The 54741-nt window shown below is 64.3% G+C and carries 59 protein-coding genes; 21 read left to right on the top strand and 38 right to left on the bottom strand.

Annotated elements, in window-relative coordinates; all coding sequences use genetic code 11:
- Positions 1 to 112 precede the first annotated feature (112 nt).
- From GTP77_RS16060 to rpsB, 17 genes are all read right to left on the bottom strand, one after another.
- Complete coding sequence (locus tag GTP77_RS16060; RefSeq protein ID WP_161073153.1) at positions 113 to 1309, bottom strand: EAL domain-containing response regulator; 1197 nt, start codon at positions 1307 to 1309, stop codon at positions 113 to 115.
- 24 nt (positions 1310 to 1333) lie between these two features.
- Positions 1334 to 2119: a TrmH family RNA methyltransferase gene (locus GTP77_RS16055; protein ID WP_161073152.1), complete on the bottom strand. Its 786-nt coding sequence runs from the start codon at positions 2117 to 2119 to the stop codon at positions 1334 to 1336.
- Positions 2116 to 2742 (bottom strand): ribonuclease HII, encoded by a 627-nt coding sequence (gene rnhB / locus GTP77_RS16050; RefSeq protein WP_161073151.1) that lies wholly within the window; start codon positions 2740 to 2742, stop codon positions 2116 to 2118. Before rnhB ends, GTP77_RS16055 begins: the two co-directional genes overlap by 4 nt.
- Positions 2739 to 3893: a lipid-A-disaccharide synthase gene (gene lpxB / locus GTP77_RS16045; RefSeq protein WP_371869363.1), complete on the bottom strand. Its 1155-nt coding sequence runs from the start codon at positions 3891 to 3893 to the stop codon at positions 2739 to 2741. The genes rnhB and lpxB overlap by 4 nt, the downstream gene beginning before the upstream one ends.
- Positions 3877 to 4668 carry an acyl-ACP--UDP-N-acetylglucosamine O-acyltransferase gene (lpxA, locus tag GTP77_RS16040; protein ID WP_161073149.1) on the bottom strand — a complete coding sequence of 264 codons (792 nt, stop codon included), beginning with the start codon at positions 4666 to 4668 and terminating at the stop codon, positions 3877 to 3879. Before lpxA ends, lpxB begins: the two co-directional genes overlap by 17 nt.
- Complete coding sequence (fabZ, locus tag GTP77_RS16035) at positions 4668 to 5153, bottom strand: 3-hydroxyacyl-ACP dehydratase FabZ (RefSeq protein WP_161073148.1); 486 nt, start codon at positions 5151 to 5153, stop codon at positions 4668 to 4670. The genes lpxA and fabZ overlap by 1 nt, the downstream gene beginning before the upstream one ends.
- Positions 5150 to 6196 carry a UDP-3-O-(3-hydroxymyristoyl)glucosamine N-acyltransferase gene (gene lpxD / locus GTP77_RS16030; protein WP_161073147.1) on the bottom strand — a complete coding sequence of 349 codons (1047 nt, stop codon included), beginning with the start codon at positions 6194 to 6196 and terminating at the stop codon, positions 5150 to 5152. The genes fabZ and lpxD overlap by 4 nt, the downstream gene beginning before the upstream one ends.
- A gap of 20 nt (positions 6197 to 6216) precedes the next feature.
- Positions 6217 to 6747, bottom strand: a complete 531-nt coding sequence (locus GTP77_RS16025; protein ID WP_161073146.1) for an OmpH/Skp family outer membrane protein — start codon at positions 6745 to 6747, stop codon at positions 6217 to 6219.
- 14 nt (positions 6748 to 6761) lie between these two features.
- The gene (gene bamA, locus GTP77_RS16020) at positions 6762 to 9092 is read right to left on the bottom strand and encodes an outer membrane protein assembly factor BamA (RefSeq protein WP_161073145.1); all 2331 of its coding nucleotides are present in this window, start codon (positions 9090 to 9092) and stop codon (positions 6762 to 6764) included.
- A 36-nt stretch (positions 9093 to 9128) separates the two neighbouring features.
- On the bottom strand, positions 9129 to 10475 hold the full coding sequence (gene rseP / locus GTP77_RS16015; RefSeq protein ID WP_161073144.1) for an RIP metalloprotease RseP: 1347 nt from the start codon (positions 10473 to 10475) through the stop codon (positions 9129 to 9131).
- Positions 10472 to 11656: a 1-deoxy-D-xylulose-5-phosphate reductoisomerase gene (ispC, locus tag GTP77_RS16010; protein WP_161073143.1), complete on the bottom strand. Its 1185-nt coding sequence runs from the start codon at positions 11654 to 11656 to the stop codon at positions 10472 to 10474. The genes rseP and ispC overlap by 4 nt, the downstream gene beginning before the upstream one ends.
- Before the next feature lie 124 nt (positions 11657 to 11780).
- Positions 11781 to 12614, bottom strand: coding sequence for a phosphatidate cytidylyltransferase (locus GTP77_RS16005; protein WP_161073142.1), 834 nt, complete (start codon positions 12612 to 12614; stop codon positions 11781 to 11783).
- Positions 12614 to 13366, bottom strand: a complete 753-nt coding sequence (gene uppS, locus GTP77_RS16000) for a polyprenyl diphosphate synthase (protein WP_161073141.1) — start codon at positions 13364 to 13366, stop codon at positions 12614 to 12616. Before uppS ends, GTP77_RS16005 begins: the two co-directional genes overlap by 1 nt.
- Positions 13367 to 13466: 100 nt before the next feature.
- Complete coding sequence (gene frr / locus GTP77_RS15995) at positions 13467 to 14027, bottom strand: ribosome recycling factor (protein WP_161073140.1); 561 nt, start codon at positions 14025 to 14027, stop codon at positions 13467 to 13469.
- Between the two features lie 51 nt (positions 14028 to 14078).
- Positions 14079 to 14795: a UMP kinase gene (gene pyrH / locus GTP77_RS15990; protein WP_161073139.1), complete on the bottom strand. Its 717-nt coding sequence runs from the start codon at positions 14793 to 14795 to the stop codon at positions 14079 to 14081.
- Between the two features lie 147 nt (positions 14796 to 14942).
- Positions 14943 to 15857: a translation elongation factor Ts gene (tsf, locus tag GTP77_RS15985; RefSeq protein WP_057157158.1), complete on the bottom strand. Its 915-nt coding sequence runs from the start codon at positions 15855 to 15857 to the stop codon at positions 14943 to 14945.
- A gap of 150 nt (positions 15858 to 16007) precedes the next feature.
- The gene (rpsB, locus tag GTP77_RS15980; RefSeq protein WP_161073138.1) at positions 16008 to 16760 is read right to left on the bottom strand and encodes a 30S ribosomal protein S2; all 753 of its coding nucleotides are present in this window, start codon (positions 16758 to 16760) and stop codon (positions 16008 to 16010) included.
- A gap of 336 nt (positions 16761 to 17096) precedes the next feature.
- Between rpsB and GTP77_RS15975 the strand changes: the two genes are divergently transcribed.
- On the top strand, positions 17097 to 17456 hold the full coding sequence (locus tag GTP77_RS15975) for a hypothetical protein (protein WP_161073137.1): 360 nt from the start codon (positions 17097 to 17099) through the stop codon (positions 17454 to 17456).
- On the opposite strand, the gene GTP77_RS15970 is transcribed toward GTP77_RS15975, so the two are convergent.
- The 14 genes from GTP77_RS15970 to GTP77_RS15905 all read right to left on the bottom strand — a co-directional run bounded on the left by GTP77_RS15970 (position 17453) and on the right by GTP77_RS15905 (position 28659).
- Complete coding sequence (locus GTP77_RS15970) at positions 17453 to 18082, bottom strand: FMN-binding negative transcriptional regulator (protein WP_161073136.1); 630 nt, start codon at positions 18080 to 18082, stop codon at positions 17453 to 17455. The two genes, GTP77_RS15975 and GTP77_RS15970, sit on opposite strands and share 4 nt — an antisense overlap.
- Positions 18083 to 18095: 13 nt before the next feature.
- On the bottom strand, positions 18096 to 18659 hold the full coding sequence (locus GTP77_RS15965; protein WP_161073135.1) for a DUF302 domain-containing protein: 564 nt from the start codon (positions 18657 to 18659) through the stop codon (positions 18096 to 18098).
- Between the two features lie 76 nt (positions 18660 to 18735).
- Complete coding sequence (locus GTP77_RS15960) at positions 18736 to 19278, bottom strand: GlcG/HbpS family heme-binding protein (RefSeq protein WP_229202222.1); 543 nt, start codon at positions 19276 to 19278, stop codon at positions 18736 to 18738.
- Positions 19275 to 20225: a thioredoxin fold domain-containing protein gene (locus GTP77_RS15955; RefSeq protein ID WP_161073134.1), complete on the bottom strand. Its 951-nt coding sequence runs from the start codon at positions 20223 to 20225 to the stop codon at positions 19275 to 19277. The genes GTP77_RS15960 and GTP77_RS15955 overlap by 4 nt, the downstream gene beginning before the upstream one ends.
- Positions 20222 to 21934, bottom strand: coding sequence for a thiosulfohydrolase SoxB (soxB, locus tag GTP77_RS15950; RefSeq protein WP_161073225.1), 1713 nt, complete (start codon positions 21932 to 21934; stop codon positions 20222 to 20224). Before soxB ends, GTP77_RS15955 begins: the two co-directional genes overlap by 4 nt.
- Positions 21935 to 21945: 11 nt before the next feature.
- On the bottom strand, positions 21946 to 22587 hold the full coding sequence (gene soxX / locus GTP77_RS15945; protein ID WP_161073133.1) for a sulfur oxidation c-type cytochrome SoxX: 642 nt from the start codon (positions 22585 to 22587) through the stop codon (positions 21946 to 21948).
- Positions 22588 to 22597: 10 nt separating this feature from the next.
- Positions 22598 to 23404, bottom strand: a complete 807-nt coding sequence (gene soxA, locus GTP77_RS15940) for a sulfur oxidation c-type cytochrome SoxA (RefSeq protein ID WP_161073132.1) — start codon at positions 23402 to 23404, stop codon at positions 22598 to 22600.
- Positions 23405 to 23469: 65 nt separating this feature from the next.
- Positions 23470 to 23781: a thiosulfate oxidation carrier complex protein SoxZ gene (soxZ, locus tag GTP77_RS15935; RefSeq protein WP_161073131.1), complete on the bottom strand. Its 312-nt coding sequence runs from the start codon at positions 23779 to 23781 to the stop codon at positions 23470 to 23472.
- A gap of 24 nt (positions 23782 to 23805) precedes the next feature.
- On the bottom strand, positions 23806 to 24267 hold the full coding sequence (gene soxY / locus GTP77_RS15930) for a thiosulfate oxidation carrier protein SoxY (RefSeq protein ID WP_161073130.1): 462 nt from the start codon (positions 24265 to 24267) through the stop codon (positions 23806 to 23808).
- 43 nt (positions 24268 to 24310) lie between these two features.
- A complete protein-coding gene (locus GTP77_RS15925) occupies positions 24311 to 25402 on the bottom strand; it encodes a c-type cytochrome (protein ID WP_161073129.1) in 1092 nt (363 codons plus the stop codon).
- Entirely contained in the window at positions 25386 to 26735 is a 1350-nt protein-coding gene (soxC, locus tag GTP77_RS15920) for a sulfite dehydrogenase (RefSeq protein ID WP_161073128.1), read from the bottom strand. Before soxC ends, GTP77_RS15925 begins: the two co-directional genes overlap by 17 nt.
- Positions 26736 to 26846: 111 nt before the next feature.
- Positions 26847 to 27215, bottom strand: a complete 369-nt coding sequence (locus GTP77_RS15915) for an ArsR/SmtB family transcription factor (protein WP_228893040.1) — start codon at positions 27213 to 27215, stop codon at positions 26847 to 26849.
- A gap of 34 nt (positions 27216 to 27249) precedes the next feature.
- A complete protein-coding gene (locus GTP77_RS15910; RefSeq protein WP_371869365.1) occupies positions 27250 to 27663 on the bottom strand; it encodes a DsrE family protein in 414 nt (137 codons plus the stop codon).
- A gap of 27 nt (positions 27664 to 27690) precedes the next feature.
- Positions 27691 to 28659, bottom strand: a complete 969-nt coding sequence (locus GTP77_RS15905) for an MBL fold metallo-hydrolase (protein ID WP_161073126.1) — start codon at positions 28657 to 28659, stop codon at positions 27691 to 27693.
- Between the two features lie 93 nt (positions 28660 to 28752).
- Here GTP77_RS15905 and GTP77_RS15900 point away from each other — a divergent pair, with 93 nt between their 5' ends.
- The 5 genes from GTP77_RS15900 to GTP77_RS15880 all read left to right on the top strand — a co-directional run bounded on the left by GTP77_RS15900 (position 28753) and on the right by GTP77_RS15880 (position 34451).
- A complete protein-coding gene (locus GTP77_RS15900; RefSeq protein WP_161073125.1) occupies positions 28753 to 29124 on the top strand; it encodes a VOC family protein in 372 nt (123 codons plus the stop codon).
- A 171-nt stretch (positions 29125 to 29295) separates the two neighbouring features.
- The gene (map, locus tag GTP77_RS15895; protein ID WP_161073124.1) at positions 29296 to 30123 is read left to right on the top strand and encodes a type I methionyl aminopeptidase; all 828 of its coding nucleotides are present in this window, start codon (positions 29296 to 29298) and stop codon (positions 30121 to 30123) included.
- Between the two features lie 7 nt (positions 30124 to 30130).
- Positions 30131 to 32713: a [protein-PII] uridylyltransferase gene (locus GTP77_RS15890; RefSeq protein ID WP_229202221.1), complete on the top strand. Its 2583-nt coding sequence runs from the start codon at positions 30131 to 30133 to the stop codon at positions 32711 to 32713.
- Positions 32714 to 32823: 110 nt separating this feature from the next.
- The gene (locus GTP77_RS15885; protein WP_187358737.1) at positions 32824 to 33573 is read left to right on the top strand and encodes a pseudouridine synthase; all 750 of its coding nucleotides are present in this window, start codon (positions 32824 to 32826) and stop codon (positions 33571 to 33573) included.
- A 113-nt stretch (positions 33574 to 33686) separates the two neighbouring features.
- The gene (locus GTP77_RS15880) at positions 33687 to 34451 is read left to right on the top strand and encodes a flagellar brake protein (RefSeq protein ID WP_371869362.1); all 765 of its coding nucleotides are present in this window, start codon (positions 33687 to 33689) and stop codon (positions 34449 to 34451) included.
- A 13-nt stretch (positions 34452 to 34464) separates the two neighbouring features.
- On the opposite strand, the gene GTP77_RS15875 is transcribed toward GTP77_RS15880, so the two are convergent.
- Entirely contained in the window at positions 34465 to 35892 is a 1428-nt protein-coding gene (locus GTP77_RS15875) for an ATP-binding protein (protein ID WP_161073123.1), read from the bottom strand.
- A complete protein-coding gene (locus tag GTP77_RS15870; RefSeq protein WP_161073122.1) occupies positions 35889 to 36572 on the bottom strand; it encodes a response regulator in 684 nt (227 codons plus the stop codon). The genes GTP77_RS15875 and GTP77_RS15870 overlap by 4 nt, the downstream gene beginning before the upstream one ends.
- A gap of 138 nt (positions 36573 to 36710) precedes the next feature.
- Here GTP77_RS15870 and GTP77_RS15865 point away from each other — a divergent pair, with 138 nt between their 5' ends.
- Positions 36711 to 37502, top strand: a complete 792-nt coding sequence (locus tag GTP77_RS15865; protein WP_161073121.1) for a MipA/OmpV family protein — start codon at positions 36711 to 36713, stop codon at positions 37500 to 37502.
- 6 nt (positions 37503 to 37508) lie between these two features.
- On the opposite strand, the gene GTP77_RS15860 is transcribed toward GTP77_RS15865, so the two are convergent.
- From GTP77_RS15860 to GTP77_RS15850, 3 genes are all read right to left on the bottom strand, one after another.
- A complete protein-coding gene (locus GTP77_RS15860) occupies positions 37509 to 37850 on the bottom strand; it encodes a hypothetical protein (RefSeq protein ID WP_161073120.1) in 342 nt (113 codons plus the stop codon).
- Positions 37851 to 37958: 108 nt separating this feature from the next.
- The gene (locus tag GTP77_RS15855) at positions 37959 to 38420 is read right to left on the bottom strand and encodes a YybH family protein (protein WP_161073119.1); all 462 of its coding nucleotides are present in this window, start codon (positions 38418 to 38420) and stop codon (positions 37959 to 37961) included.
- 44 nt (positions 38421 to 38464) lie between these two features.
- Positions 38465 to 39118: a hydrolase gene (locus GTP77_RS15850; RefSeq protein WP_161073118.1), complete on the bottom strand. Its 654-nt coding sequence runs from the start codon at positions 39116 to 39118 to the stop codon at positions 38465 to 38467.
- Between the two features lie 185 nt (positions 39119 to 39303).
- Between GTP77_RS15850 and GTP77_RS15845 the strand changes: the two genes are divergently transcribed.
- Genes GTP77_RS15845 through GTP77_RS15835 form a run of 3 tightly spaced genes read left to right on the top strand, consistent with a single transcriptional unit; the run spans position 39304 to position 40756 of the window.
- Complete coding sequence (locus GTP77_RS15845; RefSeq protein WP_161073117.1) at positions 39304 to 39741, top strand: MbcA/ParS/Xre antitoxin family protein; 438 nt, start codon at positions 39304 to 39306, stop codon at positions 39739 to 39741.
- Positions 39741 to 40427 carry an RES family NAD+ phosphorylase gene (locus tag GTP77_RS15840; RefSeq protein WP_187358736.1) on the top strand — a complete coding sequence of 229 codons (687 nt, stop codon included), beginning with the start codon at positions 39741 to 39743 and terminating at the stop codon, positions 40425 to 40427. Before GTP77_RS15845 ends, GTP77_RS15840 begins: the two co-directional genes overlap by 1 nt.
- 8 nt (positions 40428 to 40435) lie before the next feature.
- Entirely contained in the window at positions 40436 to 40756 is a 321-nt protein-coding gene (locus GTP77_RS15835; protein ID WP_161073115.1) for a DUF2288 domain-containing protein, read from the top strand.
- Positions 40757 to 40774: 18 nt separating this feature from the next.
- Here GTP77_RS15835 and GTP77_RS15830 read toward each other — a convergent pair whose 3' ends face one another.
- The gene (locus tag GTP77_RS15830) at positions 40775 to 42151 is read right to left on the bottom strand and encodes a YihY family inner membrane protein (protein WP_161073114.1); all 1377 of its coding nucleotides are present in this window, start codon (positions 42149 to 42151) and stop codon (positions 40775 to 40777) included.
- Between the two features lie 195 nt (positions 42152 to 42346).
- Between GTP77_RS15830 and GTP77_RS15825 the strand changes: the two genes are divergently transcribed.
- The 9 genes from GTP77_RS15825 to GTP77_RS15785 are packed head-to-tail and all read left to right on the top strand — an operon-like array spanning position 42347 to position 51432.
- Positions 42347 to 42601 (top strand): type II toxin-antitoxin system HicA family toxin, encoded by a 255-nt coding sequence (locus tag GTP77_RS15825; protein ID WP_161073113.1) that lies wholly within the window; start codon positions 42347 to 42349, stop codon positions 42599 to 42601.
- The gene (locus GTP77_RS15820) at positions 42598 to 42972 is read left to right on the top strand and encodes a type II toxin-antitoxin system HicB family antitoxin (protein WP_161073112.1); all 375 of its coding nucleotides are present in this window, start codon (positions 42598 to 42600) and stop codon (positions 42970 to 42972) included. The genes GTP77_RS15825 and GTP77_RS15820 overlap by 4 nt, the downstream gene beginning before the upstream one ends.
- A gap of 9 nt (positions 42973 to 42981) precedes the next feature.
- Positions 42982 to 43590 carry an NAD(P)H:quinone oxidoreductase gene (gene wrbA / locus GTP77_RS15815; RefSeq protein ID WP_161073111.1) on the top strand — a complete coding sequence of 203 codons (609 nt, stop codon included), beginning with the start codon at positions 42982 to 42984 and terminating at the stop codon, positions 43588 to 43590.
- On the top strand, positions 43590 to 44000 hold the full coding sequence (locus GTP77_RS15810) for a DUF2069 domain-containing protein (protein ID WP_161073220.1): 411 nt from the start codon (positions 43590 to 43592) through the stop codon (positions 43998 to 44000). Before wrbA ends, GTP77_RS15810 begins: the two co-directional genes overlap by 1 nt.
- Entirely contained in the window at positions 43997 to 45442 is a 1446-nt protein-coding gene (locus tag GTP77_RS15805; RefSeq protein ID WP_229202220.1) for an FAD-binding oxidoreductase, read from the top strand. The genes GTP77_RS15810 and GTP77_RS15805 overlap by 4 nt, the downstream gene beginning before the upstream one ends.
- Entirely contained in the window at positions 45439 to 45870 is a 432-nt protein-coding gene (locus tag GTP77_RS15800) for a DUF4124 domain-containing protein (protein ID WP_161073110.1), read from the top strand. Before GTP77_RS15805 ends, GTP77_RS15800 begins: the two co-directional genes overlap by 4 nt.
- Positions 45867 to 48461, top strand: a complete 2595-nt coding sequence (locus GTP77_RS15795) for an ABC transporter permease (protein WP_228896712.1) — start codon at positions 45867 to 45869, stop codon at positions 48459 to 48461. The genes GTP77_RS15800 and GTP77_RS15795 overlap by 4 nt, the downstream gene beginning before the upstream one ends.
- A gap of 2 nt (positions 48462 to 48463) precedes the next feature.
- Positions 48464 to 49552, top strand: a complete 1089-nt coding sequence (locus GTP77_RS15790) for a lipocalin-like domain-containing protein (RefSeq protein ID WP_161073217.1) — start codon at positions 48464 to 48466, stop codon at positions 49550 to 49552.
- A 23-nt stretch (positions 49553 to 49575) separates the two neighbouring features.
- On the top strand, positions 49576 to 51432 hold the full coding sequence (locus tag GTP77_RS15785; protein ID WP_161073109.1) for an ABC transporter transmembrane domain-containing protein: 1857 nt from the start codon (positions 49576 to 49578) through the stop codon (positions 51430 to 51432).
- 44 nt (positions 51433 to 51476) lie between these two features.
- Here GTP77_RS15785 and GTP77_RS15780 read toward each other — a convergent pair whose 3' ends face one another.
- Positions 51477 to 52157, bottom strand: coding sequence for a PEP-CTERM sorting domain-containing protein (locus GTP77_RS15780; RefSeq protein WP_161073108.1), 681 nt, complete (start codon positions 52155 to 52157; stop codon positions 51477 to 51479).
- A 133-nt stretch (positions 52158 to 52290) separates the two neighbouring features.
- On the opposite strand from GTP77_RS15780, the gene GTP77_RS15775 reads away from it, so the two are divergent.
- The gene (locus GTP77_RS15775; RefSeq protein ID WP_161073107.1) at positions 52291 to 53385 is read left to right on the top strand and encodes a threonine aldolase family protein; all 1095 of its coding nucleotides are present in this window, start codon (positions 52291 to 52293) and stop codon (positions 53383 to 53385) included.
- Between the two features lie 14 nt (positions 53386 to 53399).
- The coding region (locus GTP77_RS15770) for a DEAD/DEAH box helicase (protein WP_161073106.1) at positions 53400 to 54741 on the top strand (1342 nt) is incomplete at its 3' end.

Raw genomic sequence — 54741 nt, 5'->3', positions numbered from 1 at the left:
CCGCACGCCCGAATCTGGCTTGTTCGCGCCAGAATCTGGCTTGATCTGCCTATGAAACGACAGCAGCCGCATCTCTGCGGCCGCTCGGGCAATACCTGGAACTACTTGGGGATCAGAAGAACTGGCGCCAGTCGTTCAGCCAATCGGGGAATTCCTCGACCGGCATGGGCTTTGCGATGTAATAACCTTGGGCATATGTGCAGCCCAGGCCCTGGAGGAAATCCCAGTCCTGTTTGGTTTCCACGCCGACGGCAACGGAACGGCGGTCCAGGCTGCGCGCCAGGGTTAAACAGGATTTCAATACCGTACTAATCGCGCGCTTGCGCGACGCGCCGTCAACAAAGCTGCGGTCGATTTTCAATTCGGTAAATGGCACCGCCGCCAGCAATTGAAGATTGGAGCGGCCCGTGCCGTAATCGTCGATGGCCAATCCAAAACCCTGCATGCGAAGACGCAAAAGGCGCTCAAGGAAATGCGGCTCGGCCGACAGCACTGCCGATTCGGTCATTTCGAAAGTAATATAATCCGCGAGAATACGGTGGCGTGCGAGGCAGGCTTCCATTTGCGCGACGAATTGCGGGTGCGCCAATGTCGCCTGGTCCACATTAATGGAAACAGAAATGGGAATGCCTTTATCGTGCAGCGAGCGGCAGGCGGCGACCGATTTCTCTATCATGCTCCAGTCGAGAAAATCGATGCGGCCATTTTCTTCCAGTGCGCGCATAAATGCCGCCGGTCCCAATACGCCGAGTTCCGGATGGCGCCAGCGGGCAAACATTTCCAGCCCTTTTACCTGGCCGGTTTCCAATTCAATTTTCGGCTGGAAGAAGGGATCGAATTCACGCGCCTGCAATCCGCGTCCCACTTCGGCAAAACCGAAACTCGGGCCGCCATGCCCATGCGGGGATACGCCGGGAACGCTGTAATTGGAGATTAAGGTTTGCAGCCGCTGCTCGCCCACCGGTTTCGCTATGGCGCCCAATAAATCGACGCCATATGCCTGGGCCATGGTTTCGACAGAGAACAGCACATCGGATTTTTGCGCGCCTGCAACAATAATACCGGCGCGGCTGCCCGCTTCGGCTAGGCGGCGTATCAATTCAAGCGCGTCCATGCCCGGCAAAGCGAGGTCCAGAATGGCGATATTGACTGCCGGAACGAAGCCGGTGCTGAGGTGGCGCAGGGCTGCGTGGCCGTCCGGGGCGTCGGCAACCTGGGTGGCGCCCAGGCGGCGCAGCATATCCACCAGCGCCTGGCGCTGGCCGGGCTCCCCTTCAGCTACCAGAAACTGCAACTGCGCGATGTCCATGCCTGCTCCAGAGAAACTTTTTAATTACTGCTGATTCTGCCTGACTTGCTCGAAAAAGCATACTGCCGCACATGCGGCCACGTTCAGGGACTCCACCTGGCCGAGATGGGGAATGACCACGGTTTGCGTCGCCAGCGACAGCAAGTCGTCGGCCACGCCCTGCCCTTCGTGGCCGAATATCCAGGCCACAGGCTTGCTCAGGTCGGCGTCATAGAGCCGGGTGCGGGCATAGCCGCTGGTGGCCAGCGTGGGGATCCTGGAGGCGGCCATGAGCGGCGCCAGGTCCACGTTTTCAAAGATGTCGAGCACAAAGTGCGCCCCCATGGCCGCGCGCAGCACTTTCGGCGACCAGCAGAAGGCCGTGCCGCCGCTGCAATAAACCTGCTTGATGCCGGCGGCAGCCGCGCTGCGCAGGATGGAGCCCACGTTGCCGGGATCCTGCACATTGTCCAGCAGCACGGCGGACACCGTCATGGCGTCCGGCACGGCGCGTTCTGGAGTGTCGATCTGGAACATCACGCCCACGCCGTGCTCAACCTGGCTGACGGCGTTGTACAGCGCGTCCGGCAAGGCGATGGTGTGGCCGCGCTGATGCTCGATTTTGCCGACGATGTCCGCCACTTCCGGGTTGTTCAGCGCTGTTTCGCTGACGATGCACTGCACAGGCAGGCCGCGCAGCTCCAGGTAGGCCTGGCACAGGTGCACGCCGTCCAGCAGCGTCTGGCCGGCCTTCTTGCGGGCCTGCGAACTGGTGGCCAGGTGCTTCAGGTCTTTGTATTGCGCGTTGTCGCGCGAGGTGATGGTTTTCATAGCAAATCTTTAACAAACAGCAGTTCGCGCACAGGCGCGAAGGAGCGGCGGTGCACCGGCGACGGGCCGTGCTCGCGCAGGCGCTCCAGGTGCAGCGCGGTGCCGTAGCCCTTGTGCTGGTCGAAGGCGTACTGCGGGTAGGCGGCGTGCAGCTGCACCAGCGCCGCGTCGCGCGCGGTCTTGGCCAGGATGGAGGCGGCCGAAATGGCGTCTTCCTTGTCGTCGCCGCCGATAATGGCGATGGCCTGGATCTTCAGCACCGGGCAGCGGTTGCCGTCGATCAGGGCCAGCGTGGGCGGCACATTGAGCGCCTCCACGGCACGCTTCATGGCCAGCATGCTGGCCTGCAGGATGTTGATCCTGTCGATTTCCGCTTCCGACGCCTCGGCGATGGCCCAGGCCATCGCCTGCGCCTTGATCAGCGGCGCCAGCGCGTCGCGCTTGGCTTCGGTCAGCTTTTTCGAGTCGCGCAGGCCTTCAATCGGGCGGTCCGGGTGCAGGATGACTGCGGCGGCGTAGACCGGGCCGGCGAGCGGCCCGCGCCCTGCCTCGTCCACGCCGCAGATGATTTCTTCCAGCGAACGGGGCAGATCGTCGAACAGGCCGGCTTGTTGGGTCTTCATTTCTTCAATACTTTCATGACTGCCGCCGCGCTTTCCTGCGCGCTGTTGCGCAGCAGGCTGTGGTGCATTTCCGTAAAGCGCTCCGCCAGGTGCAGGCGGTGCGGCGCGTCGCTCAGCTGGCGCCACATGGCTTCGGCCAGGTTTTCCGGACTGGCCGCGTCCTGCAGCAGCTCGGGCACCAGGAAGTCGCGCGCCAGGATATTCGGCAGGCCTATCCACGGCTGGTAGCCAAAATGCCGCAAAATCTGCCATTCCAGCGCCATCATCTTATAAGCGATCACCATCGGCTTTTTAAACAGCGCCACTTCCAGCGACGCCGTGCCGGAGGCGACCATCACCGCGTCCGCCGCCGCAATGGCGGTGTGCGACTGGCCGTCCAGCAGCTTGATCTCCACGTCCTGCAGGCCGGCTTCGGACACCAGTTGCAGGAAATACTGACGCTGCTTCTCGCCCGCCATCGGCGCCACGAACTTCAGCGAACGGTCGCGCTTCTGCAGCAAACGTGCCGCCTTCATAAAGGCAACCGTGTTGTACTTGATCTCGGACATGCGGCTGCCCGGCATAATGGTGACCACGTTGGCGACTTCCGGCAGGCCCAGCAGGCGCCGCGCGCCCGCCTCGTCCGGCACCAGCGGCACCAGCTCGGCCAGCGGGTGGCCCACATAGCTCACCGGCACGCCCGCCTTGCGGTAGATCTCCTCCTCGAAGGGGAATACCACCAGCATATGCGACACCGCCTTGATGATTTTCTTGATGCGTCCGCCGCGCCAGGCCCATATCTGAGGCCCGATGTAGTGCACGGTGGGAATGCCGGCCGCCTTCAGCTGCATTTCCAGCCCCAGGTTGAAGCCCGGGTAGTCGGCGCCGATAAAGACGTCCGGCCGCTGGGCCAGCAGCTGGTCGCGCAGCATGTTCTGTATGCCCTTGATTTCGCGGTAGCGGGGAATCACGGCCAGCAGGCCGCGCACGGTCAGCTTGTCCATGGGCCATTGCGACTCGAAGCCGTGCTCCATCATCGCCGGGCCGCCTATGCCGTGGAAGCGCGCCTGCGGCAGCTGCGGCCGCAGCCCGGACAGCAGGCGCGCGGCCAGCACGTCGCCGGACGGTTCCCCGGCGACGATGGCTACCGATATGTCAGCGGACGATGCCACGATTCGCCGTATCGAGGAACTCGCGCATGGCGCGCGCGTGCACTGCCACGTCCTCGGCCAGGGCATTCTCCTGTTCGATCATGGCGGCCTTGGCCTCCTCCAGCGTCAGGCCGGAGCGATACAGCGTTTTGTACGCGGCGCGGATGGCGTTGATCTGCTCGCGGGTGAAGCCGCGGCGCTTCAGGCCTTCGATGTTGACGCCGTGCGCCGCCGCCGGATTACCGTTCAGCAGCACGAAAGGCGGCACGTCCTGGGTCAAACTGGTGCTCATGCCGACGAAGGCGTGCGCGCCGATCTTGCAGAACTGATGCACATTGGCGAAGCCGCTCATGATGACCCAGTCGCCAATCTCCACGTGGCCCGCGATCTGGGCGTTGTTCGAGAAGATGGTGTTGTTGCCCACCACGCAGTCGTGCGCCAGGTGGACATAGGCCGAGATCCAGTTGTCGTTGCCGAGCCGGGTCACGCCCTTGTCCTGCACCGTGCCGGTGTTGAAGGTGCAGAATTCGCGGATGGTGTTGCGGTCGCCGATCTCCAGGCGGGTCGGCTCGCCGGCCCATTTCTTGTCCTGCGGCGCGGCGCCGATGGACGAGAACTGGAACAGCACGTTGTCGCGGCCTATGGTGGTGTGGCCTTCGATCACCACGTGCGGCCCCACCTTGGTGCCGGCAGCGATGCTCACATTCGGGCCGATCACCGAGTACGGGCCGACCGTCACGCTGCTGTCGAGCTGCGCTTTCGGGTCAACGATGGCGGTTGCGTGAATGTTGCTCATTACTGCCCCGCTGGCTGGCTCGCGTCGGCGGTGCTGCGGATGGTGCACATCAGTTCAGCTTCCACCGCGGTCTGGCCATCGACGGTGCCGACCGCCTTGTATTTCCAGATGCCGCGCGCCACGCGCAGGATTTCCACGTCCATCTTCAGCTGGTCGCCAGGGCCGACCGGGCGCTTGAAACGCGCGCCGTCGATGCCGACGAAGTAGACCACCGAGTTCTCGTCCGGCTTGATGCCCATGGACTTGAACGACAGCAGCGCGGCGGTCTGCGCCATCGCTTCGATCATCAGCACGCCCGGCATGACCGGCTTGTGCGGGAAGTGGCCGTTGAAGAATTCTTCGTTGACGGTGACGTTCTTGATGGCGGTAATGGACTTGTTCTCTTCGTAGTTCAGAACGCGGTCAACCAGCAGCAGCGGATAGCGATGCGGCAGGTAGGCCTTGATCTCGCAGATATCCATCGTTTTGTTTTCGGTAGTGGTCATGATTCGTCTTTGGTTTTAATATTTTTTTCGAGAGCGCGGATTTTATCGCGCATTCCCGGCAAATTGCGGACTATGGCGGCAGATTTTTCCCAATCGGCGTTTTTTGCCAACGGATAGAAGCCGGTGTACTGGCCCGGCTCCAGTATCGAACGCGATACCATGCTGCCGGACGAGACATGCACGCCGTCCACGATTTTCAGGTGGCCCAGCACCATGGCGGCGCCGCCGAAGGTGCAGTACTTGCCGATGATGGCGCTGCCCGCCACGCCGACGCAGCCGGCCATGGCGGTGTGCGCGCCGATCACGCAGTTGTGGCCGATCTGGATCTGGTTGTCCAGCTTCACGCCGTCTTCAATAATGGTGTCTGCCAGCGCGCCGCGGTCCACCGTGGTGTTGGCGCCGATGTCCACGTCGTCCCCAATGACCACGCGGCCGGTCTGCGGGATCTTGATGTAGACGCCGCCCTCGTTGGCAAAGCCGAAGCCGTCGGTGCCGATCACGGCGCCCGAATGGATGATGCCGCGCTTGCCAATGATGCAGCGCGCATGGAAGGTCACGTTGGCGAAGAAGTGCGTGCCCTCGCCCACCTGCGCGTCGCGGCCCACGAAGCAGCCGTGGTCGATGACGGCGCCGGGGCCGATCACCGCGCCCGCCTCCACCGTCACGAAGGGACCGATATGCGCCGTCGGGTCCACCTTGGCCGTGGCATGCACCGCCGCCATGGCGTGCACGCCCGGCTCGGGCACGATGGCCGTCAGCGACTCGAAGTATTGCGCCGCGCGGGCGAAGTACACATAGGGGTTTTTGACGATGATGCGCGCGCCCTGGTAGGTCGCGGCCACGGTCTCGTCGTCCTGTGCGGAGACGATCAGCGCGGCGGCCTTGCTCTGGCCGGCCTGCGCGCGGAATTTGCTATTGCTGAGAAAGCTGATGTGCGAAACGCCGGCGTCCGCCAGTGGCGCGATGCCGGATACTTCCAGCGCCGCATCGCCTACCAGCTGCCCGCCCAAGCGTTCGACCAATTCTCCTAGTCGAGTGCCCATCGGGGTGTTCCAATCTATGTTTATTTGTTTTTGTCGAGCGCCGCCAGCACCTTCTCGGTGATGTCGATGCGCGGGCTGGCCCACACCGCGTCCTGCAGAACGATGTCGAAGCCTTCGGTCTGCGCCAGCTGCTTGATGATCAGGGTCGCCTTGTCGGAAATGACGGCGCGCTCCTCGTTGGTGCGCTGGTTCAAATCCTCGCGGAACTCGCGCTGGCGGCGCTGGAACTCTTTATCCAGCTCGAAGTACTCGCGCTGCCGCTTCACGCGGTCGGCTTCGCCCAGCGCGGGCAGTTCTTTTTCCAGCTTCTCCGAGGCGGCTTTCAGGCGCGAGGCCAGGTCCTGCATGGCTTTCTCGCGTCCTTTGAACTCCTCGGCCAGCTTGTCGCCGGCCAGCTTGGCCAGGCGCGACTCGTTGTAAATCCGCTCGGTGCTAAGCCACGCAATCTTGGACGACTGCGCTTGCGCCGGCGCCAAAGCACTCAAGCCGAGTGCAAGCACGGCAAGGTATTTGGCGGCCTTGGCCGATGCGGTAGCGGAAGCAGTCTTCAAGGTGTTTCTCCGTATTAGAACCCGTTACCCATCTGGAACTGGAAACGTTCCAGGCGGTCGCCGGGTTTGGCATTCAAAGGCTTAGCATAACTCAACTTCAGCGGCCCCACCGGGGAAATCCAGTTCACGCCCAGGCCGGTGGAGAAGCGCAGCTCGGAGATGCGCATCTTCTGGCCTTCCTGGTAGACCTGGCCGCCGTCGAGGAAGCCGAACCAGCGCAGGCTGCGGTCCTGGCCGGAACCCGGGAACGGCATCTGCAGTTCGGCATTGCCGATCAGGCGCGAGGCGCCGCCCAGGGCGTCGCCGTAGCGGGTGTCCACGATACCGAGCGAGGAGCTCAGGTAGCCGCGCACCGAACCGATACCGCCGCCGTAGAAGTTCTTGAACACCGGGTAAGGTTTGTCGCCGATACCGTGGCCGTAGTCGATCTCGCCCTTCAGGGCCAGCGTGACTTTCGGGTGCAGCGGCTTGAACAGCTGGTGCTCGTACACGGCGCGGAAGTACTTCGACTGGCCCACCACGTCCAGTTCCAGGTTGACGCGCTGGTACTGGCCGATGGTCGGGGTCAAGGCGCTGTCGCGGCTGTCGCGCGCCCAGGCGGCGGTCAGCGGCACGGCGATGGTCTTGGCAGTGCCCACCGGACTGCCGGTGATGTCGCGCACATAGTCCTGGTAGCGGATCGGACTGGTCTCGTCGGTGGTGATGGACGAGCGTTCCAGGCCTGCGCCGAAGAACACGGTGTCCACTTCGGAGAACGGCACGCCCCAGCTGATACGGCCGCCGTGCTGTTTAATCGTGTAGGAACCGATGTTCAGCGCGGGCGGGTTCAGCGTGCGGATGTACAGGTCGAACGAGCGGCTCACGCCATCATCCGTGTAGTACGGATTGGTGTTCGAGAACTCGATGGTGCGGCTGTACTTGCTGGTGTTCAGGTTGATGCCGACGGTGTTGCCCGAACCGGCAAAGTTGGCCTGCTGGATAGACGCCGAGAAGGTGAACTTCTCCGCCTGCGAGAACGCGCCGCCGATCTGGAAGTTGCCGGTCGGTTTTTCCACCACGGTCAGCTGCACGTCCACCTGGTCCGAGGTGCCTTGCGCTTCGGGGGTGTCGATCGTCACGTCCTTGAAGTAGCCCAGGCGGTCCACGCGGTCGCGGGTCAGCTTGATCTTGTTGGCGTCGTACCAGGACGACTCGAACTGGCGGAACTCGCGGCGGATAACCTCGTCGCGGGTGCTGGTGTTGCCGGCGATGTTCATGTGGCGCACATAGGCGCGCTTGCCCGGGTCGATCAGGAAGGTGAAGCTCACTTCGCGCTTTTCGCGGTCGATCTGCGGGTCCACGTTCACGTTGGCGAAGGCGTAGCCGAAGGTGCCCAGGCGGTCGGTGATCAGCTTGTTGGTGGCGGTCAGGCGCTCGCCGGAATAGATTTCGCCTTTGCGCAGCAGCACCAGCTGGCGCAGCTCGTCCTCGCGGCCGAACATCTCGCCTTCAAACTTGTAGTCGGCGACCTTGTACTTCTCGCCTTCGCTCACGTTGATGGTGATGTAGATGTCCTTCTTGTCCGGGGTGATCGACACCTGGGTCGATTCGACCTGCATCTCGATGTAGCCGCGGTTCAGGTAGAAGGACTTCAGCGATTCCAGGTCGCCGGTCAGCTTGGTCTTGGAGTACTGGTTGGCCTTGGTGTACCAGCTGAACCAGCCGCCGGTGTTGAGCGCCAGGTTCTCGCGCAGTTCCTTGTCCGAGAAGGCCTTGTTGCCGACGATGTTGATCTGCTTGATCTTGGCGATCTCGCCCTCGTCCACGGCGAACACGATGTTCACGCGGTTGCGCTCGATCGGGGTCACGGTGGTGGTCACTTTCACGCCGTACAGGCCGCGCGACAGGTACTGGCGCTTGAGCTCCTGCTCGGCGCGGTCCACCGACGCTTTGTCGAAAGTCTTCGCTTCGCCCACGCCGATGTCCTTCAGCGCCTTGACCAGCATGTCTTTTTCAAATTCCTTGGTGCCGGTGAAATCCACCTTGGCGATCGCGGGACGTTCCTCGACGATCACCACCAGCACGTCGCCGTCCTGCTCCAGGCGCACGTCCTTGAAAATGCCCGAGCCGTACAGGCCCTTGATGGCGGCCACGCTCTTTTTGTCGTCGAAGGTTTCGCCCACGCGCACAGGCAGGTAGCTGAACACCGTGCCTGCCTCCGTGCGCTGGATGCCTTCGACACGGATGTCCTTCACGACGAATGGATTGATGGCGAACGCGCTGCCGGAGCAGAGTGCCAGGGCGGCGGCGCCGATCAGGCTGCGGCGAAAGGAAGGCAAGGCAAAACGGTCAGAATATAATTTCATTGGCGGTATTCAATGGCTCAAATCACGGAACTACATTTAAAGCAGGCGCACCACGTCGTTAAATACCGCCAGTGCCATTAATGTCACCAGCAGGCCAACGCCCAGTCGCTGCGCTATCTCGCCGAAACGCTCCGGCACAGGACGCCCGGTTAAAACTTCCAGCGAATAATACAGTAAAAGTCCACCATCAAGAACGGGAATCGGTAGCAAATTCATCACCCCGAGACTGATACTAATAAACGCGATGAAGCTCAGGTAGCTGGCAGCGCCTATCCGCGCGGTTTGCCCGGCATAATCGGCGATCGTGATAGGGCCGGTGACATTCTTCCACGAGACCTCGCCCACCACCATTTTCCCTATCATTTTCAGGGTCAATACACTGGTGTCCCACACCTTGGCGGCGCCCTTGCCTACCGCCTCCACCGGCCCGGCGGTCACTTCGATCATATCTGGGCCTTGTCCGGCGTAAGCGCCGATCTTACTGACTGTTACAGATCCTTTACGCTCCACCTCCGGCGTCACGCGCAATTCAAACGGCTGGCCGCCGCGCAGGCCCTGCATAATCAAGGTTTTGCCATTGGAGGCGCGCACCACGGTGATGAAGTCCACCCAGTCCTGCAGCGGCTTGCCGTCGATGGCGGTAATCAGGTCGCCGCTGCGCAGGCCGGCGCGTTCGGCGGCGCTGCCCGGCAGGATCTCGCCCAGCAGCGCGGGCGGACGCGCCAGGCCGAAGCCCAGCTTGCCGGCCACGTCGGACTCCAGGTCCATGCCGGCCATGGCGCTGGCGGGCATGCGCAGCGTGCGGCGCCCGCTGCCGGGACGGTCCACGTCCAGCTCCATGCCGCGCTTGTCGATGGCGGCCTGGATCACGGCCCAGCGCAGGTCGGACCACACGCGCACGCGCTCGCCGTTCACGGCGGTGACGATGTCGCCGCCCTGCAGGCCGGCCGCGTAGGCCGCGCTGTCGCTGGCGGGCGGCGCAATCTTGGAGGAAGGTTCGGCGATGCCGGCCATATACAGGCCGGCGAACAGGAAGATGGCCAGCAGGAAGTTGGCCAGCGGGCCGGCCGCCACGATGGCGATGCGCTTCCACACGTTCTGGCGCGTGAATTCGCGCAGCTTGTCCGCCTCGGACAGCGGGCCGGTGTCGGGCTCGCGGCTGTCCAGCATCTTGACGTAGCCGCCCAGCGGCAACGCGGACACGGCCCACTCGGTCTGGTCAGGGCCGATGCGGCGCGACCACACTACCTTGCCCATGCCCACCGAGAAGCGCAGCACTTTCACGCCGCACCAGCGCGCCACCCAGTAGTGGCCCAGCTCATGGAAGATGATCAGCGATCCCAGCGCGACCGCGAAAGCCAGCAGGGTCGTGAGGAAGGTCATTGTGCGCGCAGACTGGCGATAAAGCGTTCCGCAGCGGCGCGGGCCAGGCCGTCCTGCTCCATCACGGCGGCGATGCTGGCGGCCGCGCCGTGCGGCAGCTCGTCCATGACCTTCGCGATCACGCGGTCGATCTGGCGGAAGCCGATGCGGCCGTCGAGGAAGGCGGCCACCGCCACCTCGTTGGCCGCGTTCAGCAGCGCGGGCGCCGTGCCGCCGGCCTTGAGCGCGTCAAACGCCAGCGCCAGGCAAGGGAACTGCACGAAGTCGGGGCGCTCGAACTGCAGCGTGCCCACTTGCGCCAGGTCCAGCTGCGCCACGCCGGAGGCGATGCGCTCCGGGTAGGCCAGCGCGTGCGCGATCGGGGTGCGCATGTCGGGGTTGCCCAGTTCGGCCAGCACCGAGCCGTCGTTGTAGGACACCATGGAATGCACCACGGACTGCGGATGGATCACCACTTCGATCTGCTCCGCGCTGGCGCCGAACAGCCAGTGCGCCTCGATCACTTCCAGGCCCTTGTTCATCATGGTGGCCGAGTCGACCGAAATCTTGCGGCCCATGGACCATTTCGGGTGCTTGCAGGCCTCGTCCGGCGTGACCGTGTCGAGCGTCTCGACGGCGCGCTTCAGGAATGGGCCGCCGGATGCAGTCAGCAAAATCTTGGTAACGCCGGAGGCGCCCGGCACGCGGCTGTAGTGCTGCGGCAGGCACTGGAAGATGGCGTTGTGTTCGCTGTCTATAGGCAGCAGCACCGCCCCGCTCTCATGCACCGCGTCCATGAACAGCTGGCCGGACATGACCAGCGCCTCCTTGTTCGCCAGCAGTACTTTCTTGCCGGCGCGGGCGGCGGCCAGCGTGGGCGCCAGGCCGGCGGCGCCGACGATGGCGGCCATGACGGTGTCGGTTTCAGCGGCGCTGGCGATGGCGCACAGCGCGGCCTCGCCGTATTCGACTTCGGTGCGCAGGCCTTGCGCCTGCAGCAGCGCTTGCAGCTGGGCGGCGGCGGCGGCGGTGCCGACCACGGCGCGCGCGGGTTTGAACTGCGCGCACTGCGCGGCCAGTTCTTCCACCCGGCTGTGCGCGCTCAGCGCGTAGACCGAGTAGCGCTCGGGGTGGCGCGCCAGCACGTCCAGCGTGGACACGCCGATGGAGCCGGTGGCGCCTAATATGGTGATGCGTTGCATACTTCTTCCTTCTGTGGCCAATCTTGGCGGGTTACGCGCGGCGCGCTAACCCGCCCTACGGATGCACTCTCACCCGTGTATATTCGTAGGGCGGGTTAGGCGCAGCCGTAACCCGCCGAGCCCATCAAGCCCAGCCGGCAATCAGCGCGGCCAGCGGCAGCACCGGCACCAGCGCGTCGATACGGTCCAGCACACCGCCGTGGCCCGGCAACAGCTTGCTGCTGTCCTTGATGCCTGCGCGGCGCTTGAGCATGGATTCAAACAGGTCGCCGATCACGCTGAACGCGCAAATCACCACCAGGATAACAACGGTCAGCCCCCAGCCGCGCTTGGCCTGCAGGTACACCACGAACGTATCCTGCAGCCAGCCCACGGACGGCGCCAGCAGCACCGTCAGCGCCGACAGCAGCACCACGGCAATGGCGCCGCCGATGGCGCCTTCCCAGGACTTGCCCGGCGAGATGGACGGCGCCAGCTTGCGCTTGCCGAAAGCCTTGCCGCTGAAGTAGGCGCCGATGTCGGCGATCCACACCAGCGCCATGGCGGAAATGAGGAACAGCGGCGACTTCAGGTACAGCGCCAGGATGGCCACGAAGCAGCTCACCAGCGTAATCGGGTACACCAGGCTGAGCATGGTGTTGCCCATGCCTTCCAGCGGCGGCAGGCCGGTGTACAGCGTGGGCGTGAAGCGCAGCAGCCAGATGGCGAAGCCCAGCAGCAGCCAGAACGTGACCGGGCCGCTCAGGCCGTGCAGCAGGAAGGTGTAGCCGAAGGCGGCGGCCCAGACCACGGCCGACAGCAGCGGACGGGGCGACTTGAACAGGCGGAAGCTTTCCCACACCGCCGCGCCGAAGAAGGCCAGCACCACCACGGCCACGGCCGGGTAGTAGTTGAAGAACAGCACCGGCAGCAGGACGGCCAGCAGGAGGACGGCAGTGATAATGCGGGTTTTCAGCATCAGGTGGTCTTTTCAGCCAGTTGGTCGCCGGTGCGGCCGAAGCGGCGCTCCCGGTTCTGGTAAGACGCGATGGCCGCGTCCAGGCTCTCGATGGTGAAATCGGGCCAGTAGGTGTCGGTGAAGTACAGCTCGGTGTAAGCCAGCTGCCACAGCAGGAAGTTGGAAATGCGTTCTTCGCCGCCGGTGCGGATGAACAGGTCCGGCTCGGGCGCGTAGGCCATGGCCAGGTGCGGCGCCAGCTGTTCTTCGCTGAAGTCGGCCGCGCCCGGATGGGCCGCCACCATTTTGCCGACCGCCTGCATGATGTCCCAGCGGCCGCCGTAGTTGGCGCAGATGGTGACGGTCAGGCGGGTGTTGTTGGCGGTCTTGCGTTCGGCGGCGGAGATCATGCCGCGCAGCTTCTCGTCGAAGCGGCTCAGGTCGCCCACCACCTTCAGGCGGATGTTATTGGCGTGCAGCTTGGACACCTCGCGCTCGAGCGCGGTGACGAACAATCGCATCAGCAGCGACACTTCCTCTTCCGGCCGGCGCCAGTTCTCGGAACTGAAGGCGAACAGGGTCACGTATTCCACGCCGCGCAGCGCGCAGCCCTCCACCACATTGCGCACCGCTTCCACGCCTTTGACGTGGCCGGCGACACGCGGCAGAAAGCGCTTGGTGGCCCAGCGCCCATTGCCATCCATGATGATGGCAACGTGGCGGGGCACCTTGGGCGCATCCGGAACCGCAGTCGTCGAACTCGAATATTTCATGAACTCTAAAGCCAAAAAGGTGTCGCCATAAATGAGGACAGGCCGCCTTGCGCGGCCCATCCCCTATATCGATACTAACCGGGCCGAAACCGGACCAGCGTTAAACGGTCAGCACTTCTTTCTCTTTTTCGACCAGCAGCTTGTCGATGTCGACGATGGCCTTGTCGGTCAGCTTCTGGATGTCGTCCGAACCACGGCGCTCGTCGTCTTCCGAGATGGCCTTGTCTTTCACCAGTTTTTTCAGCGATTCGTTGGCGTCGCGGCGGATGTTGCGCACGGCGATCTTGGCGTCTTCGCCTTCGCTCTTGACCAGCTTGACCATCTCCTTGCGGCGCTCTTCGGTCAGGGCCGGGGTCGGCACGCGGATCTGGTCGCCCTGCGAGGACGGGTTCAGGCCCAGGTCCGCATCGCGGATGGCTTTCTCGATGGTGGCGCCCATCTTCTTCTCGAACGGCGTTACGCCGATGGTGCGCGCGTCAACCAGCGTCAGGTTGGCAACCTGGCTCAGCGGGGTTGGGTTGCCATAGTATTCCACCATCACGTGGTCGAGAATGCCGGTGTGGGCGCGGCCGGTACGCACTTTGGCCAGGTCGGCCTTGAGCGTCTCGATCGACTTGATCATGCGGTCTTGCGCGTTCTTTTTAACGTCAGCTACGGACATGCTGTGCTCCTGTATTTAAAGCAGTATCTTGAAAATAAGCTTGAATAATAATCAAACGTGAACCAGTGTACCCTCATCCTCGCCCATAATCACGCGCATCAGCGCGCCTGGCTTGGTGATGGAGAACACTTTGATCGGCAATTTCTGGTCGCGGCACAGTGCGAATGCGGTGGCATCCATCACTTGCAGGTGCTTGGCGATGGCTTCATCGAACGAAATGGTATGGTACAGCGTCGCGTTCGGGTCTTTTTTCGGGTCGGCAGTGTAGATGCCATCCACCTTGGTGGCTTTCAGCACGATTTCGGCGCTGATTTCCGAGCCGCGCAGGGCTGCGGCGGTATCGGTGGTGAAGAAGGGGTTGCCGGTGCCTGCGGCGAACACGATAACCTTGCCCTCTTCCAGGTATTGCAGCGCCTTCGGGCGCACATAGGGCTCGACCACCTGGTCGATGCCGATGGCCGACATCACGCGCGCGGTCACGCCGGCGTGCTTGAGCGCATCGCCCAGGGCCAGCGCGTTCATCACGGTGGCCAGCATGCCCATGTAATCCGCAGTGGCGCGGTCCATGCCTTGGGCGCCGGGCGCCACGCCACGGAAGATATTGCCGCCGCCGATCACCACCGCCACTTCCACGCCCAGGTTCGCGACAGCGGCCACGTCGGCCACCATGCGCTCGATCGTGCCGCGGTTGATGCCGTAGGCATCGTCGCCCATCAGGGCTTCACCGGACAATTTGAGGAGGACGCGCTTGTAGGCTGGTTTTGACATGAGCTGGGGCTCCTTAGTTGGGTTTATTCGGGTCGTTCTGCCGGCTGATAACATTATGATACCTGTACCGCCGGTTACTGCACCATCCGCTAGCTTACCAGCGAGTGGTTTGGGCTTAAAAAAACGGGCCTTGCGGCCCGCTTTTAATTATGCGCCTTTGGAGGCAGCCATTTGCGCTGCAACTTCAGCAGCGAAATCGTCTACCTTCTTCTCGATGCCTTCGCCTACCACGTACATCGTGAACGCTTTCACGGATGCGTTGTTGGCTTTCAGCATGGCTTCGATGGTTTGCTTGTCGTTCTTGACGAAGGCCTGGTTCAGCAGGGACACTTCTTTCAGGAACTTCTGTACCGAACCTTCCAGACGCTTGGCAACGATGTCAGCCGACTGGGCTGGCTTGCCGGCGGCTGCGGCCTGGGCTGCATCTTCGTCAGCTTTGGCTTGCGCAACCGAGCGCTCTTTTTCGATCAGTTCGGCAGGAACCTGGTCGGCCGACAGCGACACTGGCTTCATTGCAGCGATGTGCATGGCCACGTCTTTGCCAACCTGATCGTCCGCGCCTTCGAACTCAACCATCACGCCGATGCGGGTACCGTGCAGGTACGACGCCAGCTTGGCGGTGGTTTCGAAACGCTGGAAGCGGCGGATCGACATGTTTTCGCCGATTTTGCCGATCAGGGCGGTGCGCACTTCGTCCAGGGTCTTGCCTTCGCCGGCTGGCAGGGCCAGCAGGGCTTCCACGGTGGCTGGGTTGTTTTCAGCAACCAGGCGGGCCGCGGTGTTGGCCAGGTTCAGGAAGTCGTCGTTTTTGGCAACGAAGTCGGTCTCGGAGTTCACTTCGATCAGCGCGCCAACGCCGTTGGCGATGTAAGTTGCCACCACGCCTTCGGCGGTGATGCGCGAGGATGCTTTGGAAGCCTTGCCGCCCAGCTTAACGCGCAGCAGCTCTTCCGCTTTGTCCATATTGCCTTCGGCTTCGGTCAGAGCTTTTTTGCATTCCATCATAGGCGCGTCGGTTTTCGCGCGCAGTTCGCCTACCATCGCTGCAGTAATAGCTGCCATGTAATTCTCCTGTGTGTTCGGTGAGTGGTATGGGGTGGCTCGCAAGCCGGCACGCCCATACGCTGTCGTTAAAAAAAAGGGGGAGCAGATGCCACCCCTTTTAAACTACTGATTTGCTGCTTGGATGCCTGCCTTGCGGCAGGCGGCCAATTAGGCTTGTTCGCTGACTTCTACGAACTCGTCGCCAGCTGCGGCCTTGATCGTTTCCAGCACGTCGGCGCTCGAATTCGCGCGGCCTTCGAGGATTGCATCGGCAACACCGCGAGCGTACAGCGTGATCGCTTTCGAGGAGTCATCGTTGCCTGGAATGACGTAGGTTACGCCTTCTGGGGAGTGGTTGGTATCGACCACGCCGATAACTGGGATGCCCAGTTTAGCGGCTTCGGTGATGGCGCCTTTATGGTAGCCAACGTCCACGACGAAGATTGCGTCAGGAACGCCGCCCATTTCCTTGATACCGCCGATGGACTTTTGCAGCTTGACCATTTCGCGGCTGAACATCAGCGCTTCTTTTTTCGACAGCTTCTCAACGGAACCGTCTTCGACTTGCGCTTCCATGTCTTTCAGGCGCTTGATCGAGGTCTTGATCGTTTTGAAGTTGGTCAGCATGCCGCCCAGCCAACGCTGGTCAACGTAAGGAACGCCGGCACGTTGCGCTTCAGCAGCGATGATTTCGCGCGCTTGACGCTTGGTGCCCACCATCAGGATGGTGCCACGGCTCGATGCCAGTTGGCGAACGTGCTTCATCGCCTCCTGGTACATGCCCATGGTTTTTTCCAGGTTGATGATGTGGATTTTGTTGCGGTGGCCGAAGATGAACGGAGCCATCTTTGGGTTCCAGAAACGGGTTTGGTGACCGAAGTGGACACCGGCTTCCAGCATTTCACGCATAGTTACGGACATATTAGCTCCAGGGTTTGGGTCTGGAATCCGATCAGTCACCCTTTGACAGGCACCCTTGGCGACCGGATTCGCGTTTAAAAAATTAAGGATTTGTTACGTTGCTCAAAAACCAAATTCAAGCAACCCGAAATTCTACTCTGAAAACGGGGTTTTTGGCAAGCGCGGCGCGGCATGGCGAGACGAGGCGGCTGGTGAATTTGGCAATGTTTAATACGGTAGCGCAAATTCGCAACTGCTGGCCGGATATGTTGGCTTGCGCACCCCGGCAGCGGCCAGCTTCGTGATACGCTGGCATTATGGTCGACAGATGCCGAACTTCATTGCATTGGAGGACACATGCCTAACGACGCGCCGCAGCAAGAAGAAGCCGCAAGTCCTGCGATGCCCTTCCGGACGCTGCTTTACCGCTTCATGTTCTTCGACTGGCTGTTCAGGGACGTGAGCGCCGCCCGCAATCTGTTCGAGCGGCACGCCGCGCTGCAGCATAACCGCTTTATGAGCCGCTATCTGCCGGTCTACCTGCGGCGCTGGTCGGTGGTGGCGGCCTTCGATTTCGCGCTGGGCTTCCTGTTCGAGCGCGCGCTGCAGGCCACGTTGCTGTCGGCCTGGTTCTTCACCTGGTCCTGCGTCACCATTTCCGGCATGGTGGTGATTACGGCGGCGTGGCTGTTCCTGACCTTTGGGCGGCTGTCCTAGTCTTTGACGGCGGCCAGCATGGCCGCGCTGACCTGGCGCTCTCCCTGGGCCTGCAGCGCTTCGGCGGCCGAGCTTATATCTTTGATATCTTTATTCTGGCTGAGCTTGTACTTGCCTTCGATGCGGGTGATTTCTATCTCCAGGCCGACGATGGCCTTGAGCATCTGGTCCAGATAGTCTTTCGGGGCGTCGGCCATCTTCCAGGGCCGGGGCTGGGCGGCTTCATGGGTGCGGGTCAGGCGCCCGACCACGCCGCGCACAAAGCGCTCGTCATCCCGCACCGTTACCTTGCCGTGGACATGGACCACCATGTAATTCCACGTTGGCACCTGTTTGTGGGTCTCCTGCTTGCTGGGATACCAGTTGGGCGAGATGTAGGCGTCGCCCGCGCGAAAGACAACCAGCACTTCGCCGCCGCTGGACAGTTCCTGCCAGACCGGGTTGGCGCGCGCCACGTGCGAGGTCAGCACGCCCTTTCCGCCGGCGGCCGGGTCAAGCTCGAACGGCAGGTGGTTGGCGTCCAGCCCCGCTGCGCCGTGTGTCACCAGCATGCCGAATGGGTGCTGGCGGATAAAGTCGTGCAGCACGTCCGGGCGGGACTCCTCAAAGTGGGCTGGTATATACATGTCAGGACTTCCGTCAGAATTCGCCGCGCGCGGCGCGGTCCAGCATTTTCAGGATGCTGGCACGCACGCGCCGGGCAGTCTCGGCGACCGGCGGCGGCATCGTGCCCTGCATGCCGATCAGCATATCCATGTTCATGGTGTAGATCCACAGGCCGTCTTCCTGCTCGACCACCGAGATCCGGCATGGCAGCAGCGCGGACATGGCGGGGTTGAAGTCGACCATCAGGCGGGCTGCGGCCGGGTCGCAGTAGGAATAGACCTTGAGGAATTTGCCGGGCTGGCCGGAGCGCAGTTCCAGTTCCTTCGACAGCGCCAGCTCGCCTACCGCACGGATATTATCCTCGGCAGCGACGCTGGCGAAGGCTTCTTCGATTTCGGTCACCGTCACGCCGGGCTGCACCTTGCGCGCCCAGGTGATGCCCGCTGCCGTACCCGCTTGGCTGGCGGCTTGGGCGGGCGGCATGGCTACAGGGCTCGCTGCGGCGCCGGTCGTGGCCGTGCCGGTCGTACACGCGGCGGCGGCCAGGCAGCAAGCGGCCGCCAGGAAAATGGCATGAATTCGGATGGAGCTGCGCATGTCCGCGCCCTTATCTGGCTAGCAAACAGCGAGAATAGTGGCTGGACGCGAACTGCGCAAGCGCCGCGCCGCGCAATCAGAGGTTCAGGTCGTCCAGAACGGCGTCCAGACCCGCGCGGGCGCACTTGTCGTCCAGGTCCCCGGCAGGGGCGCCGGAAACGCCGATGGCGCCGTATGGCGCGCCGGCCGCTTCGATCAGCAAGCCGCCGCCCACCGCCGTCACGCGCGGTATCTGGCGGATGCCGCTGGAGGCCGTGCCGGACTGCGTGGCCTGTGCCAGCGCGGTGGTGTTCATTTTGAAGCTGGCGGCGGTCCAGGCCTTGTTGATGGCCGTCTCCGGCGTGTGCGCGCCTGCAAAGCGGTCGCGCAGCACGGCCTGGATCAAGCCGCTGCGGTCCACCACGGCCACCGCCACCTGGAAACCCGCACTGCGGCAGGACGCCAACGCCGCCGATGCAGCCTTGAGCGCGGTTTCCGGTGTCATCAGGCGGACGGCGTAACTCGCTTCGCTAGCGGTGCTGGCAGCGGCAGTTGCGGCGGCGTTCTCGCTGGCGAGTGCGGAGGAAGCAGCACCCAGCAAGGCTGCGGCGGCCAGCATGCTGGCGATGGCGTTCTTCATGGGGCTTTTCTTTCTTTGGCGGGAGTGGCGGAGGCGGTGATGGCTTGCTTGGCTGCGGCAAAACGGGCGTCCAGATAGGCGCCGTACATGCCGGCGGTGTCGCCGCCTTTCAGCGGCGGCGCGAGTTCCTCGCCAGCGGGGCCGACAAACAGGACGGTCGGCGCGAATTGGACACCTAAGCGCTTGGCCAGCGCGGCGTGGGTAGTGGCCGCGCCATCGAGCGCGGTCACGGCGCGGCTGCCGTTGACCTCAATTTCCCTGATTACGTAGGCGCTGCCCGGCAAAGGGGCCAGGTAGCTGTGGCGGACGGTATGGCAATGGCGGCAGTCCGGCAGCGTGAAGAACAGCACCAGCGGCATGCCCGCGCGCGCGGCAAGCTGCGCGTCGCGCCGCAGGTCCAATGCAAGAGAGACGGCTGGCTCACCGGCATGGGCGGCGGCGCTGGCGGTTGCGGCGCCGGCAGCTGCGCGCTGCGCCTCGCGGGCGATGTCGTCGAAATCCTCATCAAGCATCTCGCCTATTTCGCTCCTTACGAGCTTGCCCTGCCGGTCGAACACGTACAGCGCCGGAATGCCCTTCAGCTTGCCAAGCACGGCCTCGAAGGCCCGGTAGTCCAGCGTGACGGCATGGGTCAACCCAAACCTCTTCACCCACGCGGCGGCTTTGGTCGCCTGCGCAGGATCGCCCGCCTCGATATTGACGGCGACAACCTCAAGCACCTGCCGATTCTCGCGGTACAGCTTCTGCAGCTTGGGCGCCTCGTTCGCGCAGAACGGACAGGTGCTGGAAAAGAGCGCAACCACCGTGGCCTTGCCCGCCAAACTTCCGGGATTCACTACCCTGCCCTCAAGCGTCTTGAACGCCGGCAGGCTCACAGCGGCATGCGCGCCGACGGCAGACGCCATCAGCAAGCCGGCCAGCATGCAAGCGGCCAGCGTCCGCATCATGACAGCAAGCCCGGATTGCCCTGCACGCCGATCAGGCGCGGCGCGTTCAGTTTGCGCGGCTTGACCGTCTTCTGGCTGCGCAGCCAGGTCGCCACCACGTCCCACACAGGCTCGCCGCTGGCGCCTTCTGCCACCGGCGCCCAGCCGGCCACCTTGTACACCTTGGCCGCGTCTATCGGCTTGCCGTTCAGGCGCATGTCCTGTATCCGCCCGCCCATCTTCGCATTCGGGTCGATGGCATAGGTCATGCCCCCTACCCTCACCATGTCCCCGCCCTGCTGGTAGTACGGGTCCGGATTGAACAAATTGTCCGCAACGTCCTCCATGATGGTCTTGATGGTCGCCCCGCTCAACTCGGACACCGTGGTGTGCGAATACGTGGTGGCGGTTTGGTCCATCAGATGCTCCATCAGCACGGGGCTGTTCGGCAGCAGCGACGTGCCCCAGCGGAAGCCCGGCGAGAACGCGATTTCAGCCTGCTTGACGTCCATCAGCGCATCCACGATCAGCTGGTCGAAGCTGCCGTTGAAATTGCCCCGGCGGTACAAGGTGCCCTCGGTGACCGCCAGCCGCTCATTCAGCTTGCCTTCATATGGCGCGCGGATGCGGTTAATCAGCGCGTCCATGTCCTTGTCCGCCGGCAGAATGTTCGAGAACACCGGCAGCAGCTTGTATTGATAGCCCTGCACCTGGCCGCCGCGCACGTCGAAGTCCAGCACGCCGAGGAATTTGCTGTTGCTGCCAGCGTTGGTCACCAGCGTCTTGCCGCCGCCATTGCTGACGATGACAGGCGCAGGCATGCCGTCGTGCGTATGCCCGCCCATGATGGCGTCGATGCCGCGCACGCGCGAGGCCATCTTCAAGTCCACGTCCATGCCGTTATGCGACAGCACCACCACCACCTTGGCGCCTTTGGCGCGCGCATCGTCCACGGTCTTCTGCATATTCTCTTCCTGGATGCCGAAGCTCCAGTCGGGAATGAAGTGGCGCGGGTTGGCGATGGGCGTGTACGGGAAGGCCTGGCCTATCACGGCCACCTGCACGCCGTTCATCTCCTTCATGGTGTAGGGGCTGAACACCTGGTCGCCGAAGTCATTGGTCTTGATGTTCTGGGCGACGAAATCCACCTTGCCCTTGAAGTCCTTGTCGACGATTTCCTGCACCCGCTTGTCGCCCAGCGTCATTTCCCAGTGCGCAGTCATCACGTCCACGCCCAGCGCCAGGCAGGCGTCCACCATGTCCTGGCCCTTGGTCCACAGAGCGGTGGCCGAGCCTTGCCAGGTGTCGCCGCCGTCCAGCAGCAGCGCGCCGGGGCGCGACGCCCTGACGCGCTTGACCAGCGTGGCCAGGTGCGCGAAGCCGCCCACCTTGCCATAAGTCGCTGCGGCGCGTTCAAAATTCAGGCTGCTGAAGGCATAGGCTTCCGGCGTGTTCGGCTGCACGCCCACCGCGCGCAGAAGGTGGTCGCCCACCAGGTGCGGCATTTTTCCCTGCGCATCGCCCAGGCCCAGATTCACGCTGGGCTCGCGGAAGTAGACCGGCTTGAGCTGCGCGTGGCAATCGGTGAAGTGCATGAAGTGCACATTGCCGTAGCGCGGCAGCTTGTACAGCACGTCGGCCGACTGCGCCGCCAGCGCGCCCCGGGAATTGATCGCCATGCCGCCGGCGGCGGCAATGCCCAGCACCTGGACGAAGTCGCGTCGATTCATGCCCATGCGCGTCAGTCCTTGTTGACCGGGGATTCCGGATCCAGCAGCAGCGCCATCACGTCTTTCAGCTGCTGCTCGTCGAGGATGCCCTTGTGGCCGAAGCGCGGCATGTTGGAGCAGGCGTTGTAGGCCTGCGAGTTGTACACCTTGGCCCAGGTGTATTTCAGGATTGCCTCGCTCTGGCCGCGCAGCTTGCCGTACTGGTACAGCGAGGGGCCGATGTTACCGAAGGAGATTTCCTGCTTGCTCAACTGGTGGCAGGCGTAGCAATTGCCGCCGTTCGGCGAGCCCACCTTGTCGGAGGACTGCATGCCACGGCCGCTCTGGGCGATCTTCTCGCCTTCCTGCCAGCGGCCGAGGTACTTGTCGTCGGACGGATACTTCACCAGCTTGAGCTGGTCGGCCTCCAGCTTGGCCGCCAGTTTCTTGGGGCGCTTGTCCTGCGCCGGGTATTCGCTGCACAGGCGCTGCGCCTCGTCCTGCTGCAACACGCCTTCCACGGTGGCCGGGCCTTTGGAGCGGAAGTCCGCCTTCATCAGCTCGTGCGCCTGCTTGCCGTAGTCGGCGGCCTGCACCGGCTGGGCTGCCAGTCCGAAGGCGGCGGCCAGCAACAGGATGCCGTGTTTTGCGCTGCGGTTTACGCTATGGATCATGCTGGTCTCCTTAGCGCTTCAGCGCTGGTGCGTTGTAGGTGCCGCCGTCGGCGTTCTTGGCCAGGAACATGGTCAGCGCGGTGATAAGGTCCGAACCGTACACCGGCTCCGGGAAACGCTGCTGGCGGAAGCAGTCGTTGAGGCGATGCTGCATGGTGCGCACTTCGCCTTGCGACACGCGGTACGCCGGCCAGGTGGTGTAAGCCGCCTGCGCGTTGGACTTGTTCAGGATATTCGGCAGCTCCTGCAGCCGGATGCGCTGGCCGTTCGCCGAGTGGCAGGTGGCGCAGGCAAAGTCGTGCGCGCCGCCACGGTAGAAGAACATCTTCTTGCCGATCTCGTAGGCCGCCTTTTCCTGCGGGTGGCGTGTGGAGACGGCCATCTTCATGCCCTTCGATTGCGCGGTGATATAGGACACCAGCGCTTCGATATCGGACTGGTTGGCGGTGGAGCCGAACGGCGTCTTGGTGGCCTGCTCCAGCGTCAGCCCCTGCAAGGTGACGCGGCAGTGCACCAGGCGCTGCTCCAGGTCCATCACCTTGTTGACGTCCTTGAAGTAGCGCGGCAATTCAACGTAGGCGCCTTTCAGCACACCAGGCCCCTTGCCCAGGTCGCACTTTTCCAGCGTGGCCTCGCGCGGGCCGTCCTTTTTGTTCCACAGTTCCTCGCCGCGCATTTCCCACAGCTCGGCGGGATTGCCGTCGGCCAGCAGCTGCCGGTACTTCGCGATTTCATCGGTGGCCGATGTCTGCGCCAGGGCGGTGCCCAGCGCGGACAGGGCCAGTGCGGCCATCAGGTAGGAGCTCGTCCGTTTCATTGCATCTCCGTTTCTTGTCAGGTGGGTGGTCTGCGCCACTTGCTCGTGCTGCGTCTAATGCTCGCTCAGGCGACCACTACTTCGTCGGTGCGGCTGTCGCCCTTGTTGTCGGTCCATTTGATGGCGACCTTGTCACCCTTGGCGCCGCCCTTGAACTTGAAGGACAGGAAAGGATCTTTGGAGATGGAGGTGCCGAACTGCGCGTCCAGCACGACCTTGTCTTTGCAGGTGGCGACCAGGGTCTGGATAAAGTGCGCAGGCACGGCCTGGCCTGCCGCGTCCTTGCGCTGGCCGGTTTCCATGTCGTGGCGTATCAGTACTTTCACTTCCACCGTATCGCCGGTGGCGTTGGCGCGGATGCGCATTGGATTGCCCATGATGTCTTCCTTATATTGGGTTAATCAGCCGCCGCAGCCGCCGAGGGTGACCTTGATTTCCTTGCTGGCGACGAACCATTTGCCGTCCGCCTTGACCAGCGCGTGCACGTTCGAGGTGCTGCCCATCTTGACGCGGGTGCTCACGGCAGCCTCGGTGCCGGCCGGGATCTTGAAGCTGGCCGACAGCGGATTGGGGTTCTTTTCAACCAGGATGGCGATCATCTCGGTGTTCGGCACATTGCTCGATACCGATACCGGCACCACGGCGCCGTTTTCGGCGATGTCCGGGCCTGTGATGGCCACGTCGGTGCTTGCGCTGAAGGAGTCGCCGCCCATGGCTTTCAATGCCGCGTCCAGCGATTTGGCGTCGAACATGCTCGCCTGCCAGTCGGCGGCGAAGACGTCGCTCGGCTTGAGCAGGCCGGCGGTCACCGCGAGGCCGAAGATGGAAGCAATGCGCAGGGCATCACGTCGGTTCTGATTCATAGTTGTCTCCGTTGTTATAAATCCGGCAGGTACCTGATTGCGCTTACTTTGCGCCGTCCAGTATCCAGCCGACGATTGCTGCAATGTCCTCGTCCTTCAAATGAGCCTGCGCCGGCATGGGAACCGGTCCCCAGGCGCCGGAACTGCCCGCCTTCACCTTGCCCGCCAGGCGCTGCGCAGCGCCAGCGTCGCCCTTGTATTTGGCCGCGATGTCGCGCAGCGCCGGGCCGACTATCTTGTTGCCCACGCCGTGGCAAGCCATGCAGGCGTTCTGCTTGGCCAGCGCCTGCGCACTAGCGCCAGCACTCGCCTTTGCGGGTGCCGCCGCAGCCGCGGCGACGGCGGAAGCCGGAGCGCCTGCAGCCACCGGAGCCTTGCCAACCAGCGCCGCCGTCGGCGAGGGCTGCGTGGTATCCACGCCGCGCACCGCGCCAAAGCTGCGGTTCTGCGCCGACAAATCGCCATGCACATTGCGCGCCGCCGCCGGCAGTTCCGAGCGCAGCTTGACCTCGCCGCAGTTGCTCATGCAGGCGGTGCTGCGCACATCGGCCTTGCCCTTCACTTCCCACATGCCATGCGCCTGCGTCATGCCATTCCGGTTCGGCATGCGCGCCTGCACATCGGCGATATTCCTATCCGACAGGACAAAATCGTCCGGCACCACTTCCGCCATGTTCAGGATATAGGCGGTCACCGCATAAACCTCCTCGGTGGTCAGGCTCTTGGGCGCAGTCCAGGGCATGGCGCGGTTGATATAGTCCCACAGTGTGGAGACGGTTGCCACCTTCATCATGGTGGTGCGCTGCGGTTGCTTGTTGTCGCGCAGCGACGCCACGCGGCCGGACTTGACATCTTCCTTGCTTGTACCGCCCACAATTGGCGTAAACACCTCATTCGATTCGCCAAACGTGCCGTGGCAGGAAGCGCACTTGCCCTCCCAGACTTCCATGCCCTTGACCACGCTGCCCGAGCCCTTGGGCAAACCCTTGAAGTCCGGCCGCACGTCGATATCCCACGCAGCCACCTCCTGCGGCGTGGCGCTGCGGCCCACGTTCGCGTAAGGCGGCGCGGCCAGCAGCGTGCACGAAGCGGCGGCGCACAGCAGCGCCACGGCGGCTTTAATAAACCTGGACATTCGACACCTCCCCGGACGCAGCCACTTGCCACGACTGGATGGCGTTGTTGTGATAAATGGAGCGCGTGCCGCGTACAGCACGTAGCTCGTTGATCTTCGGCTGCACATAGCCGGTTTCGTCGATGGCGCGCGCTTGCAGCACGGCCGGCGCGCCGTCCCAGGTCCAGTCGATATTGAAGCGCGTCAGGCACTTGGACAGCACCGGCGACTCCAGCCGCGCCGTGCGCCAGTTGCGGCCGCCGTCCGTGGACACGTCCACGCGCTTGATCTTGCCCCGCCCGGACCAGGCCAGCCCGGTGATGTTGTAGAAGCCCGTATCCAGCAGGCGCTGGCCCGCCGAGGGCGTGGTGATAACGGATTTGCACTCCTGGATGGAGGTGTACTGCCGGTACATCCCGTCCGGCATGGCGTCGACATAGTGTATGGCCTCGTCCTTGGCGGCATAGGGCTGGTCGCCCACTTCAATGCGGCGCAGCCACTTCACCCAGGACACGCCCTGCACACCCGGCACCACCAGCCGCAGCGGATAACCGTTTTCGGGACGCAGCATCTCGCCGTTCATGCCCCAGGCCACCAGCACGTCGTCCAGCGCGCGGTCGATGGAAATGGTGCGCGTCATGCCGGAACCGTCCGCCCCCTCCGCCAGCACGAAGCGGGCGGTCTTCTTGTCGTAGCCGCAGTCGTCCAGCAGCACCGAGAGCGGCACGCCGGTGAATTCGCTGCAGCTCAGCATGCCGTGCGAGTACTGCACCGACGGCACCGCCACATTGCCCCACTCCATGGCCGTATTGGCGCCGCATTCAATGAAGTGCATGCGCGAGACCGACGGCAAGCGCATCAGGTCGTCCATGGTGTAGACCTTTTGCTGGCGCACCAGGCCATTCACCATCAGGCGGTGCTGGGCGGGGTCGATGTCATGCCAGCCCTGGTGGTGGCGCTCGAAATGCAGGCCGCTGGGGGTGATGATGCCGAACAGGCTTTGCAGCGGCGTGAACGAGACCGAGGCCGCATTCACGCGGGTCAGCCCCGGCGACTCGCGGCGCTGCAGCGCGCCTTCAAAGCGCGACGGCATGCCGTAAGGGTTGGCCGCCACTGGCTTGCCCAGCGTTCTGGAATGCTCGGGCAGGGTCAGGATGGCAGGATCGCCGCCGGCCGCCTGGCCGTAGGCAGTGCCGCTGGCCAGGGCCGCGCCGGCCGCCAGGAAGCTTTTGCGCAGGAAGCCGCGCCGCTGCTCGTCCAGGCCTTTGCTGGTGATATCCAGCGCCAGCTGGCTGTCCACAAAATTCTCGGGGGCGCGCAGGATGCGTCCCGCCTTCGCTACTTCGCCGGTCATGCCGTCTCCTTGTTCTTATTCACGTCGGTCATAACCGCGTCAAACTGGAGTATATGACTAATCACGCATATTTGCGAAACGTTTTTGCAGTGTGGCAAAAATGCAGCGGATTCAGGCGCTGGCTGTAGCGAGGGGGGCTTGCGCTTCCGGCCGGCTTGCACTGCGGGCCAGGATGTCGGCGCTCACGCGGGCGCACACGCTCTGGCAAATGCCCAGCGTGGCCGGATCGTCGATGCGGTAGTAGACCTGGGTGCCTTCCTTGCGCCGCGCCAGGATCTTGGCGCGGAACAGCATATTGATCTGGCGCGACACATTGGCCTGGCTGGCTTCGATCTCGGTCACGATGTCATTCACGGCGCGTTCGCCGTGGCACAGGCTATGCAGGATTTTCAGGCGCGTGGGTTCGGACAGCAAAAAGAAGACGTTCGACACTTCCTCGAACAATTCGGCCATCTGCTCTTTGCTTAAGCTGTTATCCACGGAAATCTCATCGACGGTAGGGAGAGCAATTATATCAAGGCTTCAGGTAGACAAAGCCCTCTTCCGCCTGCAGCCGCGCCACCTCGGCCACGCCGGACGGCACAATCTTCGCTTCCGGCAGCAGCTTGGACTTGTCCAGCTTGCGCGCATCGAGCGTGTTTTTGCAGACGCGGAATTCCACGCCCCGGTCGGCCAGCTCCTGCACCGGGATATCGTAGGGATTGCCGTTGGCGTTCTTCGCGCCGTCCAGCAAAAAATCGATGCCGGGGCCGTGCGTGACCACGACGATCTTCGCGCCGGGGCTGGCGTTCAGGTGGTTGCGGATGTTGTTCAGCGCACCGGTGGCCGCGTCGCTATTGTTGATGTGGTAGACCACCTTGATTGGCGTTGCCGCCATGCCGGTCACGGCGAACAGCGCAAACAGTACGGCGACAAAATAACGCAACAGCTTCATGAACTTCTCCTCAGGTTGATTTTATTGTTTGCCCAGGCTTTCGCGCTCAAGCAGCAGATAGGTGCCGTAGGCATTGATGCGATTGGCTTCCTTGAACGCAGGATACTGCTCAAAGCGGCGCCAGTCCACCGCCTGGTAGGCTTCGTCGAAGGTCTGCATGTCCGCCACCGCCTTGCCCATCTGCTCGCGCAGGTAGAGCAGATAGCTGGTGGTCAGCGCCAGGTCGGCCTGCGGATTGGTGGACGCCGGGCCGTGGCCGGGGATCACCACCTTGGGGCCGGCGGGGAAGCGCGCCAGCGCCTGCAGCCAGGCCTTGCTGTCGGCGTCGCCGACGAAAGGGATGCGGCCGGTGAAGAACAGGTCGCCCGCGAACAGCACTTTCGCGTCCTCCACGTAGAGCATCAGGTCTTCCGGCGAGTGCGCACCGCCCACGTCCAGCAGCGTGAAATGCGTGCCGCCCAGTTCGAATTTGACGGTCTTGTCCTTGCCGAAGTCCAGCCAGCGGTCGGCGGGCAGCAGCCGCGTATCGGCATCCACCCACGGCGCCAGTGACGTGCGGCGCTCCGCCAGCCGGGTCCGCGTGAAGTCGGACGCCAGCGTGGTCTTGCCCGCGCCGTGCGCCCAGATTTCGACACCGGGCTGCTTGAGCGCTTGCAGGCCGTAGAAATGGTCGGCGTGGTAATGGCTCACGATTATCCGGCGCACCGGCTGCGCGGTCACGCGTGCGATGGCCTTGAGCATGGCCGCGCCCAGCACCGGCGTGGCCAGCGCGTCGAACACCACCACCCCGTCGCGGGTGACGACAAAACCGGCGTTCGACATAAAGCCCTTGTTCGCCGCGCTTGCCATGCCGGCCTGGCCCTGGAAATAATAGACCTGCGGCGCGACCTGGAGCGGCGTCAGCTCGATCGGCGGCGCGGATTCGGCGCCCTGCGCCCGGCCCAGCAACATCAGCAAGGCCATGCCCAGCGCGGCAGCATATATGCGCATATTACTACTCTCGCAAATTAAAGTATTCCATCATGCCATAGACGCCCGGCTTGGCTGTAGTATTATCAGCTTAACCACATCCATGGAGACGACATGAAACTCGGCGCATTCTCGCTCAGCCTGGCGGTTAAAGACATCGAGGCATCGCTGGCGTTCTACGAAAAGCTGGGCTTCAAGCCCTTTGGCGGCGACGTTGCCAACAAATGGGTCATCCTCAAGAATGGCGAGCACATCATCGGCCTGTTCCAGGGCATGCTCGATAAAAACACCCTGACCTTCAATCCCGGCTGGGACCAGGACGCGCAGCAGCTCGGCGAGTTCACCGACGTGCGCGAGATCCAGCGCCAGCTCAAAGCGCAGGGCGTCGCCTTCACCGCCGAAGCCGACGAAACCACCACCGGCCCGGCCTACGCCATCCTGCTGGACCCGGATGGCAACCCGGTCTTCCTCGACCAGCATGTATAAGTAACAAATGCGATGGGACATTGAAGGTGTCCGGCTACGTGTTTCAGTAGCATCCAGCGGCCTGGGGCTGGGCAATCCGGGCTTGCCTATACGGCAACGACATGAATCCCGCGAGAAGATGGTGGGTCGTTTATAATTTCACCTATACATTTCTCACAGATTCCCTACCCCATGGCTATTACCATTAATTCCGCCGAAGACATCGAAGGCATGCGCGTTGCCGGCCGCCTCGGCTCCGAAGTGCTGGATTACATCACTCCCTTCGTCAAACCCGGCGTCACCACCGGCGAACTCGACCGCCTGTGCCACGAATACATGGTCAACGTGCAAGGTTCCATCCCTGCGCCGCTGAACTACTGCCCGCCCGGCTACACCCCCTATCCGAAAGCCATCTGCACCTCCGTCAACGACGTGATCTGCCACGGCATTCCGGGCGACAAGGTGCTGAAAAACGGCGACGTGGTGAACCTGGACATCACCGTCATCAAGGACGGCTACCATGGCGACAACAGCCGCATGTTCTTCATCGGCGAACCGTCCATCCTGGCCAAGCGCCTGTCCGACATCACCTACGAATGCATGTGGCTGGGCATTGCCAAGGTCAAGCCGGGCGCCCACCTGGGCGATATCGGCCACGCCATCCAGCAGCACGCTGAAAAAGCGGGCTACAGCGTGGTGCGCGAGTTCTGCGGCCACGGCATCGGCAAGGTGTTCCACACCGAGCCGCAAGTGCTGCACTACGGCCGCCCCGGCACCCTGGACGAGCTGAAGGCCGGCATGATTTTCACCATCGAGCCGATGATCAACGCCGGCCGCCGCGAAATCCGCGAAATGAACGACGGCTGGACCATCAAGACCAAGGACCGCAGCCTGTCCGCGCAGTGGGAGCACACCGTGCTGGTGACCGAAACCGGCTACGAAATCCTCACCTTGTCTGCTGGCAGCCCGCCGCCGCCGGCGTTCATCGCCGCGCAAACCGCCGCCGCTGCCGCCGCCTGATCCCAGCATGCCCGCTGCCGCCATGAAGAAGGAGCTGCGTGAGCAGCTGAAAAGCCAGCTCAAATCTGGCCGCCAGACCGTCATCGCCGGTTTCCGCGAGGACGGCATGCCCGAGAAACTGCTGCGCAACCTGCGCCAGGTGGTCGACGGCGTGCTGTCAACGGCATGGCAGGAAGCGGCGCTGCCGCCCGAATCCGCGCTGGTGGCGGTGGGCGGATTCGGGCGCGGCGAGCTTTTCCCTTATTCCGACGTCGACCTGCTGATCCTGCTGCACCAGGCGCCGGACGCGGACACCCGCGCCCGCCTGGAAGAGCTGGTGCAGCTGCTGTGGGACCTGGGCCTGGAAATCGGTTCCAGCATCCGCACGGTGGACGAGTGCATGAGCGAGTCGCAGGCCGACATCACGGTGCAAACCAGCTTGCTGGAATCGCGCCTGGTGTGCGGCAACCAGGCGCTGTTCGAGGAAATGCAAACGCGCTACAACGCGCAGATGGACCCGCAAGCCTTCTTCCACGCGAAGATGCTGGAAATGAAGCAGCGCCACGCCAAGTACGAGGACACGCCCTTCAGCCTGGAGCCCAACTGCAAGGAAAGCCCCGGCGGCCTGCGCGACCTGCAGGTGATCCTGTGGATGGTGAAAGCGGCGGGCCTGGCCAGTTCCTGGCGCACGCTGGCCACCGGCGGCTTCATCACCCAGACCGAGGCGAAGCAGCTGATGGAAAAGGAGCGCGCCTTCAAGGACATCCGCGTGCGGCTGCACCTGCACGCCGGCCGCCGCGAGGACCGCCTGGTGTTCGACGTGCAGACCGCTATCGCCGAAACGCTGGGCCTGACCACGCAAGGCAGCGGCCCGAACATGCGCCGCGCCAGCGAGTTCCTGATGCAGCGCTACTACTGGGCCGCCAAGACGGTGACCCAACTCAACTCCATCCTGCTGCAGAACATCGAGGCACGCCTGTTCCCGCAGCCCTGCGAGCCCACGCCCATCAACGCCCGCTTCAACGAAGTGAACGGCTTTATCGACATGGTGGCGGACGACACGTTTGAAAAAACGCCGTCGGCCATGCTGGAAGTATTCGTGCTGATGACCGAGCGCCCTGCCCTGAAAGGCATGACGGCCCGCACCACGCGCGCGCTGTGGCACGAACGCTTCAAGATCGATGCGGCCTTCCGCCACGATCCGGTCAACCGCGCCTACTTCCTGCGCATCCTGCAGGCGCCGGTGGGCATGCTGCACGCGCTGCGGCGCATGAACGAGCAGTCGCTGCTGGGCCGCTACCTGCCCAACTTCCGCAAGATCGTGGGCCAGATGCAGCACGACCTGTTCCACGTCTACACGGTGGACCAGCACATCCTGATGGTGGTGCGCAATATGCGCCGCTTCACGATGACCGAGCATGCGCACGAATACCCGTTCTGCAGCCAGCTGATGGCGAACTTCCCCAACCACTGGCTGCTGTACGTGGCGGCGCTGTTCCACGACATCGCCAAGGGCCGGGGCGGCGACCACTCCAAGCTGGGCGTGGCCGACGCCACGCAGTTCTGCCAGGACCACGGCATGAGCGCGGAGGACACCGAACTGGTGACCTTCCTGGTGGAGCAGCACCTGACCATGTCGCAAGTGGCGCAGAAGCAGGACCTGTCGGACCCGGACGTGATCGAAGCCTTCGCCAAGCTGGTGAAGGACGAACGCCACCTGACCGCGCTCTACCTGCTGACCGTGTCCGACATCCGCGGCACCAGCCCGAAAGTGTGGAACGCCTGGAAGGCCAAGCTGCTGGAAGACCTGTACCGCATCACCCTGCGCGTGCTGGGCGGCGAGCCGCATTCGGCCGACCGCGAACTGAAGAACCGCCAGCAGGAAGCGCTGGCCACGCTGCGCCTGTACGGCCTGGCGCCGGACGCGCACGAGCCGCTGTGGAAGCAGCTCGACATGGCCTACTTCCTGCGCCACGACGCGTCCGACATCGCCTGGCAAACCCGCGCCCTGTACGACCGCCTGGACAGCGCCAAGCCGGTGGTGAAATGCCGTTTGGCGCCGATAGGCGAAGGCCTGCAGGTGGCCGTGTATGTGCAGGACCAGCCCGACCTGTTCGCGCGCATCTGCAGCTATTTCGACCGCAAGAACTTCAGCATCCTGGACGCCAAGATCCACACCACGCGCCACGGCTACGCGCTGGACACCTTCCTGGTGACGGAGCAGAACTTCGCCAAGAGCTACCGCGATATCATCAGCCTGATCGAACACGAGCTGTGCGAGCTGCTGCAGTCGCAGGCCGAACTGCCGTCGCCCACCAAGGGCCGCCTGTCGCGCCTGTCGCGCACCTTCCCCATCCAGCCGACCGTGGACCTGCGGCCGGACGAACGGGGCCAGTACTACCTGCTGTCGGTGGCGGCCAACGACCGCACCGGCTTGCTGTATTCGATCGCCAATGTGCTGACCAGATACCGCATCAACCTGCACACGGCCAAGGTGATGACCTTGGGCGAGCGGGTCGAGGACGTGTTCCTCGTCGATGGCGCCGCGCTCAACAACGCACGCAACCAGCTCCAGCTGGAAACCGATTTACTGGAAGCGCTCAAGGTTTAAAACCATGGCGGGTTACGGCTGCGCCTAACCCGCCCTACAATGAGCAAATAATAATTCCGTAGGGCGGGTTAGCGCAGCGTAACCCGCCAACAACGAACGAAACAAGAACAATGTCTGAAGAACTCTTACGCCTGTCCAAACGCATGTCCGAACTGGGCCTGTGCTCCCGCCGCGAAGCCGATGAATGGATCGCGCGCGGCTGGGTGCGCGTGGACGGCCAGGTGGTGTCCGAACTGGGCACCAAGATCTATCCGAGCCAGCGCGTCACCGTCGAGCGCCAGGCTGCCGCCGAGCAGTCCAAGCGCGTCACCATCCTGATCAACAAGCCTGTCGGCTACGTCAGCGGACAGGCTGAGGACGGCTACACGCCCGCCGTGGCGCTGATCAAGCCGGAGAACCGCTGGGCCGAGTGCGACGCGCCCGAGAATTTCCATCCCACCCAGCTGCGCAGCCTGGTCCCCGCCGGCCGCCTGGACATCGATTCGGTCGGCCTGCTGGTGCTGACACAGGACGGCCGCGTGGCCAAGACCCTGATCGGCGAACATACCAGCGTCGACAAGGAATACCTGGTGCGGGTACAGTACACCAAGGAAGGCAAGCTGCCGGACGCGGACCTGAAGAAGCTGAATCACGGCCTATGGATGGACGGCAAGCCCCTGCTGCCGGCCAAAGTGCGCTGGCAGAACGACGACCAGCTCAGTTTTACCCTGCGCGAAGGTAAAAAGCGCCAGATCCGCCGCATGTGCGATATGGTAGGGCTGCGCGTAGTCGGACTGAAGCGTGTGCGCATCGGCAAGGTCAAGCTGGGCAACTTGCCGGAAGGCCAGTGGCGCTATCTGAAGGCTGACGAGCAATTTTAACCACAACGTGCCGTGTACGCTATATTTCCTTGCTATTTGGCAAGCCAAAGTCCTGATATGCTTGTAAACTACCGGGACCGGCCGGTGAACCGCCCTTATAGAGACTTGCTGCTGTGAATGATCCAATTCCTAACGACTTCCGTAAAGGCCCACCCGCGCTGCAAGACGCGGTCGAGCCCATTGCTGCGGGCTCCAAGCCGCACGAAATAACGGATGTCGACGACATCGGCGATTCGCTGACCGTACTGGCGGAAAACGGCGACGCGGTCTCCGTCTACCCGGCCATGAGTACGGAAGTGGTGATGGCGCGCATCCTGTCGGTGTCGCCGGACCAGCCGCATTTCGTGCTGGAGCTGAACGAGGGCGAAACCATTCCCCCCGGCGGCGCCACGTTTGTGGCCTGGCTGCGCAGCGCCAAAATCCAGTTTACCCTGCCCGGCCCGGCCTGGAATTCGCTGCCCGAGCAGCCGCACCTGATCCCGCTGGAGTTTCCCGAGCGCTGCCAGGTGCTGAACCGGCGCGCCACGGCGCGGCTGGAAACGCCGCTGGGGGTGTACTTCACGGCCTCGTTTGTCCTGAACGGCAAGCCTTACGAGTTGCAGTTATACGACTTTTCGCAAGGCGGTGTGGGCATGCGCTGCGCACCGCGTGACTCGCAGGGCCTGCACGTGGGCCGCAAACTGCAGCGCGTGCGCCTGGAGCTGGGGCCGGACGCGGTGATTATCGCCGACCTGGAAATCCGCCTGTCGCGCACCTACCGCTCCTTCCTGCTCGGCGAGCAGGTGCAGATCGGCTGCCAGTTCCTGAACATGTCCGCCTCCATGCAGGACGACCTGGCCAAGCTGATCGACAAGATGAATTCCCGCCAGAAGCGCTGACTCCGGCATCAACTCAAGCCGCCAGCGGCAATCTCACTTCCACCAGCAAGCCGCCGCCTTCCCCGTCCAGCAGTGCAATCCGGCCGCCGTGCCGGGCTGCGGCGGCCTGCGCGATCGCCAGGCCCAGGCCGCTGCCGCTTTGGGTTTGCGCAGGATCGCGGAAAAAGCGGTCGAACACACGCTCACGCAGCGCCGGCGCAATGCCCGGCCCTTGGTCCTCCACCGTCAGCACCGCCTCCTGCACGGATGCGCCCTGGCCCGCGCGCCGCAGCGCCACCCGCACCACGCCGCCGCCCGGCCCATACTTGATGGCATTCTCCACCACATTGTCCACCAGAGAAATCAGGCTCTCGCGCTGGCCGCAGACCGTAAAGCCAGGCTCGGCAGACAGCTCCAGCTCCACCCAGCGCACGGCGGCCAGGCCGGACAGCGCGGCCAGCCGGTCCTGCAACAACTCGTCCAACGCCACGCGCTCGGACGCGTCGCCGGCGATGGCGTCGCTGCGCATCAGCGTCAGCAGCTGGCTCACCAGCCGGGTGGCGCGCCGCGCGCTGCTGACGATGCCGCTCAGCAGCTGCTTGTCGCGCACGGACCCGGCCTGGACCAGCAGGGCCTCCACGTTCACCCGCATGGCGGCCAGCGGCGTGCGCAGTTCGTGCGCCGCGTCGGCGATGAAACTGCGTTCACGGGCGGCGCTCTTGTCGACCCGCAGCATCAGCGCGTTCAGGGCCTCCACCATGGCCGCCAGTTCGCGGTACTGTGCCTGGAACGCCAGCGGACGCAAATCCTGCGGCCCACGCAACGCCAGCTCCTGCGCCACCCGATGCCAGGGGCGTAGCGCGACCCGGATCGACAACCAGGCTGGCAGCAGCAGCAACGGCAAGCTGATCAACAACGGCAACAGGTAGTAACCGTGGGAATTCAGCGTCACAAACAGGTTCCAGCCGTGGTCGGGGGCAAACATCGTCATGCGGGCGCCGCCTGGCCTGGCCTGGCGGGTGCGGGCATGCCAGCGCTTCCCGTCGAGCTCGAATGTCTCGACCCGATCCAAGCGCCGCGTGGCTACGCCGGACGGCGCGTTCGGCGAGCGATACAATTCCCGCCCGCCCCGCTCAACCAGGATGCTGGGCAACAACTCGGCCGGGCCGTCCATACCGGGTTGCGAACGCAGCGATACGTCGAACAGGCGCAAACCCTCACGCTGCCAGGCGGCGTGCTCCGCCGCGCTGTCCGCCAGGTGCAGCGCCGCGGCGTAGATCTGGTCGGTGTTCAGCAGGGCGTGGTCGGTCTCGTTCTCGGCCAGAACGAAGCCCACCGCCAACGACCACAGCAGCGTGAGCAGCGCCATCTGCGCGCCCAGCAGGCGCCGGACCAGGCTGGGCGAAAAGACGCGGCGCCGCAATCCGCGCAGCGCTCCGGCTGCCCACGCCGTGCCGTTCATGTGCGTTCCTTGCCGGACGCAGCCCTGGCGTCGATCACATAGCCCACGCCGCGCACGGTGCGCACATAGCCCTCGCCTATCTTGCGGCGCAGATTGGCCATGTGCACGTCCAGCGAATTGCTGGCGTTGGCCTGCGAACCGGGCAAGGCCTGCTCTTCCAGCATGCGGCGCGTCACCACGCGGTCGGCGCGCATCATCAGCATCTTCAGCAGCTCGTACTCGCTGGCGGTCAGCTCCACCGGCTTGCCACCGGCGGTGACGCGGCGCGTGGGCGCGTGGATCTCCAGCCCACGCAGCTCCAGCGTTTCACCGTCGAAGCCGTAGCTGCGGCGGGCCAGCGCGCGCACCCGCGACAGCAGCTCGGCCAGCTCGAAGGGCTTCACCAGGTAGTCGTCCGCGCCGGAATCGAGGCCGCGCAGGCGGTCGCTCAGCGCGTCGCGCGCACTCAGTATCAGGACCGGCAAGTCGCGCCGCTCCCGCCGCAAGCGGCTCAGCAGGGAGATTCCGTCGCCGTCCGGCAGCCCCAGATCCAGCAGCACCAGGTCGCAGCCGCCGGCGTCCAGGTGGCGCGCGGCGTCTTCAAGCTGGCGCGTCCACACCACCTCCATGCCCTGGTCCGCCAGTGCTATGCGCACGCCGTTGCCCAGGTCCAGGTCGTCTTCTATCAGCAGTATTTTCATGCCTCTATTAGAGCATGGCGATCTTAAGATCAGCTAAAGCATTGTCTTCATGGAATCTTCATGAAAGGCTCAGATTTGCTTCATGACCGCCCCGCACACTGCAGGCCTTCCCAACTCAATCACAACATTGGAAACCTGATGAAGACCTGCAAATCGATATTCACGCTGAAACTGGCTCCCGCGCTGTTCGTCCTGCTGAGCGGCGGCGCTTTCGCCGGCAGCGATGCCGTCCTGACCATAGGCGGCGGAGCCGCGCTGGCGCCGCGCTACTCCGGCTCGGACGAAAACATGGCCCTGCCCATGCTGCTGCTGGACTATTCCACTGCCAGCGGCTTCTACGCCAGCACCATGCGCGGCCTGGGCTACGGCGGATCCGCCGGCCCCTTCAGCTACAGCGCGGCGCTGGGCTTCCGCGCACCGCGCAAGGAAAACGGCGAGCTACCCTTCGGTGGCAAGGCCAGCAAATACCTGCGCGGCATGGGCGACGTGAAAGGCAGCGCCACGGCCAACCTGAGCGCGGGCTATGCCATCTTTGAGGGCCTGACGGTGAATCTGCATACGGCGCAGGCGCTGAGCGCGCGCGAAACCGGCGGCACCTATGGCGCAGGCCTGACCGGCACGCTGTTCAAGGACGCGGGCAACACGGTCACGCTGAGCCTGGGATTTGAAATGGCGGACAAGAAGTATGCGCAGACCTACTACGGCGTCAGCGCGCAGCAGGCGCTCAAGTCGGGCTACAAGGTCTACAAACCGAAGGCGGGTATGTATCAGGCCGACGTGGCGATGAGCTGGCAGCACAAGGTGGACGAACGCTGGGCCGTCACCGGCATGCTGGGCGTGAGCGGCCTGTTGCGCGACGCGGCGAATAGCCCGCTGACGCGGCGCACGACATCACCCACGGCGGCGGTGTACGCCAGCTATGGATTCTGAGAGGGATTAACGCGAGGCCAGCTTTTGCTGATGGTGGCTGGCGTCATTGAGCTGCATGGCAACGCGGGCGGCGCGCAACGTTATGGCGTCGCGTTCCATCTGGCGCTGCGGAGCCCGCTGCTGTGCAGCGTAAGCCTGCTGCGGACGTGCCACCGGCAGCTCACCGGGCGCCAGCGAAATGCGCGTGATGCCGTGCGGCCGGACTTGCGGCTGCACCACCGCCTCGGCGCCTGGAAGGGCTGCCGGCTCGGCCGGCTGCTCCTGCGCATGCGCGGCGCCCAGGGTGGCTGCGAAGGCTGCGGCGCGTGCCAGGCAAAGCAGTGAATGGCGTGCAATAGATGAGTACATGGTGGGCCTCCTGATCGAATGGCCCCATGATTGCCTACTGCCTGGACCGGCTCTGTGCGTCGCCGCACCCACACGGGCACGGCGGGGCGGCGTCCTACACTGCCCCCCCTACTTCTTGCAGTCGCAGAGATCCTGCCCCTTGTCGAACACAATGCGCCACTTGCCCGGCGCCTCCTGGCGCCAAACCGAGTTGAAGCGGGCAAACAGCTTGCCCCTGGCGTCGTACACCGGCCCGGAGGAATGGGCCAGCGTGCCGGAATCGGTCACGTCCACTTGGTCCGGCTCCCAGGAAAACGGGGCTTCCTTGCCGTCGTAAAACTTCTTCCAGAAAGCCGCCACCTGCTCCTTGCCGCGCAAGGGCGTGGGGCCGGAGTAGAACACGGTTTCGTCGGAGAGGAAGCTGGTGAAGGCGGCCAGGTCGCGCTGGCGCATGGTGGCGGCGAAAGCGCGTTCCGTGTCCGCAACCTGCTGCACCAGCTCGGCGTTGGAAGGCGCCGCGCGCGCGGCTGCGGGCGCCAGCCCGAAACACAAGGCCAGCGCCGGCAAGGCGGCAATTTGTCGAAGGCTCATCGATACTCCTCACAGGGTCGGCGAGCCTTCGATACTACGCCGGTTTAATGGCCTTCGGAAGCGTTGAACATGGACTTGGCGTAGATCAGGCCCAGGCCATAGCCACCGCCGTGCGCGATCGAGGTGGCCACGGTTTCATCGTAGGTTTCGCCGCGCGCCCAGTCGCGCTGCAGCTCCAGCAGGTATTGCAGCGAAGTGATGGGCTTGGCGCCGGCCTGTATCATGCGCTGCATGGCGCGCTCATGCGCTTCGTCGCTCACGTCACCGGAGGCGTCGGCAATCACATACACTTCAAAACCCTGGTCCAGCGCCGACAGTGCGGGGCCGACGATGCACACCGAGGTCCACAAGCCCGCCAGCACGATGCGGCCACGGCCGATTTCGTTGACGCGGTCGGCAATGCGCTGGTCCTCCCAGGTATTCATGCTGGTGCGGTCGATAGGCTGCTGCTCGGGGAATACGGACTGGATTTCGTCGAAAATGGGGCCGGAGAAACTTTTCGCTGCCACCGTGGTGAGGATGGTCGGCACCTTGAATTCGCGCGCCGCCTTGGCAACCAGCGCCGCATTGTTGCGCAGCACATTGATGTCGATGGACTTGGTGGCGAAGGACATCTGGGACTGGTGATCTATCATGATCAGGGTGTGGTCGTTGGCGTTCAGCAGTTCTTTACCTGGTTGGGCTTTGGCGATAGGCATGATAGTTCCTTTAGGTTATGAATCAGTTTTTTCGAATGTCTGCAGTGTGTGCAGTGCCGATGAAATGAAGTATGAACCTGCTGGATTGAAAAGAAAAACGGAAAAATTGCCGGTCTACTATCGAAATTTTCGAAATTGCACTTTCAGTGAAATCGGAGTATAAATAATCCAGAAACGGAGGATTTATGCAAACCGCACTGAGCTACCCCCGCAGCCGCTTTGAACCCGCCGTTCCGGTCGACCTGAACGCGCGCGAAGAACGCGAGCGCCTGTCCAAGTCCGCGCTGGCCGCCTTTTTCCGCTTGGTGGAAGCCTGGTCGGTGCGCGACGAGGACGCCCGCGAACTGCTGGGCGGCCTGTCCAGCAGCAGCTATTACGACTGGAAGAAGAAACCGGAACGCGTATTGGAAGTGGACCGCATCACGCGCATTTCCTATCTGGTGGGCATCTACAAGTCGCTGCACATCCTGTACGGCGACGAGCTGGCCGACCGCTGGGTGACGCTGCCCAACAAGAACATCATCTTCGGCGGCCGCACGCCGCTGGCCTATATGCTGGGCGGCGGCCTGCTGGCCATGCAGACGGTGCGCAAGCTGGTCGATGCGCGGCGCGGCGGGCTTTGATGGCGGCGCCCCTGCCACCGCTGGCACAGCTGCGCCAGTTCGATACCTGCCGCCTGATCCAGTCGCGCTTTGCCGACGTGGAGGACTCCGTGCTGGCCCCGCTGGCCGGCAGCGACGCCGAGCTGCTTGACCTGTTCGATCTGGACAACGCCACCAATGCGCGCCTGATCGCCGAGCACGGCGGCGCGCCCGGCATAGGCATAGACGAGCTGGTGTTCCGGGTGCCGAACTACCGCATCGTCAACGCCGCCTTTACCTACGCGCGTCCCGAGGGTAGCCGCTTCAACGACGGCGAGCGCGGCGCGTGGTACTGCGCCTTCGACATCGACACGGCGCTGGCTGAAATCACGTTTCACAAGACGGTGGAGTACGCCGAGATCGATTATTTCCACGACAGCGTGAGCTACCAGTGCATGCTGGCCGACTTCACCGCCCCGTTTCACGACCTGCGCGGCAGCGGAGACTATGCCAACTGCCTGGACCCGGCCAGCTATGTGCAGTCGCAGCGGCTGGCGGAACGGCTGCTGGACGAGGGCTCGACCGGCGTGATTTTCCCCAGCGTGCGGCGCCCCGGCGGCACCAATCTGGCCTGTTTCAGGCCGGCCCTGGTGGGCAATGTTCGCAAAGGAGCGGCCTATCGGTTAACATGGCAGGGAGCGCCGCAACCGCGCATCTCCACCCTATGAGCTTCACTATGCAAACCAAACCTGAAAAAGACACCGAACTGCGCGACAAGATCAACCGTGAAACGGCGCGCTTGCCGTGGTCCGAGCTGATCAAGCACTTTGCCTCCGGCACGGTGGTGTGGATCGCCGACGAGCTGGACCTGGTCGATGTGGCCGTGCGCATTTCGCACGACGACAAGGCCAGCATCACCCAATGGATGGCGGCCGGCCTGATCGCCAAAGTCTCCGACGAGCAAGCCCAGCACTGGCTGGACACCGGCGCCAGCCTGTGGGCCAGCGTGGTCAGCCCCTTCATCCTGGTACAGCAAGAAAAACGCAAGACCCACTAAGTTTTTCCAGCGGCAGTTTCAGCGGCAATCCAGCGGGCCGAAGTGCTCGGCCAGCGTCCGCCCCAATCCCTTCTCGACGGATTCCTCCACCTGGCGCGCCAGGCTGGCGGCATCGCGCGCGGCCTGGCGGTCACGCTCGTCCTCCTCGTCGTCCGGCACGCCGCTGTTGACGGCCACGCCGCCAAACACAAACACGCGGTACACATCGGCCAGGGTCAGGCGCTCGGGGTTGGCCAGCAGCACCCAGTTGTCCGCGCCCTCGCTGACGCGTTTGCCCCACTGCACGCGCGACGGCGCATCGGCCTTGACCTTGCCCACCCAGCCCTGCTGCTGCATGCGCTCGAGCAGCGCATCCATTTCGTCGTAGCCCATGCGCGTGAACTGGCGGATGGCCGCGGAGTTCACCAGCGCAGTATCGGCGCAATGGCCGGCCACGTGCAGCACCTTGAGGATGGCCATCGCATCGACAAACTCGCCGCCCGGCACCGCTTCGTGCCACCAGCGCTCGTATTTCACCACCGGCAGCGCCGCCGTGAACAGCGCGCCCACCAGCGTAATCATCCAGGACAGGTAGATCCACAGCAGGAACAGCGGCAGCGCCGCCAGTGCGCCGTAGATGCGCGAATAGGTCGGGAACTGCGTGATGAAGACCGCGAAGCCGCGCTTGGCCAGCTCGAAGAACAGCGCCGCCATCAAGCCGCCCCACAGCGCGTCGCGCCAGTCCACCTGGCGGTTCGGCACCACCACGTACATCAACGTGAAGCCGGCCGTGGTGGCCAGCACCGACAGCGTGGTGTAGAGCAGCGCGCCCAGCACCGGCAAGTCCCCCACCAGGTCGCTGGTGGCGATGTAGACGTGGGTCGACATGCTGAGCGACACGCCCACCAGCACCGGCCCCAGGGTGAGGATGGCCCAGTACACCAGGATGCGGCGGGTCCAGCTGCGCTCGGCCTTCACGCGCCAGATGCGGTTGAACACGCGCTCTATCATGCCCATCATGGCCACCGACGTCACCACCAGCGCCACCGCGCCCACGGCGGACAGGCGGGTAGCCTTGGCCGCGAACATGGTGAGGTTGTTCAGGATGGGCGTGGCGATCTGCTTGGGCATCACGCTTTGCGCAAAATACACCTCCAGCGCCTTGCGCAAAGTGGTGAACATGGGGAAGGTGGTGAAGATGGCCAGCGCGATGGTCAGCAGCGGCACCAGCGCGAACACCGTGGTGAACGTGAGGCTGCCGGCCACTTGCTGCAGGCTCTCCTCCCTCAGGCGGCGGCGGGCGAACAAAAACATGTCGCGGATCTCGTGCCACGACAAGGCGCGCAGCACCGCCACGCCGACGTTACAGGTGCGGAAAATGTACTGCAAAAACGGGTAGATATACTTGGAAAACATTGAATCCTGTGTTGAAAATGCACTTGTTGCAGGCACGCGGCAAGTCCGCCGGACGCCAAAGCGCCCTATGATACCAATGTTTCATGTTTTCGACACTTTTTACCTACAAATCAATTACTTAGGCAGCCGCTATGGCCGCCGGCCAACTTGCCTTGCGAGATTTGCGAGCAGTACTATTTTTTAGTACCATTAGCTATGAAAGCAAAACACCAAAGGACATTGCAGCTGATCTTTTCCAGGCCTACACCGGCCGGTGTCAAGTGGCTGGATGCTGTTGCATTACTTGAGGCACTCGGGGCAGATATTTCCGAGGCCGAAGGCTCACGTGTAGCCGTGTGTCTTTTTGGGCAGGTGAAAGTACTGCATCGGCCGCATCCTTCCCCGGACATCGACAAAGGTGCTGTTGCATCCATCCGGAAGTGGCTTGAAGAAAACGGAGTGAAACCATGAATAACATTATGAAAATCGATGGCCAGCAGGCTGTCATTGCATACGATCCCGAGATTGAACTCTTTAGGGGCGAATTTATCGGACTGAATGGAGGCGCAGACTTTTACGCGCCAGACGTAGCGGGACTGCAGCGCGAGGGTTCTATTTCACTCGCCGTATTCCTGCGGACATGCAAAGAACGGGGCATAGAACCGTTCAAGAGCTTTTCAGGCAAATTTGTTCTTCGTGTAGACCCGGCTGTCCACGAAGCTGCAGCACTGGCCGCTGCCGCGGACGGCAAGAGCTTGAATCAGTGGGCTTCGGACGTCCTCAAAATATCGCTGGAGGCAGCTGATAATTCTTATGCTAGCCCACGGGCTAAACTCGCATAAAATACCAGGATGAGCACACCCGATCTGATTATTCTCGTCTTGTACTATTCGCGCCACGGCGCAACGCGCAAACTGGCGGAGCTGATTGCCCAGGGCATCGACGCGGTGCCGGGCTGCGAAGCGCGGCTGCGGACGGTGCCGGCGGTGTCCACCGTGGCCGAGGCCAGCGCGCCGGCGGTGCCGTCGGAAGGGGCGCCCTATGTTGAACTGGAGGACCTGCGCGAGTGCGCGGCGCTGGCACTGGGTTCGCCCACCCGCTTCGGCAACATGGCCTCGGCCATGAAGTACTTCTGGGACGGCACCTCGGCCGAGTGGCTGTCCGGCTCCCTGGCGGGCAAGCCGGCCTGCGTGTTCACCTCCACCGGCAGCCTGCACGGCGGCCAGGAGTCAACGCTGCTGACCATGATGATCCCCCTGCTCCACCACGGCATGCTGGTCATGGGCCTGCCCTACACCCACGCCGAACTGATGACCACAGAAAGCGGCGGTTCGCCTTACGGCCCCACCCACTGGTCCGGCCTTGACGGCAACAAGCCCTTGACGGAAGATGAAAAACGCCTGGCCACGGCGCAGGGCCGCCGGCTGGCAGAAACAGCCCGCAAGCTGCAGGGGACATGATGGAAACCAAGTCGCAAAAATTCTTCCACCGGGGCGCCATCGCCAGCATGATGCTGCTCATCCTTTGGTGCATCGCCTGGGAAGTGTGGCTGGCGCCGCTCAAGCCGGGCGGCTCCTGGCTCGCGCTCAAGGCCGCGCCGCTGCTGTTCCCGCTGGCCGGCATCATCAAGCGCGACGTCTACACGCTGCAATGGACTTCGATGGTGATACTGCTGTACTTCACCGAGGGCGTGGTGCGCGGCTGGAGCGACATCGGCACGCTGTCCGCCTGGCTGGGCTGGGGCGAGGCCCTGATCGTGACGGTCTACTTCATCTGCGCCGTGATGTATGTGCGGCCCTATAAAAAAGCTGCCAAGCAGCTTACCAAAGACCTGCTGGACAAGGTCAACCGGGTCAATTCGGCGAAATGACCGTGCTGTCCTCCGCCATGCGCCATGCCTTCCTGGCCCACTGCCGGATAGTGCTGGGCGATAGCCACGTCTACACCTCGGCCGCCGATATGGCGCCCTTCCTGACCGACTGGCGCGGCCGCCACACCGGCCTGGCCATGGCCGTGCTGCGTCCCGGCAGCGTGCAGCAGGTGGCGGACGTGGTGCGCGCCTGCGCGCGCTGGTCGATTCCGATGGTGCCGCAAGGCGGCAATACGGGCCTGGTGCTGGGCGGTGTGCCGGACGGCAGCGGCGCGGCCGTGGTGCTGTCGCTGGCGCGCCTGAACAGCATCCGCGAAACCGATGCGCTGAACCGCACCATGACCGTGGACGCGGGCTGCATCCTGCAGCAGATACAGGACGAGGCAGCGGCGCATGACTGCCTGTTCCCCCTGTCGCTGGCGTCCGAAGGCAGCTGCACCATAGGCGGCAACCTGTCCAGCAACGCGGGCGGCACCGCCGTGCTCCGCTACGGCAACGCGCGCGAGCTGTGCCTGGGATTGGAGGTGGTGACGCCGCAGGGCGACATCTGGAACGGCCTGCGCGGCCTGCGCAAGGACAATACCGGCTACGACCTGCGCGACCTGTATATCGGCGCCGAAGGCACGCTGGGCATCATCACCGGCGCCGTGCTGAAGCTGTATCCGCAGCCGAAAGCCAGCGTCACCGCGCTGGCCGCCATGGAGTCCCCGTCCGATGCGCTGCGCCTGCTGGCGCTGATGCAGGACTATTGCGGCGCCAGCCTGACCGGCTTCGAGCTGATGTCCGCCTTCTGCCTGGAGCTGGTGGCCACGCAGTTCCCGCAGCTGCCGCGCCCTTTCAGCGACGCGCAGCATGGACCGTCCCATGGTCAATTCGTGCTGCTGGAACTGTCCAGCAGCGAATCGGAGGCGCACGGCGTCGGCCTGCTGGAGCGGGCGATAGGCGCGGCGCTGGAACAAGGCGCCATCAAGGATGCGGTCGTGGCGGCCTCGGTGGCGCAGTCGCTCGGGCTGTGGCAGCTGCGCGAGCATATCCCGCTGGCCCAGGCCAAGGCGGGCAAGAACATCAAGCACGATATCTCGCTGCCGGTATCGAGCATTCCGGCCTTTATCGAACGCACCGCGCCACTGCTGCAGCAGGCTTTCCCCGGCTGCCAGCTGGTGTGCTTCGGCCACCTGGGCGACGGCAATCTGCACTTCAACGTGGCGCCGCCGGCAGGTATCTCGAACGAAGCCTTCCTGGAGAACCAGGATGCGGTGAACCGCGTGGTGCACGACAGCGTGGCCGCCTTCAGCGGCTCGATTTCGGCCGAACACGGCATCGGCGCGCTGAAACGCGAGGAACTGGCGCGCTACAAATCGCCGCTGGAACTGAACCTGATGCGCGCGATCAAAACGGCGCTGGACCCGCAGGGCATAATGAACCCCGGGAAAATACTATGACACCGCGCGCCTTCGCCCTCTTGCTGATGCTGTGCTCTGCTGCCACGCAAGCGCAGACGGTCCACAAATGCACGGTGGACGGCAAGGTCACATACACGGAACTGCCCTGCCAGGGCGGCACGGCCAGCGTGATCGCCGTGCCGGACGCGCCGGCGCCGGACAAGGCGGCCGCCGCCGAACTGGCCGGCATGAAGAAGCAGGCAGCCGCGCTGGAAAAGGAACGCCGCAAGCGCGAAGCGGCCAGCGAGCGGGAAGACGCGGCGATCAACCGCGCAGCAGCGGCAAGGCGCCAGAAATGCGACAAGGCCAAGCTCGACCAAAAATGGGCTGACGAAGACCTGCGCCGCGCCCAGCCCCAGCGCCAGGAAGGCGCCCGCATCAAGGCGCAGCGCGCTGCGGACAAAGTCAAGCTGGCGTGTTCCAGTTGAACGCTGCGCGGCAGGACGCCGGCCCGGCGCTGCGCCGCTCCTGGGCCAGGCTGTCGCGCTGGCTGCTGCTGGGCGAATGGCGCGCGCATCCGGTGCGGGCCATCACGGCCATTGCCGCCATCGCCATCGGCGTATCGCTGGGCTTCGCCATCCACCTGATCAACGCGGCCGCCTTCAATGAATTCTCGTCCGCCATCAAGAGCCTGTCCGGCCAGGCCGACGTGCAGGTGAGCGGTGCCGAAGCCACCTTCGACGAACAAATCTACCCGCTGCTGGCCGAGCGCGATGGCGTGGCGGTGGCATCGCCCGTGCTGGACGTGCATGCTTCGGTGCCGGGCCAGCGCTCGGCCTTGCAGATTATCGGCCTGGACCCGTTCCGCGCCGGCCATGTCACGCCCGACCTGCTGGGCGCGCCCGGAGCGGAGAACCGGACGGACACCCTGGCGGACGACGCCATCTTCCTCTCCCCCGCCGCCCAGGCCTGGCTCAAGCCGCAGGACGGCGTACTGGCGCTGCAATCGGGCACGCGGACGGTACAGCTGCGCGTGGCCGGTCCCTTGCAGCGCGTGCGTGCCGGGCAGCGGCTGGGGGTGATGGACATCGGCGCGCTGCAATGGCGCTTGAACCGCCTGGGCCAGCTGTCGCGCGTTGACCTGAAGCTGCGCAGCGGCGTGGACCGCGAAGCCTTCAAAGCGGCGCTGGCGCGCGACCTGGAGCGCCAATATCCTGGCCGCTTCCACGTCGGCAGCCCGAACGACGAAGACCAGAACAGCCGCAACAACAATATGAGCCGCGCCTACCGCGTGAACCTGAGCGTACTGGCGCTGGTGGCGCTGTTCACCGGCGCCTTCCTGGTGTTCTCCACGCAGGCGCTGTCGGTCATGCGGCGGCGCAGCCAGTTCGCGCTGCTGCGCGTGCTGGGCATGGAACGCGGCCGCCTGCTGCGCCAGATCCTGCTGGAAGGCTGGATGCTGGGCGTGGCCGGTTCGGTGATCGGCATCGCGGCGGGCTACGGCATGGCGGCCGCCGCGCTCAGCCTCTTCGGCGGCGACCTGGGCGCGGGCTATTTCGCCGGGGTGCAGCCGCAGGTGCAGTTTACGCCCGTCGCTGCGCTGGTCTACTTTGCGCTGGGCGTGGGCGTCGCCATGCTGGGCTGCGCGGCGCCCGCCGTGGAGGCGTCGCGCGCCACGCCTGCGGTGGCGCTGAAGTCGGGCAGCGAGGAAACCGCCATGGCGCGCCTGGCGCGTGCCTCGCCGGGGCTGGCCTGCCTGGCGCTGGCGGCGCTGCTGTCGCAAATGCCGCCGCTGTGGGAGCTGCCCATCTTCGGCTATCTGTCGATTGCGCTGATGCTGGTGGGCGCCATCGCCCTGATGCCGCGCCTGTCGTCCACGGTGTTCCGCTTCCTGCACGCGCGCTGGAGCGCCGCCACGGCGGGCCGCGTGGACAGCTCGCCCGTGCTGGCGCTCACGCTGGCGCGGCTGGCGAACGCCTCCGGCCAGGCCGGCATTGCGCTGGGCGGCGTGCTGTCCAGTTTCAGCCTGATGGTGGCGATGGCCATCATGGTGTCCAGCTTCCGCGTGTCGCTGGACGACTGGCTGCTGCAAATCCTGCCGGCCGACCTGTACGCCAGCAGCGCCAGCGGCGGCGGCACGGCGGGGCTGGGCCTGCGTGAACAGGAGCAGCTGCGCGCCCTGCCCGGCGTGGCCCGCGTCGATTTCCTGCGCATGCGCGGCGTGAGCCTGGCGCCGGAACGCCCCCCCGTACTACTGATGGCGCGCGATATCGATGCCGCAAACGCCGAGAAGGTTCTGGCCATGGCCGGCCCCACCGTGGCCGTGCCCCAGGGGCGGCGGCCGGTGTGGGTGTCCGAGCCCATGTCCGACCTGTACGGCGTGACGGCGGGCAGCCTGCTCAAACTGCCGCTGCAGGGCGGCCTGCATGAATTCTTCGTGGCCGGCGTGTGGCGCGACTACGCCCGTTCCTCGGGCGCGGTGCAGATGCGGCTGGCGGACTACCGCGCCATCACGGGCGATATGGATGTCAACAGCACGGCCATGTGGCTGGCAAAGGATGGGGACATGGCGCAGCTTAAATCGGCCCTGAAGGCGCTGCCCTTCGGCGGCGCGCTGGAACTGAGCGCGCTGTCCGAGCTGCGCGCCATGAGCCTGAAGATATTCGACCGCAGCTTCGCTGTGACTTATCTGCTGGAGGCTATAGCGATTATTGTGGGCCTGTTCGGCGTGGCCGCCACATTCTCGGCGCAGACGCTGGCGCGCTCGAAGGAATTCGGCATGCTGCGCCATATCGGCGTGACGCGCAGGCAGATCCTTGCCATCCTGGCGCTGGAAGGCAGCGCGCTGACGGGGCTGGGCATTGCCACCGGTGCGGCGCTGGGCTGGGTCATCAGCCTGGTGCTGGTGTTTGTGGTGAATCCGCAGTCCTTCCACTGGACCATGCAGATGCATCTTCCCTGGCCGCTGCTGGGCACCGTGGCCGCCGCGCTGCTGACCGCCGCCGCGCTGACTGCGCTGCTGGCGGGCCGGCAAGCGCTGTCCGGCGCGCCCATCCGCGCCGTGCGGGAGGACTGGTGATGATGGCCATTGCGCTGCGCGCGCTGCTGATGTTCGCCGCCATGATGGGCATGCCGGCGCTGGCCGGGCCGCCGCGCCATGCCGAGGTCACGCCCCTGCCCGCTGGCGCCGCGCTGCCCTTCCCCCAGTCCTTCGGCGCCCATCCCGACTACCAGACCGAATGGTGGTACGTCACCGGCTGGCTGAAAACGCCGGACGGCAAGGACCTCGGCTACCAGGTCACTTTCTTCCGCCGCGCCACCGGCGCGGACAGCGCCAACCCCAGCAGATTCGCGCCGCGGCAGCTCATCATCGGCCACGCCGCCCTGTCGGACCCGGCCCAGGGCAAGCTGCTGCACGACCAGCGCAGCGCCCGCGAGGGCTTCGGCCTGGCCTACGCCAGGGCTGGCGGCACCGACGTGAAACTGGACGACTGGCGCATGGTGCGCCGCCCGGACGGCACGTACCAGGTCACGCTGGCCGCCGCCAGCTTCACGCTGAACCTCACGCTCGCCCCCACCCAGCCGGTGCTGCTGCAGGGCGAAAACGGCTATTCCCGCAAAGGCCCGGACCCGCAGCAGGCCAGCTACTACTACAGCGAACCGCAGCTCAAGACCAGCGGCGCCATCACGCGCGGCGGGGGCAAGCCGCAGGCCGTGAGCGGCGTGTCCTGGCTGGACCACGAATGGTCGCAGCAGGTGCTGGGCGCCGACGCGGCGGGCTGGGACTGGATGAGCGCCAACCTCGACGACGGCGGCGCCCTGATGGCTTTCCAGATCCGCAGCAAAACCGGTGCTAAACTATGGGCGCACGCGACATGGCGCGATGCATCCGGTAAGATCACGCATTACTCGCCGGACCAGGTCAGTTTTACCCCGCAACGGCGGTGGCGTTCGCCCCGCACCAATGCCGAGTATCCCGTCGCCACCCAGCTGGCCACAGGCAGCACGCTGTGGCAGATTGCGCCCCTGCAGGAAGACCAGGAGCTCGATTCGCGCCGCAGCACGGGCGCGGTGTACTGGGAAGGCGCGGCCACGGTGAACCGTGACGGCGCGCGCGCGGGGCGCGGCTACCTGGAGCTAACGGGCTACGCCAGTCCCATGAAATTATGAATACGCTTACGAATAACAATACGATGACCGACAGTATCAACAGCAAGACCAGCACCGCCGCCGCGCCATCCACACCGAGCGAATCCCGCGAACTGAAGAAAGGCAGCCTGGCCGCCTTCAAGGGCCTGATGCCTTTCCTGCGCCCCTACCGCGCGCAGTTCGCCATGGCCGGCGTGGCGCTGGTGGTGGCCGCCGGCGCCACCCTGGCCATACCGGCCGCCTTCAAGCAGATGATAGACCTGGGCTTCGGCGCCTCGGCCGGGGTGCGCAGCATCCAGCATGTAAACCTGGTGTTCCTGGCGCTGTTCGGCGTGGCCACCATCCTGGCGCTGGCGACGGCGGCGCGCTTCTACACCGTGTCCTGGCTGGGTGAACGCGTCACGGCCGACATCCGCAGCGCCGTGTACCGCCACGTGGTCACGCAAAGCCCGGAATTCTTCGAAACCACGCAGACCGGCGAGGTGCTGTCGCGCATCACCACCGACACCACGCTGATCCAGGCGGTGGTGGGCACCAGCATCTCCATGGCGCTGCGCAATGTGCTGCTGTTCCTTGGCGGCCTGGCCATGCTGTTCGTCACCAGCGTGAAGCTGTCGTCCATCATCATCGGCCTGCTGATCCTGACGGTGCTGCCCATCGTGATGTTCGGCCGCCGCGTGCGCAAGCTCTCGCGCGACTCGCAGGACCGCATCGCGGACGCCTCCGCCGTGGCGGGCGAAATCCTGAACGCCATGCCCACCGTGCAGGCCTTCACGCATGAAAAGATTGAAACCGAGCGCTTTGGCGCATCGGTGGAAGGGGCCTTCGTCACCGCCATGAAGCGCATCCGCGCACGCGCCATGCTGACCGCGCTGGCCATCGTGCTGGTGTTCGGCACCATTGTGTTTGTGCTGTGGCTGGGCGCGCACGCGGTGCTGGACGGCGCCATGACCGGCGGCGACCTGGGCCAGTTCATCCTGTACGCCTCCATTGTTGCCGGCGCCATCGGCGCCCTGTCGGAAGTGATGGGCGAAGCCCAGCGCGCGGCCGGCGCCACCGAACGCCTGCTGGAACTGATGTCGGTCAAGTCCCAGATCCAGTCGCCCGCGCATCCGGTCGCCCTGCCGCCGCGCGCCGCCAACGGCGCCTCGCTGACGCTGGCCGACGTCACCTTCAACTACCCTTCGCGTCCGGACACCGCCGCGCTGGCGCACTTGTCGCTGGACATCAAGCCCGGTGAGACCGTCGCCGTGGTGGGACCTTCGGGCGCTGGCAAAACCACGCTATTCCAGCTCTTCCTACGCTTCTACGACCCGCAGCTGGGCGCCATCAAGCTCGATGGCGTGGACATCCGCCAGCTCGACCTGCACACGCTGCGCGACGCCATCGGCATCGTGCCGCAGGATACGGTGATCTTCTCGACCGACGCGATGGAAAACATCCGCTACGGCCGCGCCGGCGCCACCGACGCGGAAGTGATCCAGGCCGCCAAGCTGGCGGCGGCGCACGAGTTCATCGAACGCCTGCCGAACGGCTACCAGTCCTTCCTGGGCGAGCGCGGCGTACGCCTGTCCGGCGGCCAGCGTCAGCGCATCGCTATCGCGCGCGCGCTGCTGAAAAATCCCCCGCTACTGCTGCTGGATGAAGCCACCAGCGCGCTGGACGCGGAATCGGAGCGCCTGGTGCAAGGCGCGCTGGAAGCGGCCATGCAGGGCCGCACCACCGTCATCATCGCGCACCGCCTGGCAACGGTGCAGCGCGCGGACCGCATCATCGTCATGGAAGACGGCAAGATCGTGGAAACCGGCACGCACGCATCGCTGGTTGCGCTGGGCGGGATTTACGCCAACTTGGCGGCGCTGCAGTTCCACCACGTCCACAGCGTGCACGCTGCGACGTAAAAAAAAAGCCGCATGATGATGCGGCTTTTTTTTTGGCTTGAGATTTAAGCGCGCTTTTTGCGGCGGCTCAGCAGCAGCGCCATCAAACCCAGTCCGCTCAATGCCAGCGTCCCCGGTTCCGGCACGGCGGTGCCGAAGAATTCCAGTTCGTTCAGCTGGTGCATGCCGCCCTCATAGACCGTGGACGTGGCCTGGTAGCGGAAGATGCTGTAGGCGGCATTGGAGGTAAAGTCCCCGCCAGCCTTGCTGTATTCATTGACCTGCAGGCGATTCGAGCCCCATGCCGACACGCCGTTGTTGTTATAGCTGAAGATGGGCGTGTAGTTGATGCCGTCGTTCGAGCCCAGGATTTGCCAGATGTCCGGATCGCGTTCCGGGCCGTCGTTGCCGGATGTGGCAGTGAACTTGGTCAGGTTGTAGCGCTTGCTGCCGAAGTTGGCCTCGACCCACACCGTGCCGCCGTCGCAGCACCACTTGTCGTTGCCGCCGCCGACGCGGTTGTCGAACACGTTGAAGGCATACTCGCCGCCGCCAAAGCCCGGCTCCACCGACGAGCGGAAGGTGGCGTTATAGCCGATATCCGCTTCCGGATTGCCGTTGTTCTCGGGGTCCGTCAGGTCGCCGCCGATCAGCGCGCCGGTACCGGCGCCGCGCACCACCACCGCCTGGGCCGCGCTGGAGGCCAGCAAGGCGACCACAAAGAGCGCCTTCATCAGTTTGTTCATCTTTTGTCTTAGTTTCATATTGATAACATTATTTAGCTTTAGGCAATTATATCCCATTCCATTGCACGCCGGACTATTCGCCGTGCGATCCTGCGCCAGTCCTGTAAAATCACGTTCTTTCAGGAGATTGCCCGTGACGGACGCCGAACTGCGCCAGATGTGCCATACCGTATTGCCCGGCCATCGCCAGCCCGCGCCGGCGGAGACTTTTGCCGCCATGGCCGCTTGGTGCGCCGCCAACGACGTGGCGCATGACACCTACGGCGAAGGCCCGCTGATCCAGTCCTTCGAGCGCAAGATGGCGGATTTGCTGGGCTTCGAGGCGGGCACCTTCTGCATCACCGGCACCATGACCCAGGTGACGGCGCTGCGCCTGGCCTGCATGGAACGCGGCAGTCCGCTGGCGGCGCTGCATCCCACCGCCCACATCTTCAAGCACGAACGCGGCAACCACCAGCTGCTGGGTCATTTCCAGGCCTTACAGATCGGCGATTCCAACCGCCCCTGGACGCTGGACGACCTGCAAGCCCTGCCCGACCATATCGGCGCCGTGTCGCTGGAGCTGCCGGCGCGCGAAATCGGCGGCCAGTGCCCAAGCTGGACCGAGCTGCAAGCCATCAAGGACTACTGCCGCGCGCGCGGCATCCACCTGCACATGGACGGCGCCCGCCTGTGGGAAACCGCAGCCGCCTACGGCAAGCCGCTGCACGAAATCTGCGCCGGCTTCGACACGGTCTACGTTTCGCTCTACAAAGGCATAGGCGGTCTTGGCGGCGCGGTGCTGCTGGGCGGCGCCGCCTTTGTCGCCAAGGCGCAGGAGTGGTTCAAGCGCCAGGGCGGCAACGTCATCCACCGCACGCCTTACGTGGTGGCCGCCGCCATGCAGTTCGACGCGCGCCTGGCCGCCATGCCGCAATACTTCAAGCGCACCGAGGCGCTGTTCGAGACGCTGCGCAGCCACCCGCTGCTCACGCCGAATCCGTCCCGGCCGCACGCCAACCTGCTGCACCTGCATATGCCCGTGAGCCGCGAACGCGCGCTCGCCATCCGCAACGCCTTCGCCGAACAGCATGGCGTGTGGCTGTTCAACCGCGTCAGCCACGCACAGCTGCCGGGCCATAGCGCCACCGAATGGTATGTGGGCGACAACCTGCTCGCCATCAGCGACCAGCGCCTGCACGACATCCTTACCCTGTGGAGCGCCGAACTGGCCGCTCCCGACCAATAACAATAAAGATTCCCATGACTTTCGCATCCCTAGGCCTCATCGATCCCCTGCTGCGCATGCTGGACACGGTAGGCTACACCACGCCCACCCCGGTCCAGAAGCAAGCCATCCCCGCCGTGCTGGCGGGCCGCGACCTGATGGCCGCCGCGCAGACCGGCACCGGCAAGACGGCCGGTTTTGCCATCCCGCTGCTGCAGCGCCTTAGCGAGGGCGAGCGCGCGGAGCCCAACCAGGTGCGCTGCCTGGTGCTGGTGCCCACGCGCGAACTGGCCGAGCAGGTGTACGAAAGCTTCCGCAGCTACGGCCGCAATATTCCGATGCGCTGCCACGTGGCCTACGGCGGCGTGCCGATCGAGCCGCAGATCGCCAAGCTGAACAAGGGCCTGGACGTGATGGTGGCCACGCCGGGCCGCCTGCTGGACCTGTTCCGCCAGGGCGCGGTGCAGTTCGAGCAGCTGGAGTCGCTGGTGCTGGATGAGGCGGACCGCATGCTGGACCTGGGCTTTGCGAACGATCTGGAAGCCATCCTGCTGGCCCTGCCCGACGAGCACCAGACGCTGATGTTCTCGGCCACCTATTCCGAGGACGTGCGCAGCCTGGCGGAGATCCTGCTGAACGATCCGCTGTCCATCCAGGCCAGCCCGCGCAATATCGCCGCCAAGTCGGTCAAGCAGTGGATCATCACCACGGACAAGGCGCACAAGGCGGAACTGTTCCTGCACCTGTTCAAGAAGCAGCGCTGGGGCCAGGTGCTGGTCTTCGTCAAGACGCGCAAAGGCGTGGACGCGCTGGTGAAGACGCTGGCCGCGCACGGCATCAGCACCGATTCCATCCATGGCGACAAGCCGCAGCCGGCCCGCCTGCGCGCGTTGGAGCGCTTCAAGGCCAGCGAAGTGCAGCTGCTGGTGGCGACCGACGTGGCCGCGCGCGGCCTGGACATCGAGGCGCTGCCGCTGGTGGTCAATTTCGACCTGCCCACGGTGGCCGAGGATTATGTGCACCGTATTGGCCGCACCGGCCGGGCGGGCGCCGACGGCGTGGCGATTTCGCTGGTGTGCGCGGACGAGGTGGACCTGCTGGCCGCCATCGAGAAGCTGACCAAGCAGGTGCTGCGCCGCGAGGAGGAGCCCGGCTTTGAAGCGGACCACCGCGTGCCCGAAACCGGCACACCCAAACCCGCCGCCAAGCAAGCTGCTACGGGCAAGAAGAAACGCCCATTCACCGGGCCAGCGGGCGGCAAAGCTGCACTGGCGGCGCAGGCGGCGGGCAGCGCCCCGGCGGGCAAACCGCGCGGTGCAGGCGCGCAGGTCGGCACGGGCGCCAGCGGCAAAGCTGGCGCAGGTGCAGGCGGCAACG

It is taken from the genome of Pseudoduganella aquatica (assembly GCF_009857595.1).
Taxonomy (GTDB): domain Bacteria; phylum Pseudomonadota; class Gammaproteobacteria; order Burkholderiales; family Burkholderiaceae_D; genus Rugamonas; species Rugamonas aquatica_A.
The sequence above is the reverse complement of the archived record's forward strand: the minus strand, read 5'-3'. Positions and strand labels throughout refer to the sequence as shown.

Excerpts from the sequence above, each read along its gene's own strand:
- GTP77_RS16060 (WP_161073153.1), bottom strand. The coding sequence starts at position 1,309 with ATGGACATCGCGCAGTTGCAGTTTCTGGTAGCTGAAGGGGAGCCCGGC.
- GTP77_RS16055 (WP_161073152.1), bottom strand. The coding sequence starts at position 2,119 with ATGAAAACCATCACCTCGCGCGACAACGCGCAATACAAAGACCTGAAG.
- rnhB (WP_161073151.1), bottom strand. The coding sequence starts at position 2,742 with ATGAAGACCCAACAAGCCGGCCTGTTCGACGATCTGCCCCGTTCGCTG.
- lpxA (WP_161073149.1), bottom strand. The coding sequence starts at position 4,668 with ATGAGCAACATTCACGCAACCGCCATCGTTGACCCGAAAGCGCAGCTC.
- fabZ (WP_161073148.1), bottom strand. The coding sequence starts at position 5,153 with ATGACCACTACCGAAAACAAAACGATGGATATCTGCGAGATCAAGGCC.
- lpxD (WP_161073147.1), bottom strand. The coding sequence starts at position 6,196 with ATGGGCACTCGACTAGGAGAATTGGTCGAACGCTTGGGCGGGCAGCTG.
- bamA (WP_161073145.1), bottom strand. The coding sequence starts at position 9,092 with ATGAAATTATATTCTGACCGTTTTGCCTTGCCTTCCTTTCGCCGCAGC.
- rseP (WP_161073144.1), bottom strand. The coding sequence starts at position 10,475 with ATGACCTTCCTCACGACCCTGCTGGCTTTCGCGGTCGCGCTGGGATCG.
- ispC (WP_161073143.1), bottom strand. The coding sequence starts at position 11,656 with ATGCAACGCATCACCATATTAGGCGCCACCGGCTCCATCGGCGTGTCC.
- GTP77_RS16005 (WP_161073142.1), bottom strand. The coding sequence starts at position 12,614 with ATGCTGAAAACCCGCATTATCACTGCCGTCCTCCTGCTGGCCGTCCTG.
- uppS (WP_161073141.1), bottom strand. The coding sequence starts at position 13,366 with ATGAAATATTCGAGTTCGACGACTGCGGTTCCGGATGCGCCCAAGGTG.
- frr (WP_161073140.1), bottom strand. The coding sequence starts at position 14,027 with ATGTCCGTAGCTGACGTTAAAAAGAACGCGCAAGACCGCATGATCAAG.
- pyrH (WP_161073139.1), bottom strand. The coding sequence starts at position 14,795 with ATGTCAAAACCAGCCTACAAGCGCGTCCTCCTCAAATTGTCCGGTGAA.
- tsf (WP_057157158.1), bottom strand. The coding sequence starts at position 15,857 with ATGGCAGCTATTACTGCAGCGATGGTAGGCGAACTGCGCGCGAAAACC.
- rpsB (WP_161073138.1), bottom strand. The coding sequence starts at position 16,760 with ATGTCCGTAACTATGCGTGAAATGCTGGAAGCCGGTGTCCACTTCGGT.
- GTP77_RS15975 (WP_161073137.1), top strand. The coding sequence starts at position 17,097 with ATGCCTAACGACGCGCCGCAGCAAGAAGAAGCCGCAAGTCCTGCGATG.
- GTP77_RS15970 (WP_161073136.1), bottom strand. The coding sequence starts at position 18,082 with ATGTATATACCAGCCCACTTTGAGGAGTCCCGCCCGGACGTGCTGCAC.
- GTP77_RS15965 (WP_161073135.1), bottom strand. The coding sequence starts at position 18,659 with ATGCGCAGCTCCATCCGAATTCATGCCATTTTCCTGGCGGCCGCTTGC.
- GTP77_RS15960 (WP_229202222.1), bottom strand. The coding sequence starts at position 19,278 with ATGAAGAACGCCATCGCCAGCATGCTGGCCGCCGCAGCCTTGCTGGGT.
- GTP77_RS15955 (WP_161073134.1), bottom strand. The coding sequence starts at position 20,225 with ATGATGCGGACGCTGGCCGCTTGCATGCTGGCCGGCTTGCTGATGGCG.
- soxB (WP_161073225.1), bottom strand. The coding sequence starts at position 21,934 with ATGAATCGACGCGACTTCGTCCAGGTGCTGGGCATTGCCGCCGCCGGC.
- soxX (WP_161073133.1), bottom strand. The coding sequence starts at position 22,587 with ATGATCCATAGCGTAAACCGCAGCGCAAAACACGGCATCCTGTTGCTG.
- soxA (WP_161073132.1), bottom strand. The coding sequence starts at position 23,404 with ATGAAACGGACGAGCTCCTACCTGATGGCCGCACTGGCCCTGTCCGCG.
- soxZ (WP_161073131.1), bottom strand. The coding sequence starts at position 23,781 with ATGGGCAATCCAATGCGCATCCGCGCCAACGCCACCGGCGATACGGTG.
- soxY (WP_161073130.1), bottom strand. The coding sequence starts at position 24,267 with ATGAATCAGAACCGACGTGATGCCCTGCGCATTGCTTCCATCTTCGGC.
- GTP77_RS15925 (WP_161073129.1), bottom strand. The coding sequence starts at position 25,402 with ATGTCCAGGTTTATTAAAGCCGCCGTGGCGCTGCTGTGCGCCGCCGCT.
- soxC (WP_161073128.1), bottom strand. The coding sequence starts at position 26,735 with ATGACCGGCGAAGTAGCGAAGGCGGGACGCATCCTGCGCGCCCCCGAG.
- GTP77_RS15905 (WP_161073126.1), bottom strand. The coding sequence starts at position 28,659 with ATGCGCATATATGCTGCCGCGCTGGGCATGGCCTTGCTGATGTTGCTG.
- GTP77_RS15900 (WP_161073125.1), top strand. The coding sequence starts at position 28,753 with ATGAAACTCGGCGCATTCTCGCTCAGCCTGGCGGTTAAAGACATCGAG.
- map (WP_161073124.1), top strand. The coding sequence starts at position 29,296 with ATGGCTATTACCATTAATTCCGCCGAAGACATCGAAGGCATGCGCGTT.
- GTP77_RS15890 (WP_229202221.1), top strand. The coding sequence starts at position 30,131 with ATGCCCGCTGCCGCCATGAAGAAGGAGCTGCGTGAGCAGCTGAAAAGC.
- GTP77_RS15885 (WP_187358737.1), top strand. The coding sequence starts at position 32,824 with ATGTCTGAAGAACTCTTACGCCTGTCCAAACGCATGTCCGAACTGGGC.
- GTP77_RS15875 (WP_161073123.1), bottom strand. The coding sequence starts at position 35,892 with ATGAACGGCACGGCGTGGGCAGCCGGAGCGCTGCGCGGATTGCGGCGC.
- GTP77_RS15870 (WP_161073122.1), bottom strand. The coding sequence starts at position 36,572 with ATGAAAATACTGCTGATAGAAGACGACCTGGACCTGGGCAACGGCGTG.
- GTP77_RS15865 (WP_161073121.1), top strand. The coding sequence starts at position 36,711 with ATGAAGACCTGCAAATCGATATTCACGCTGAAACTGGCTCCCGCGCTG.
- GTP77_RS15860 (WP_161073120.1), bottom strand. The coding sequence starts at position 37,850 with ATGTACTCATCTATTGCACGCCATTCACTGCTTTGCCTGGCACGCGCC.
- GTP77_RS15855 (WP_161073119.1), bottom strand. The coding sequence starts at position 38,420 with ATGAGCCTTCGACAAATTGCCGCCTTGCCGGCGCTGGCCTTGTGTTTC.
- GTP77_RS15850 (WP_161073118.1), bottom strand. The coding sequence starts at position 39,118 with ATGCCTATCGCCAAAGCCCAACCAGGTAAAGAACTGCTGAACGCCAAC.
- GTP77_RS15845 (WP_161073117.1), top strand. The coding sequence starts at position 39,304 with ATGCAAACCGCACTGAGCTACCCCCGCAGCCGCTTTGAACCCGCCGTT.
- GTP77_RS15840 (WP_187358736.1), top strand. The coding sequence starts at position 39,741 with ATGGCGGCGCCCCTGCCACCGCTGGCACAGCTGCGCCAGTTCGATACC.
- GTP77_RS15835 (WP_161073115.1), top strand. The coding sequence starts at position 40,436 with ATGCAAACCAAACCTGAAAAAGACACCGAACTGCGCGACAAGATCAAC.
- GTP77_RS15830 (WP_161073114.1), bottom strand. The coding sequence starts at position 42,151 with ATGTTTTCCAAGTATATCTACCCGTTTTTGCAGTACATTTTCCGCACC.
- GTP77_RS15825 (WP_161073113.1), top strand. The coding sequence starts at position 42,347 with ATGAAAGCAAAACACCAAAGGACATTGCAGCTGATCTTTTCCAGGCCT.
- GTP77_RS15820 (WP_161073112.1), top strand. The coding sequence starts at position 42,598 with ATGAATAACATTATGAAAATCGATGGCCAGCAGGCTGTCATTGCATAC.
- wrbA (WP_161073111.1), top strand. The coding sequence starts at position 42,982 with ATGAGCACACCCGATCTGATTATTCTCGTCTTGTACTATTCGCGCCAC.
- GTP77_RS15810 (WP_161073220.1), top strand. The coding sequence starts at position 43,590 with ATGGAAACCAAGTCGCAAAAATTCTTCCACCGGGGCGCCATCGCCAGC.
- GTP77_RS15805 (WP_229202220.1), top strand. The coding sequence starts at position 43,997 with ATGACCGTGCTGTCCTCCGCCATGCGCCATGCCTTCCTGGCCCACTGC.
- GTP77_RS15800 (WP_161073110.1), top strand. The coding sequence starts at position 45,439 with ATGACACCGCGCGCCTTCGCCCTCTTGCTGATGCTGTGCTCTGCTGCC.
- GTP77_RS15790 (WP_161073217.1), top strand. The coding sequence starts at position 48,464 with ATGGCCATTGCGCTGCGCGCGCTGCTGATGTTCGCCGCCATGATGGGC.
- GTP77_RS15785 (WP_161073109.1), top strand. The coding sequence starts at position 49,576 with ATGACCGACAGTATCAACAGCAAGACCAGCACCGCCGCCGCGCCATCC.
- GTP77_RS15780 (WP_161073108.1), bottom strand. The coding sequence starts at position 52,157 with ATGAACAAACTGATGAAGGCGCTCTTTGTGGTCGCCTTGCTGGCCTCC.